The organism is Microtetraspora fusca, assembly GCF_001570365.1.
GTDB classification, from domain to species: Bacteria; Actinomycetota; Actinomycetes; order Streptosporangiales; family Streptosporangiaceae; genus Microtetraspora; species Microtetraspora fusca.
The window spans coordinates 1-54,766 of record NZ_BBYK01000065.1; the positions used below are offsets into that span (position 1 = coordinate 1).

The 54,766-nt window shown below is 71.3% G+C and carries 55 protein-coding genes and 1 tRNA gene (1 of these 56 cut by a window edge); 30 read left to right on the forward strand and 26 right to left on the reverse strand.

Annotated elements, in window-relative coordinates; genetic code table 11:
- Positions 1-433: 433 nt before the first annotated feature.
- Both AWQ68_RS30685 and AWQ68_RS30690 read right to left on the reverse strand, forming a co-directional pair.
- Positions 434-1,144, reverse strand: coding sequence for a maleylpyruvate isomerase family mycothiol-dependent enzyme (locus tag AWQ68_RS30685; RefSeq protein ID WP_066947034.1), 711 nt, complete (start codon positions 1,142-1,144; stop codon positions 434-436).
- A gap of 149 nt (positions 1,145-1,293) precedes the next feature.
- Entirely contained in the window at positions 1,294-1,761 is a 468-nt protein-coding gene (locus AWQ68_RS30690; protein WP_066947250.1) for an SPW repeat protein, read from the reverse strand.
- 254 nt (positions 1,762-2,015) lie between these two features.
- Here AWQ68_RS30690 and AWQ68_RS30695 point away from each other — a divergent pair, with 254 nt between their 5' ends.
- Together AWQ68_RS30695 and AWQ68_RS42915 are read left to right on the forward strand one after the other, a co-directional pair.
- Positions 2,016-3,185, forward strand: a complete 1,170-nt coding sequence (locus AWQ68_RS30695) for an ROK family transcriptional regulator (protein WP_084464579.1) — start codon at positions 2,016-2,018, stop codon at positions 3,183-3,185.
- Between the two features lie 262 nt (positions 3,186-3,447).
- The gene (locus AWQ68_RS42915) at positions 3,448-4,041 is read left to right on the forward strand and encodes an ATP-binding protein (RefSeq protein ID WP_157545951.1); all 594 of its coding nucleotides are present in this window, start codon (positions 3,448-3,450) and stop codon (positions 4,039-4,041) included.
- Here AWQ68_RS42915 and AWQ68_RS30700 read toward each other — a convergent pair.
- A complete protein-coding gene (locus tag AWQ68_RS30700) occupies positions 3,924-4,457 on the reverse strand; it encodes a shikimate kinase (protein WP_157545954.1) in 534 nt (177 codons plus the stop codon). The genes AWQ68_RS42915 and AWQ68_RS30700 overlap by 118 nt on opposite strands.
- A 119-nt stretch (positions 4,458-4,576) precedes the next feature.
- Here AWQ68_RS30700 and AWQ68_RS30705 point away from each other — a divergent pair, with 119 nt between their 5' ends.
- Positions 4,577-4,975: a ChaB family protein gene (locus AWQ68_RS30705; RefSeq protein WP_066947039.1), complete on the forward strand. Its 399-nt coding sequence runs from the start codon at positions 4,577-4,579 to the stop codon at positions 4,973-4,975.
- Positions 4,976-5,062: 87 nt separating this feature from the next.
- Here AWQ68_RS30705 and AWQ68_RS30710 read toward each other — a convergent pair whose 3' ends face one another.
- Entirely contained in the window at positions 5,063-5,353 is a 291-nt protein-coding gene (locus tag AWQ68_RS30710) for a hypothetical protein (protein ID WP_157545957.1), read from the reverse strand.
- Between the two features lie 9 nt (positions 5,354-5,362).
- Positions 5,363-6,781, reverse strand: coding sequence for a D-glycero-beta-D-manno-heptose 1-phosphate adenylyltransferase (gene rfaE2 / locus AWQ68_RS30715; protein WP_066947044.1), 1,419 nt, complete (start codon positions 6,779-6,781; stop codon positions 5,363-5,365).
- Between the two features lie 168 nt (positions 6,782-6,949).
- Here rfaE2 and AWQ68_RS30720 point away from each other — a divergent pair, with 168 nt between their 5' ends.
- The 4 genes from AWQ68_RS30720 (at position 6,950) to AWQ68_RS30735 (ending at position 10,073) form a co-directional block, all read left to right on the forward strand.
- The gene (locus AWQ68_RS30720) at positions 6,950-7,999 is read left to right on the forward strand and encodes a glycosyltransferase family 9 protein (RefSeq protein ID WP_066947047.1); all 1,050 of its coding nucleotides are present in this window, start codon (positions 6,950-6,952) and stop codon (positions 7,997-7,999) included.
- Positions 7,996-9,039, forward strand: coding sequence for a DNA topoisomerase IB (locus AWQ68_RS30725; RefSeq protein WP_245656242.1), 1,044 nt, complete (start codon positions 7,996-7,998; stop codon positions 9,037-9,039). Before AWQ68_RS30720 ends, AWQ68_RS30725 begins: the two co-directional genes overlap by 4 nt.
- A 69-nt stretch (positions 9,040-9,108) precedes the next feature.
- Complete coding sequence (locus tag AWQ68_RS30730; protein WP_066947049.1) at positions 9,109-9,354, forward strand: BON domain-containing protein; 246 nt, start codon at positions 9,109-9,111, stop codon at positions 9,352-9,354.
- Entirely contained in the window at positions 9,351-10,073 is a 723-nt protein-coding gene (locus tag AWQ68_RS30735) for a metallophosphoesterase family protein (protein WP_084464580.1), read from the forward strand. Before AWQ68_RS30730 ends, AWQ68_RS30735 begins: the two co-directional genes overlap by 4 nt.
- Positions 10,074-10,148: 75 nt before the next feature.
- Here AWQ68_RS30735 and AWQ68_RS43770 read toward each other — a convergent pair whose 3' ends face one another.
- On the reverse strand, positions 10,149-10,298 hold the full coding sequence (locus tag AWQ68_RS43770; protein WP_169809019.1) for a GPGG-motif small membrane protein: 150 nt from the start codon (positions 10,296-10,298) through the stop codon (positions 10,149-10,151).
- 108 nt (positions 10,299-10,406) lie between these two features.
- Between AWQ68_RS43770 and AWQ68_RS30740 the strand changes: the two genes are divergently transcribed.
- Complete coding sequence (locus AWQ68_RS30740) at positions 10,407-11,378, forward strand: TIGR03557 family F420-dependent LLM class oxidoreductase (protein WP_066947052.1); 972 nt, start codon at positions 10,407-10,409, stop codon at positions 11,376-11,378.
- A gap of 31 nt (positions 11,379-11,409) precedes the next feature.
- Here the strand turns inward: AWQ68_RS30740 and AWQ68_RS30745 are convergent, their stop codons facing one another.
- Positions 11,410-11,925, reverse strand: coding sequence for a DUF1360 domain-containing protein (locus AWQ68_RS30745; protein WP_066947054.1), 516 nt, complete (start codon positions 11,923-11,925; stop codon positions 11,410-11,412).
- A gap of 55 nt (positions 11,926-11,980) precedes the next feature.
- Here AWQ68_RS30745 and AWQ68_RS30750 point away from each other — a divergent pair, with 55 nt between their 5' ends.
- Entirely contained in the window at positions 11,981-12,577 is a 597-nt protein-coding gene (locus AWQ68_RS30750) for a nucleotidyltransferase family protein (protein WP_066947056.1), read from the forward strand.
- A 45-nt stretch (positions 12,578-12,622) separates the two neighbouring features.
- Here the strand turns inward: AWQ68_RS30750 and AWQ68_RS45350 are convergent, their stop codons facing one another.
- Positions 12,623-13,213 (reverse strand): PRC-barrel domain-containing protein, encoded by a 591-nt coding sequence (locus tag AWQ68_RS45350; RefSeq protein WP_245656243.1) that lies wholly within the window; start codon positions 13,211-13,213, stop codon positions 12,623-12,625.
- A 146-nt stretch (positions 13,214-13,359) separates the two neighbouring features.
- Between AWQ68_RS45350 and AWQ68_RS30760 the strand changes: the two genes are divergently transcribed.
- A tRNA-Lys gene (locus AWQ68_RS30760) sits at positions 13,360-13,436 on the forward strand.
- A gap of 477 nt (positions 13,437-13,913) precedes the next feature.
- Positions 13,914-14,132, forward strand: a complete 219-nt coding sequence (locus AWQ68_RS30765) for a hypothetical protein (protein WP_084464581.1) — start codon at positions 13,914-13,916, stop codon at positions 14,130-14,132.
- Positions 14,133-14,218: 86 nt separating this feature from the next.
- Here the strand turns inward: AWQ68_RS30765 and AWQ68_RS30770 are convergent, their stop codons facing one another.
- The 4 genes from AWQ68_RS30770 to AWQ68_RS46270 all read right to left on the reverse strand — a co-directional run bounded on the left by AWQ68_RS30770 (position 14,219) and on the right by AWQ68_RS46270 (position 19,376).
- A complete protein-coding gene (locus tag AWQ68_RS30770) occupies positions 14,219-14,779 on the reverse strand; it encodes a hypothetical protein (RefSeq protein WP_066947059.1) in 561 nt (186 codons plus the stop codon).
- Positions 14,780-14,781: 2 nt separating this feature from the next.
- Complete coding sequence (locus AWQ68_RS30775; RefSeq protein WP_245656245.1) at positions 14,782-16,581, reverse strand: DEAD/DEAH box helicase; 1,800 nt, start codon at positions 16,579-16,581, stop codon at positions 14,782-14,784.
- 4 nt (positions 16,582-16,585) lie between these two features.
- Positions 16,586-18,163 carry an MFS transporter gene (locus tag AWQ68_RS30780; protein ID WP_218007106.1) on the reverse strand — a complete coding sequence of 526 codons (1,578 nt, stop codon included), beginning with the start codon at positions 18,161-18,163 and terminating at the stop codon, positions 16,586-16,588.
- 1,003 nt (positions 18,164-19,166) lie between these two features.
- On the reverse strand, positions 19,167-19,376 hold the full coding sequence (locus tag AWQ68_RS46270; RefSeq protein ID WP_157545978.1) for an Imm51 family immunity protein: 210 nt from the start codon (positions 19,374-19,376) through the stop codon (positions 19,167-19,169).
- Between AWQ68_RS46270 and AWQ68_RS30785 the strand changes: the two genes are divergently transcribed.
- Positions 19,369-20,322, forward strand: a complete 954-nt coding sequence (locus AWQ68_RS30785) for a DUF7710 domain-containing protein (protein WP_157545960.1) — start codon at positions 19,369-19,371, stop codon at positions 20,320-20,322. The two genes, AWQ68_RS46270 and AWQ68_RS30785, sit on opposite strands and share 8 nt — an antisense overlap.
- Positions 20,323-20,536: 214 nt before the next feature.
- Here AWQ68_RS30785 and AWQ68_RS30790 read toward each other — a convergent pair whose 3' ends face one another.
- On the reverse strand, positions 20,537-21,256 hold the full coding sequence (locus tag AWQ68_RS30790) for a sulfotransferase-like domain-containing protein (protein ID WP_066947065.1): 720 nt from the start codon (positions 21,254-21,256) through the stop codon (positions 20,537-20,539).
- A 203-nt stretch (positions 21,257-21,459) separates the two neighbouring features.
- Positions 21,460-22,965 carry an FAD-dependent monooxygenase gene (locus AWQ68_RS30795; RefSeq protein ID WP_066947067.1) on the reverse strand — a complete coding sequence of 502 codons (1,506 nt, stop codon included), beginning with the start codon at positions 22,963-22,965 and terminating at the stop codon, positions 21,460-21,462.
- A 107-nt stretch (positions 22,966-23,072) separates the two neighbouring features.
- On the opposite strand from AWQ68_RS30795, the gene AWQ68_RS30800 reads away from it, so the two are divergent.
- Positions 23,073-23,450, forward strand: a complete 378-nt coding sequence (locus tag AWQ68_RS30800; RefSeq protein WP_245656247.1) for a winged helix-turn-helix transcriptional regulator — start codon at positions 23,073-23,075, stop codon at positions 23,448-23,450.
- Positions 23,451-23,533: 83 nt separating this feature from the next.
- On the opposite strand, the gene AWQ68_RS30805 is transcribed toward AWQ68_RS30800, so the two are convergent.
- Positions 23,534-24,112 carry a TetR/AcrR family transcriptional regulator gene (locus AWQ68_RS30805; protein ID WP_066947070.1) on the reverse strand — a complete coding sequence of 193 codons (579 nt, stop codon included), beginning with the start codon at positions 24,110-24,112 and terminating at the stop codon, positions 23,534-23,536.
- Between the two features lie 90 nt (positions 24,113-24,202).
- Here AWQ68_RS30805 and AWQ68_RS30810 point away from each other — a divergent pair, with 90 nt between their 5' ends.
- Entirely contained in the window at positions 24,203-24,649 is a 447-nt protein-coding gene (locus tag AWQ68_RS30810) for an anthrone oxygenase family protein (RefSeq protein ID WP_066947073.1), read from the forward strand.
- Positions 24,650-25,180: 531 nt separating this feature from the next.
- Positions 25,181-27,442 (forward strand): PxKF domain-containing protein, encoded by a 2,262-nt coding sequence (locus AWQ68_RS30815; RefSeq protein ID WP_066947076.1) that lies wholly within the window; start codon positions 25,181-25,183, stop codon positions 27,440-27,442.
- A 177-nt stretch (positions 27,443-27,619) separates the two neighbouring features.
- On the opposite strand, the gene AWQ68_RS42920 is transcribed toward AWQ68_RS30815, so the two are convergent.
- Positions 27,620-28,147 (reverse strand): hypothetical protein, encoded by a 528-nt coding sequence (locus AWQ68_RS42920; RefSeq protein WP_157545963.1) that lies wholly within the window; start codon positions 28,145-28,147, stop codon positions 27,620-27,622.
- On the opposite strand from AWQ68_RS42920, the gene AWQ68_RS30820 reads away from it, so the two are divergent.
- The gene (locus tag AWQ68_RS30820; RefSeq protein ID WP_066947079.1) at positions 28,124-29,422 is read left to right on the forward strand and encodes an FAD-dependent oxidoreductase; all 1,299 of its coding nucleotides are present in this window, start codon (positions 28,124-28,126) and stop codon (positions 29,420-29,422) included. The two genes, AWQ68_RS42920 and AWQ68_RS30820, sit on opposite strands and share 24 nt — an antisense overlap.
- 12 nt (positions 29,423-29,434) lie before the next feature.
- On the opposite strand, the gene AWQ68_RS30825 is transcribed toward AWQ68_RS30820, so the two are convergent.
- From AWQ68_RS30825 to AWQ68_RS30845, 5 genes are read right to left on the reverse strand one after another with little or no spacing between them, the layout of a single operon-like run.
- The gene (locus AWQ68_RS30825; RefSeq protein WP_066947081.1) at positions 29,435-30,040 is read right to left on the reverse strand and encodes an energy-coupling factor transporter transmembrane component T family protein; all 606 of its coding nucleotides are present in this window, start codon (positions 30,038-30,040) and stop codon (positions 29,435-29,437) included.
- Positions 30,037-30,711: an energy-coupling factor ABC transporter ATP-binding protein gene (locus AWQ68_RS30830; RefSeq protein WP_066947267.1), complete on the reverse strand. Its 675-nt coding sequence runs from the start codon at positions 30,709-30,711 to the stop codon at positions 30,037-30,039. Before AWQ68_RS30830 ends, AWQ68_RS30825 begins: the two co-directional genes overlap by 4 nt.
- Positions 30,708-31,832: a thiolase family protein gene (locus tag AWQ68_RS30835; RefSeq protein WP_066947084.1), complete on the reverse strand. Its 1,125-nt coding sequence runs from the start codon at positions 31,830-31,832 to the stop codon at positions 30,708-30,710. The genes AWQ68_RS30830 and AWQ68_RS30835 overlap by 4 nt, the downstream gene beginning before the upstream one ends.
- Positions 31,829-33,142: a class I adenylate-forming enzyme family protein gene (locus tag AWQ68_RS30840; protein WP_066947097.1), complete on the reverse strand. Its 1,314-nt coding sequence runs from the start codon at positions 33,140-33,142 to the stop codon at positions 31,829-31,831. Before AWQ68_RS30840 ends, AWQ68_RS30835 begins: the two co-directional genes overlap by 4 nt.
- Positions 33,139-33,714 carry a biotin transporter BioY gene (locus AWQ68_RS30845; RefSeq protein WP_218007107.1) on the reverse strand — a complete coding sequence of 192 codons (576 nt, stop codon included), beginning with the start codon at positions 33,712-33,714 and terminating at the stop codon, positions 33,139-33,141. The genes AWQ68_RS30840 and AWQ68_RS30845 overlap by 4 nt, the downstream gene beginning before the upstream one ends.
- A 132-nt stretch (positions 33,715-33,846) precedes the next feature.
- Here AWQ68_RS30845 and AWQ68_RS30850 point away from each other — a divergent pair, with 132 nt between their 5' ends.
- Positions 33,847-34,140: a YiaA/YiaB family inner membrane protein gene (locus tag AWQ68_RS30850; protein WP_066947101.1), complete on the forward strand. Its 294-nt coding sequence runs from the start codon at positions 33,847-33,849 to the stop codon at positions 34,138-34,140.
- Between the two features lie 10 nt (positions 34,141-34,150).
- Here the strand turns inward: AWQ68_RS30850 and AWQ68_RS30855 are convergent, their stop codons facing one another.
- The gene (locus AWQ68_RS30855) at positions 34,151-34,780 is read right to left on the reverse strand and encodes a response regulator (protein ID WP_066947103.1); all 630 of its coding nucleotides are present in this window, start codon (positions 34,778-34,780) and stop codon (positions 34,151-34,153) included.
- Positions 34,692-35,939 carry a MacS family sensor histidine kinase gene (gene macS / locus AWQ68_RS30860; protein WP_084464583.1) on the reverse strand — a complete coding sequence of 416 codons (1,248 nt, stop codon included), beginning with the start codon at positions 35,937-35,939 and terminating at the stop codon, positions 34,692-34,694. The genes AWQ68_RS30855 and macS overlap by 89 nt, the downstream gene beginning before the upstream one ends.
- A gap of 137 nt (positions 35,940-36,076) precedes the next feature.
- Here macS and AWQ68_RS30865 point away from each other — a divergent pair, with 137 nt between their 5' ends.
- Both AWQ68_RS30865 and glpK read left to right on the forward strand, forming a co-directional pair.
- Positions 36,077-36,895, forward strand: a complete 819-nt coding sequence (locus AWQ68_RS30865; RefSeq protein WP_218007108.1) for an MIP/aquaporin family protein — start codon at positions 36,077-36,079, stop codon at positions 36,893-36,895.
- 35 nt (positions 36,896-36,930) lie between these two features.
- Complete coding sequence (gene glpK, locus AWQ68_RS30870; protein ID WP_066947109.1) at positions 36,931-38,448, forward strand: glycerol kinase GlpK; 1,518 nt, start codon at positions 36,931-36,933, stop codon at positions 38,446-38,448.
- A 16-nt stretch (positions 38,449-38,464) separates the two neighbouring features.
- Here the strand turns inward: glpK and AWQ68_RS30875 are convergent, their stop codons facing one another.
- Positions 38,465-39,208 carry a GntR family transcriptional regulator gene (locus tag AWQ68_RS30875; RefSeq protein WP_084464584.1) on the reverse strand — a complete coding sequence of 248 codons (744 nt, stop codon included), beginning with the start codon at positions 39,206-39,208 and terminating at the stop codon, positions 38,465-38,467.
- A 264-nt stretch (positions 39,209-39,472) separates the two neighbouring features.
- Here AWQ68_RS30875 and AWQ68_RS30880 point away from each other — a divergent pair, with 264 nt between their 5' ends.
- The 7 genes from AWQ68_RS30880 to AWQ68_RS30910 all read left to right on the forward strand — a co-directional run bounded on the left by AWQ68_RS30880 (position 39,473) and on the right by AWQ68_RS30910 (position 48,218).
- A complete protein-coding gene (locus AWQ68_RS30880; RefSeq protein ID WP_066947114.1) occupies positions 39,473-40,588 on the forward strand; it encodes an ABC transporter substrate-binding protein in 1,116 nt (371 codons plus the stop codon).
- Between the two features lie 22 nt (positions 40,589-40,610).
- The gene (locus tag AWQ68_RS30885) at positions 40,611-42,119 is read left to right on the forward strand and encodes a sugar ABC transporter ATP-binding protein (RefSeq protein WP_066947117.1); all 1,509 of its coding nucleotides are present in this window, start codon (positions 40,611-40,613) and stop codon (positions 42,117-42,119) included.
- Positions 42,112-43,071: an ABC transporter permease gene (locus AWQ68_RS30890; RefSeq protein WP_066947118.1), complete on the forward strand. Its 960-nt coding sequence runs from the start codon at positions 42,112-42,114 to the stop codon at positions 43,069-43,071. Before AWQ68_RS30885 ends, AWQ68_RS30890 begins: the two co-directional genes overlap by 8 nt.
- A complete protein-coding gene (locus tag AWQ68_RS30895; protein ID WP_066947119.1) occupies positions 43,068-44,081 on the forward strand; it encodes an ABC transporter permease in 1,014 nt (337 codons plus the stop codon). The genes AWQ68_RS30890 and AWQ68_RS30895 overlap by 4 nt, the downstream gene beginning before the upstream one ends.
- Entirely contained in the window at positions 44,074-44,964 is an 891-nt protein-coding gene (lsrF, locus tag AWQ68_RS30900; RefSeq protein ID WP_066947120.1) for a 3-hydroxy-5-phosphonooxypentane-2,4-dione thiolase, read from the forward strand. The genes AWQ68_RS30895 and lsrF overlap by 8 nt, the downstream gene beginning before the upstream one ends.
- A gap of 81 nt (positions 44,965-45,045) precedes the next feature.
- Complete coding sequence (locus AWQ68_RS30905) at positions 45,046-46,701, forward strand: glycerol-3-phosphate dehydrogenase/oxidase (RefSeq protein ID WP_066947121.1); 1,656 nt, start codon at positions 45,046-45,048, stop codon at positions 46,699-46,701.
- The gene (locus AWQ68_RS30910) at positions 46,698-48,218 is read left to right on the forward strand and encodes an FGGY-family carbohydrate kinase (RefSeq protein ID WP_066947123.1); all 1,521 of its coding nucleotides are present in this window, start codon (positions 46,698-46,700) and stop codon (positions 48,216-48,218) included. The genes AWQ68_RS30905 and AWQ68_RS30910 overlap by 4 nt, the downstream gene beginning before the upstream one ends.
- Positions 48,219-48,350: 132 nt before the next feature.
- On the opposite strand, the gene AWQ68_RS30915 is transcribed toward AWQ68_RS30910, so the two are convergent.
- On the reverse strand, positions 48,351-48,830 hold the full coding sequence (locus AWQ68_RS30915; protein WP_066947125.1) for a nucleoside deaminase: 480 nt from the start codon (positions 48,828-48,830) through the stop codon (positions 48,351-48,353).
- A 238-nt stretch (positions 48,831-49,068) separates the two neighbouring features.
- Here AWQ68_RS30915 and AWQ68_RS30920 point away from each other — a divergent pair, with 238 nt between their 5' ends.
- The 3 genes from AWQ68_RS30920 to AWQ68_RS30930 all read left to right on the forward strand — a co-directional run bounded on the left by AWQ68_RS30920 (position 49,069) and on the right by AWQ68_RS30930 (position 52,242).
- Positions 49,069-50,412, forward strand: a complete 1,344-nt coding sequence (locus AWQ68_RS30920) for an ABC transporter substrate-binding protein (RefSeq protein ID WP_066947128.1) — start codon at positions 49,069-49,071, stop codon at positions 50,410-50,412.
- Between the two features lie 72 nt (positions 50,413-50,484).
- Complete coding sequence (locus AWQ68_RS30925) at positions 50,485-51,399, forward strand: carbohydrate ABC transporter permease (RefSeq protein WP_084464585.1); 915 nt, start codon at positions 50,485-50,487, stop codon at positions 51,397-51,399.
- Between the two features lie 15 nt (positions 51,400-51,414).
- Complete coding sequence (locus tag AWQ68_RS30930) at positions 51,415-52,242, forward strand: carbohydrate ABC transporter permease (protein ID WP_066947131.1); 828 nt, start codon at positions 51,415-51,417, stop codon at positions 52,240-52,242.
- A 21-nt stretch (positions 52,243-52,263) separates the two neighbouring features.
- On the opposite strand, the gene AWQ68_RS30935 is transcribed toward AWQ68_RS30930, so the two are convergent.
- Positions 52,264-54,006, reverse strand: coding sequence for a glycoside hydrolase family 35 protein (locus AWQ68_RS30935; protein ID WP_218007109.1), 1,743 nt, complete (start codon positions 54,004-54,006; stop codon positions 52,264-52,266).
- A 91-nt stretch (positions 54,007-54,097) separates the two neighbouring features.
- On the opposite strand from AWQ68_RS30935, the gene AWQ68_RS30940 reads away from it, so the two are divergent.
- Positions 54,098-54,766, forward strand: the 5' portion of a protein-coding gene (locus AWQ68_RS30940; protein ID WP_084464587.1) for a helix-turn-helix transcriptional regulator. It continues 213 nt past the right edge of the window; only the first 669 of its 882 coding nucleotides appear in the window; it begins with the start codon at positions 54,098-54,100; the stop codon falls past the right edge of the window.

Consider the following 54,766-nt stretch of genomic DNA (forward strand, 5'->3'; position numbering starts at 1 on the left):
GTTGTCGATCACCACCTTCTCCGGCGACCCCCATAAGGCGGCCATGACACTGATGACCTCTGCGCTGTGCCCTTAGAGGGCGTCAAAAGCCGAGGTTAGGGGCGGTTGGAAATCTAAGCCCGTTTTTTGCGGTGAAGGCGGCCGGCCGTGATGCGCTTGGCCACTGTCGCGTAGACCCGGGTCATCCGGCAGACCCGGGTCATCCGGGGTGACGGTGGCCAAGAAGTCGTTCACCGCGGCACGCGACGCCGACGGGCTCAAGGCGGGCTTCTACTACTCGCTGTACGAGTGGTACACCCCCTCCTACACCGGAGGGCCGGAGATCAACCCCTACACAGGGGCGGGGGTGCCGTACACCGGGGCGCCGCAGGTCGGCGACTACGTCAAGGACTACATGCTCCCGCAGATGCGGGGCCCCATCGACGGCCACGACCTAGGCGAGGCAGCGCAGGGCGGAGACGAGCTCCGGGTCCAGCGGATGCCCGGCGGGCAGCCGGCCGACCGTCGCGTCGACGAAATCCGCGTACGGCAGGCGCGCGGCGGCGTCGTCCGCGCGGACGTCCACGTGGCCGTCGGAGAGCTCGGCCCGCGCCTCGGACCCCTGCTCGTCGAGCACGAAGAGCCCGAACCGGACCCGCCACAGCATGCGCGCCCCGGCCTCCTCCTCGGAGACCGGGGCGCCCACGTCGTCGCCGTGTGTGGCGTACTCAGAGTCGTAGTGGAAGGTCTGCAGGCCCACGGGGTACGGCCCCGCGGCGGTGGTCAGCGTCGCGTCGCGGCCGAGCGCCCGCATCCGCTCGCGCGTCTCGGCGTTCTTACCGCGCCACTCCGCCAGCACGTCCGCGACCGGCCGGTCGCGGCGTTGCTCCACGCACCACTCGTTGAAGCCGTTGTAGCCTCCGCCGACGCCCTCGCGCTCCATCATCGCGAAGAGCCGGTCGAGGTCCCCGTCCAGGCAGGCGTGGTTGTAGAGCTCCTCCCCGGCGAGGTGCCCGAGGACATCCCGTACGGACCAGCCCGCGCACCGGGACGGTCTGCGCCATCCCTCGTCGTCGAGCGAAGAGAAGAAGCGGTCCAGCCGGGCGGCCTCGGCGTCGAAGATGTCGAACGGGTCGAGATCCCGCAGCGGGTCGGTGGTGGTCATGCGACACGACCTACCCGCCGGCCCGCTGGATCTCACCGCTGTCCCGGCGCCGGGGCGCTCCCCGTGCCCGCGTTCCCGGCTGGTGGTCGTCGGACGACCGATCGGTTTTCCGGGCGGGGCCGTACGGGTGAGCGCCCTCGGCGGACCCGTCAGCGGGGGTGGGTGTGGGTCTCAGCGCCGAACCGCGGCGTGTACCGCTTGGCGGCGGTCATGCCGGTCGACATGTTCGCGAGCCCCAGCAGCAGGATGATCGCGCCCACCACCACGTTGCTGATGATGACACCGAGACGGTTGTTCGGGCCGCTGATCACCCACGGAGAGATGATCGTCCACACCCCGACGACGGGGGCGACCCAGGCCAGGCCGTAGGTCCGGCCGTAGGCCGAGCTGTAGCCCAGCGCCAGGAGCGCGACCAGGATCCCCGTGATCAGGTTGTTGACCGTGATGTTCGGGAGGGTCCTGAAGCCGACGATCCAGGGTGACACCGCCAGGTATATCCCGGCGAGCAGCGTGAGCCCGTCCGTCAGCTGGGCCGTGGGATTCGCGGCGGCTGCCTCGTACCGGGCACGCATCTGCATGATGTCAGGATGCTGCCCGATGTCCGTGCTGTGCGACATGTTGCGCACCCCCTCCGGGGATGAGACGAACACCTTCCATTCTATGTCCGCTACTTCCCCCTAATTCCGATTTATGCATTTACGTCCGAGTGAGGTTGGCCAGGATTTCCGGCGCGGCCGCATCGAGGGCGTACATCGGGCCCGACGCCACCCGACCGGCGTCCCGAAGAGGGGAGATCTGGGAGAAGCGGGACGCCGCGGCCGGTCGGCCCAATTCTTGACGCCGTTAATTAATATCGCCTAGCGTACACGATATGTCACACAGCGCTCCTTTCGCCTGGTCGCCCGTGGGCGGTCCGGCGGCGGCCGCCGTGCTCGGGGTGGTGCTGACCCGGGGGCCGATATCGCGCGTGGGCATCGCGCGCCTGACGGGGCTGTCGTCGGCGGCGGTCACCAAGGCGGCCCGCCCGCTCATCGAGGCGGGCTACCTGGTGGAGTTGCCCGGCGTGGAGCACGCGGCGTCCGGGGTGGGGCGTCCGGCCAGCCCGCTCGCGGTCTGCGCGGACCGGGAGTTCTTCGCCGGGGTGCGGATCTCCGGCGACGAGTTGGTCGGCGTGGTGACCGACCTGTGCGCGCAGATCAGAAACACGGCCCGCCGCCCGCTTGGGGGCCACGGCGTGCCGGTGGTCGAGGAGGTCGCCGCACTGGTCGGCGAGCTCCTCGGCGCGTCCGAGGAGTACCGCGCCCGCACCCGCCGCCTCGGAGTCTCCGTTTCCGGGGACGCCGGGCCGGTGCCCGAAGCGCTCCTCGCCGGTGCCACCGGCCTCGACGTCACGCTGGAGAACGGGGTCAGGGCGCTGACCGTGGCCGAGCAGTGGTTCGGGGAGGGCGTGGGCGCCTCGCCGTTCGCGCTGGTCACGCTAGGCGCCGAGGTGGGTTGCGGCCTCGTCGTGGACGGGCGCCTCGTCACCGGCGCGTACGGCGTGGCGGGGGAGATCGGACACCTGCCGGTCGCCGACGGCGGCCCGCGCTGCCGCTGCGGCGGTCGGGGGTGCCTGGCGGCGTACGCGTCCAGGGAGGCGATCACCGCGGCCTGCCGCGCGGTCACGGGACGGGACGTGACGCCGGAGGCGGCGGCCGCGCTGGCACGCGCGGGTGACGAGGAGGTCCGTGCCGTGTTCGCGCGGGCGGGCCGGGCCGTCGGGCTCGCCCTGGCCGCCGTCGTCAACCTGGTCGGCCCGGAGCGGATCGTGGTGGCGGGGGACGAGGCGGCCGCCTGCGACCTGCTGGAGCACCAGATCAGGGAGACGCTGGCCGCCCGGGCGTACGGCGGGGCGTCCCAGTGCCCGCTCGTCCTGCGCCCCCTGCGTCCGGAGGGGTGGGCGCGGGGCGCCGCAGTCGTGGCCCTGCGCGGGCTGTTCCCGGATGGCCCGATCGACGGCCGCTGGAACGGCCGGCGGTCGTCGTTTCCTTTCTTTCGTTAGTTAATTCGGTCGCGGCGTTTCAGCTAATTTCAGTCGGCGACGCCGTCACCGAGAGGTGGGGGGTCCGGCGTTCGTCGTGTCGTCGGTCGGCGTTCTCGACACTCCCATCAGTGGAAATGGCTGCTCTTCCCGGTCCGGTGAGGGATTCCCTGTATTTCCTAGGGTGATTTAACTATGCCGACCTCGCGGTTATCGATTCACGCCGCCGGAAGGCCGCCGTATCGTGGTTCATGGGAGCGCTCCCACGACTAAGGAGGCGCAAGTGGTTCTTCCCATCGCCAAGGAGCCGCCGGAGGCGTCGACGCGCACGGCGGAGTGCCTGCTGCCCGCGACGGGCGCCGGTGTGGCCGCCGCCCGCGCGCTCGTCCGCCGCGAGCTCCCCTCGTGGGGCGCGGAGGCGCTGGTCGACGACTGCGTGCTCGTCGTCGGCGAGCTGGCCGCCAACGTCGTACGGCACGGCGGGGCCGCGTTCACCCTCCGCCTCGCCGGCGACGGCGCCGGGATCCGCGGCGAGATCTTCGATCCGGGGGAGGGCGTGCCCCGGCCACGGCTTTCCGGTCCCGACGCGACCGGCGGGCGGGGGCTGCTCATCGTCGGCGCGCTCACCGACGAGTGGGGCGTGCGGCCGGGCCGCTACGGCAAGAGCGTGTGGTTCGTCGTCGGCGGTGCCCGGCGGGACCCGGACCACCCGGACCACCCGGACTACTCGGACCACCCGGACTACTCGGATTACTCGGACTACTCGGCCCGCCCGGACCGCTTCATCTTCGCGAACCGGGCCAGCGCCCGCGCCGCGATCTCCTCCGGCGCCTGCCGGGAGCTGTCCGCGGTCAGATCGGCCACCTCGCTGAAGTAGGCCAGCCGCCGTTTCCGCCGCTCGGTCAGCGCCTCCGCCGGCTCGCGGGCGAAGCGCGGCCGGTGCGTCCCCCGGAGCCTCCGCTCCGCGAGGACCGCGGGCGGAGCGTCCAGGAACACCACGAACGCCTGGCCCAGCGCCCGTCTCGCCGACGCGTCCTCGACGGCGCTCGCCGCCGCCGCGATCACCACGGACGGGTCCCCGGCGAGCGCCTCCAGCAGCAGGGACGCCTCGCGGGCGTGCAGCTCCGCCGCCCCGAGATCGGCCGCGATGTCCGCCGCCGTCATGCCGTACCGCTCCAGCAACTCGTCGTCGCTGTCGCGCAGCGGCCGGCCGAGCGCGTCGGCCAGCAGCCGGGCGACCGTGCTCTTTCCGGCCCCCATGAGGCCGGTCACGACGATCGGGACGTCGGTCACGGGGATCCTCCCTCCGCCTCGCGGCTCCGCGCGGGGCCGATGTTTGGGAGCCGTCGGGTGGATAGGGCTAATCCGTAGGAAGGCGATCCGCCAGAGTCCGAGAGAGGAGAGCCGCACGAATGCCAGGCCGCGAGGAACTCCCGTCCACCCTGGAGCGCTCGCCGAAGGAGGCGCAGGAGACGTGGATCAAGGCCCACGACTCCGCCGTCGAGACGTACGGCGAGGGGCAGCGGGCGCACCGGACCGCGTACTCCGCGCTGAAGCACTCCTTCGAGAAGGTGGGGGACCACTGGGAGAAGAAGGGAAAGCGGGGACCGTCGGACACGCAGGCGCGCAAGAGCACGCCCAAGCCCGGCAAGACCGCCGGGGGAGTGAACGCCTCCGCTTCCAAGCACCACCTCTACGAGACCGCCACCCGCCTGGACGTCAAGGGCCGATCCAAGATGTCCAAGGATGAGCTGGTCGACGCGATCGAGAAGGCCAACCGCCGGGCGACCGCGCGGGCGCGACAACGCTGAGCGCGCCGGCGGGCGGCACGCGGGAGCCCGGGCGGAGCGTTCCGCCCGGGCTCCCGCGCGGCCGTGCCCGACCCCGGGCGCGGCCGGTCACCCTCTCGACCGCGGGCCCACGCCGAGCCGGCGCTGGCGGCGCAGGGCGAAGAAGATGTCGACGGCCACGATGGCGGCGAGGACGCCCGCCGCGGCGAGCACCCACCACACCCGGGTCAGCGCGCCGGTGAGGGCGACGCCGAAGCACAGCACCAGGAGGAAAGCGCCGATCAGGATGTGGATGACGTCACGCGGAGTCGCGGGGACGCGGGGGATCCCCTTCTCGGACTCCTGTTCGGGCGTGGAGCGGGGTTCCTGCGGATAGCTACGGGGTGGTTCCTCGGACATGCGGCCCACCTACCCCCGGATCCGGTTGACTATCGCCGTCGTCGACCGGTCCTGGACGTAGCCGAGCACCCGGACCTCGCCGCCCAGCTCCCTGACCAGCGGCGCCTCGGGCAGCAGGTCCGGGTGGTAGTCGCCGCCCTTCACGTACACGTCCGGGCGGACCAGCCGCAGCAGTTCCTCGGGCGTGTCGCCGTCGAAGACGGTGATGTAGTGGACGCAGCCGAGCGCGGCGAGCACCGCCACCCGGTCCTCGCAGGCGTTGATCGGCCGATCCGGCCCCTTCAGTCGGGCCACGGAGTCGTCGCCGTTGACGGCTACGACCAGCACGTCGCCGAGCCGCGCCGCCTCCTCCAGACAGGCCACGTGCCCCCGGTGCAGCACGTCGAAGCAGCCGTTGGTGAAGACGATCCGCCGGCCGAGCGCCCGCTCCTCGGCGATCAGCTCGGCGAGCCGCTGAGCGGGCACCGCGCCTCCGTGCCGCAGGACGCGGAGCAGGTCGTCCCGGTCGCAGACCGCCGTTCCGGGACGGCGCACCACGACGCCGGCCGCGGCCTGCGCGAGGTCCGCGGCGTTCTCCTCGCCCGCCCCCGCGGCGAGGGCGAGGGCGAACGTCGCGGTGAAGGTGTCGCCTGCGCCGGTGCTCATCTGGTCCGGCGCCGGAGTGGCATGGGTCCGGTACGGCTCCCGCCCCCTCCGGTGCAGCAGCGCGCCCTCCCCGTCGAGCGTGGTGACGACCCGCTCGGCCCCGGTCTCGTCCAGCAGGCGTTGGGAGCGGGCGACGAGGAAGGAGACGCGGTCCCCCTCCCGCCCCGGCTCGCCCAGCAGCCGCAGCACCTCGCGGAAGTTGGGCAGCACGGCGGCGGGGCGGCACTCGCGCCAGGGGCCCACCTCGTGCGCGTCGACCACGAGGTCGAGCCGGGCGTCGCGCAGCGCCCGCCGTACGGTCTCGGTGCAGACGCCCGCGCCGTAGTCGCAGACGACGACCACATCGGCGGCGGGCGCCAGTTCGCGGATGCGCTCGACGAGCTCGCGCTCCGCGCTCTCGGGGATGGGGGACCTGTCCTCCTCGTCGTAGCGGGCGACGATCTGGCTTCCGGTCACGAGGCGACGCTTGACCGCGGTCCGCCGGCTCCGGCAGATCGTCAGCCCGTCCACGTCGTGGCTCATCAGGGACGCGTTGAGGGTGGCGCCGGCCGGGTCGGCGCCGGTGACGCCGAGCACGTGGACACGGGCGCCGAGGGCGGCCAGGTTCATGGCGGCGTTCGCCGCGCCGCCCGGTTGGTCGTCGATCCCCTCCAGGGTGACGACGGGCACCGGCGCCTCCTGGGCCATCCGGGTGCTGCTTCCCCGGAGCCAGGAGTCGAGCATGACGTCTCCGACCACCACGGCGGTCAGATCACCGAATCGGGCCACGATGTCTTCCGTCATGAGAAGCGGCTACCCAGCGGAAAGGAGTGAAAACAGCGCGAAACCGGGGCGAAACGCGCGGCAGGTGGCGGGTTTGCCGGAACGCGCTCCGGGTAGCCGCGTCCACGTGTCCCAGCCCCTACCGGAAACAGGCGTGGCCGACGTCGGGTCCCGCGATCGCGTGACGCCATGACGAACCTCCTCGTCGAAGGCGTCGAACAGATCGCCGTGCTCCGGGCCAACGCTCTCGGCGACTTCCTGCTCGCGCTGCCCGCCCTGGAGGCGGTGAAGCGGGCCTATCCGGCGGCGCGGCTGACCCTGCTCGCCCGCGAGTGGCACGACCGCTTCCTGCGCGGCCGTCCCGGACCGGTGGACGACGTCATCGTGCTGCCGCCGATCCGCGGCGTCTCCGTGCCGTCCGACCAGGGGGCCGGAGCGCCCGGCCGCCTCTACGACGCGCTGCGCGGACGCTTCGACCTCGCGCTCCAGATGCACGGCGGGGGCCGCAACTCCAACCCGTTCCTGCGGCGGCTCGGCGCCCGCGTGACCGCGGGGCTGCGCACGCCGGACGCGGCGCCGCTCGACCGCTGGGTGCCGTACGTCCCCTACCAGCACGAGACGCTGCGTTACCTGGAGGTGGCCCGGCTGGTCGGCGCGCACGGCGGCAGCTCCCTGGAGCCCCGGGTGGCGGTCACCCGGGCCGACTGGGCCGAGCTGAGCAGGGCGGTCGGCTCCCTGCCACGCGGCCTGGTCGCCGTCCATCCCGGTGCGAACGACGCGCGCCGCCGGTGGCCTCCCGAGCGCTTCGCCGCCGTGGCCGACCGGCTCGGCCGTCCCGTCGTCGTGACCGGCACCGAGCCGGAACGCGAGGTCGTGGAGCGGGTCGTGCGCGCGATGCGCGTCCCCGCCGTGCCCGTGATCGGCGAGCTGTCGATCGGCGGGCTCGCCGCGCTCTACGCCGCCTGCGACCTGCTGATCGCCAACGACACGGGGCCGCGGCACCTGGCCGCCGCAACCGGCACGCCCACCGTCGGCGTCTTCCTGTGCGTGAACCTGGTCAACGCGGGGCCGCTCTCCCGCAGCCACCACCGGCCGCTGATCTCGTGGACCACCGCCTGCCCCGTCTGCGGCGCCGACGGGACCGACCCGTACGGCGAGCCGTGCGGGCACCGCGTGTCGTGGGTGGGCGACGTGACCGTGGACGAGGTGGTGGAACAGGCCCGGGACCTGCTGACATGACGGAGGAGGCCGATCTCGGCGGACTGCTCGGACTGGAGTTGCGCAACAGCCATCCGGACGAGCCCGGGATCCGGAGGCGGCGGCACGGACGCGGCTTCCGCTACACCTGGGCCTCCGGCCGTCCGGTGCGGGACCGGGCCGCGCTGCGGCGGATCAGGTCGCTGGCCATCCCGCCCGCGTGGTGCGAGGTGTGGATCTGCGCCGACCCGCACGGCCACATCCAGGCCGTCGGCACCGACGCCGCCGGGCGGCGGCAGTACCGCTACCACGACGCCTGGCGGGCGCAGCAGGACCGGGCCAAGTTCGACCACGTCCTGGAGGTCGCCGCGCGGCTCCCCGACTTCCGCCGGCGGGTGGCCGAGGACCTGCGCGGCGACGGGCTGACCCGCGAGCGGGTGCTGGCCGCGGCGGCGCGGATGCTGGACACCGGGTTCTTCCGGGTCGGCGGCGAGGAATACACCGACTCCTACGGCCTGGCCACGCTGCGCACCTCCCACGTCCGCTGCGCCGAGGGCCGGGTGGTCTGCGCGTACACGGCCAAGGGCGGCAAGCGGCGCGAGCAGGTGCTGGCCGACGCCGAGGTGTGCGAGGTGGTCCAGGCCCTGCTCGGCCGCAAGGGGGAGCTGCTGCGCTATCGCTCCGAGGGCGGCTGGGTGGACGTGCGCAGCGACGACATCAACGCCTACCTCAAGGAGGCGTTCGGCAGGGACGTCTCCGCCAAGGACTTCCGCACCTGGCACGCCACCGTGCTGGCCGCGGTCGGCCTCTCGGTGTCCCGCCGGGTGCGCGGCACCAGGGGCCGGCGCAGGGCGATCTCCCGCGTCATGGCCGAGGTCGCCGAGTACCTCGGCAACACCCCGTCCGTCGCCCGTTCGTCGTACGTCGATCCCCGGCTCATCGAGATGTACGAGCGGGGCAGGTTCATCCCGCTCGAATCGCTGGGCGCGGACGTCGAGGAGGGCGGGCTGGCCACGCACGGCGCGGCGGAGCAGGCGGTGATCACGTTGCTGCGCCGGGCCGCGAGCGAGCCCGGCCACTGAGGCGCGACGACCCGTTTCACCCTGAATTGGGCGGGCAGGCGCTGGAGAGTCTGATCGGAGGGGGAGCCCATGGACGCGCCGCACTATGTCGCGGCCCGGGTGCAACGGGCGCTGGCGGAGGACGAGCGGACCGTCGAGCTGGGGATCAGGGTCGACGTGCGGGGAGACAAGATCTTTCTCCGGGGCCGGGTCAGCGCGCCGGAGCGCCGTCTCCTGATCGAGGACGTCGCCCGTGAAGCCGCTCCCGGTCTTTCCGTGCACAACGAGATCACGTTGGTGGAGGTCCGCGAGCCGGGAGAGGAGGAGCCTCTGTGACACAGACGCGAGTCGCCGCCGTGGCGGACATCCACATGGGGGAGGACCTGCGCGGGCGCTTCCGGCCCAAGCTCCACGGCATCGAGGATCGGGCCGACGTCCTGCTGGTGGGCGGTGACCTGACCAGGCACGGCACCATCGCCGAGGGGCGGGTGGTCGCCGACGAACTGCGCGACCTGCCGATCCCCGTGGTCGCCGTGCTCGGCAACCACGACTACCACTCGGACTGCGAGCAGGCGATCACCGCGATCCTGCGGGACGCCGGGGTGGTCGTGCTCGACGACGAGGCGACGATCCTCTCGATGAACGGCACGACGCTGGGCGTGGTCGGAGGCAAGGGGTTCGGCGGCGGTTTCGCCGGTAAGTGCGCGAGCGAGTTCGGCGAGCCGGAGACCAAGGCGTTCGTCCGGCACACCCGGCACATCGCCGAGCGCTGGCGGCACGCGCTGAGCGGCCTGGACAGCGACCACCGGGTCGTGCTGAGCCACTATTCGCCCGTCAAGGACACCCTCATGGGCGAGCCCACCGAGATCTATCCGTTCCTCGGGAGCTACCTGCTCGCCGAGGCGGCCGACGAGGAGGGCGCCGACCTGATCATCCACGGTCACGCGCACCTCGGTACGGAGAAGGGGCTCACCCCCGGCGGCATCCAGGTGCGCAACGTTGCCGTGCCGGTGATCGGCATGGCGTACACGGTCTACCGTCTCAACGGCGCGTGACGCCGTACCGCCGTCGGGGCCGGGCACGGGACGGCGGCCGGACCCGCCGGCCGCCGTGATCCCACGCCCACCCGATCATGGATGGAAGATGCTGACCCCGCCGGGGCCGATGAGGAAGCCGATGACGATGAGGACGATCCCCCAGAGAATGTCCCGTCGGGCCAGGATCACGTAGATTCCGGAGATAACGAGTACAACGGCGATGAGCCAAAGCAAAGTAGCCATTGCACTTCACTGCCCGGCGAATTCTCTGGTTAACTCCCCGTTTAATTGAATTTCGCCGCCCCGGTCGCGCGCGGCGTTTGGTCCGCCCTGTTCGGGCAGGTGGCGGCTATGACCAAATTCGGATATTTCCTCTCGTGCGAGGAGCATGACCCGAAAGAACTCCTGCGCCAGGCGCGACTCGCCGAGCAGCACGGATTCGAGGGGCTGTGGATCTCCGACCATTACCACCCCTGGGTGGACGCGCAGGGGCAGAGCGCGTTCGTCTGGGCGGTCATCGGCGCGCTGTCGGAGGCCACGTCGCTGCCGGTGACCACCGCGGTGACGTGCCCGATCATCCGCATCCATCCGTCGATCATCGCCCAGGCCGCCGCCACCGCCCAGGTGATGCTCGACGGCAGGTTCCGGCTGGGCCTCGGCACGGGCGAGGCGCTCAACGAGCACATCCACGGCGACCAGTGGCCGCCGGCGTCGGAGCGGCGGCGGATGCTGGAGGAGGCGATCGAGGTCATCCGCCGGCTGTGGACGGGGAAGCTGGTCAGTTTCCGGGGCGAGTTCTACGACGTGGACACCGCGCGCCTGTACACACTGCCGGAGAAGCCGCCGCCGATCTACATCTCCGGCTTCGGGCCGAAGTCCACCGAGCTCGCCGGGCGGATCGGTGACGGGTACATCTCCACCGCGCCCTCCTCCGACATGATCCAGGTGTTCCGCGCGGCCGGGGGCCAGGGCAAGCCCACCGCGGCCGGGTTCAAGGTGTGCTGGTCCGAGGACGCGGCCAGGGCACGGCACAACGTTCACCGGCTGTGGCCGACCAACGGCATCCCCGGCGAGGCGTCCCAGCTCCTGCCGCTGCCGCGCCACTTCGAGCAGCTCTCGCAGCTCGTCACCGAGGAGGCGGTGGCCGACAAGATCGCCTGTGGCCCGTCCGCCGACGACCACATCGCGGTGATCCGCCAGTACGTCGAGGCCGGGTACGACGAGATCTACATCCAGCAGGTCGGGCCTGAGCAGGACGGCTTCTTCTCCTTCTACGCGGAGGAGGTCCTGCCCCGCTGCCGAACCACCCAGGCGGTCCGGTGACGCGGTTCCTTGAGCCGGCGGGGGCGGGTGCTCACTCCGGCCCGTCCTCGCCCGCCTGCTTCATCATCCGGCTGTACGCGAGCTGGAGCCAGTCGGAGACCGCGACGGCCGTCATCGTCGCGCCCGCCAGCCGGGTCACCCGCGGCGCGAAGACCATGCCCGCGGCGTACCCGGTGGCGACCCACTGGGAGAGGCAGAACGGGCAGCTCACCAGCTCGCCGAGCGCGTGGCGCAGCCCGGAGCCGCGCACCTCCTCCCGCAGCTCGGGCGGGCCGGAAACTCCGACATACTTTGTAAAGGGGGCGCGGAGCGGGCTTACCACGGGGTCCTTGGCCAGCGTGCGCGACAGCCGATGGGTGAACATCCCCATCAGGCCCAGGTCGAGCAGGCCGATCTTCTCGGGCGCGCGCCGTCCGGTCAGCCAGGCGACGGCGGCCACCGCGCCCACGACGCCGCTGTAGACCAGGAGGATCCGGCCGTACGACGCGAGCGGGCGGTCGGCCGAGCCTTCGTACGCCCGTGCGGCTTCCTTGAGGGTTTCGGTCATCGAAACCGCCTACCCCGGATTGTTTGCGGCGAACTCGGACGGGCAGACGAGCCGAGTGGGCAGTCACACGCACGCCGTCACCGACGCCATCCTGGACACCCTCAAGCGCGCGGGAGCGGGCCTGCGCGACGCGGGGGTGCGCTTCGCCCTGGCCGGCGGCTGCGCCGGATACGCGCGAGGGGCCGCTCCCTCGCTGCACGACGTCGACTTCGCGCTCGTCGAGGAGGACGTCGGGCTCGCGCTCAAGACCCTGGAGGATCTCGGGTTCCGCACGGTCAAACCGCCGGAGGACTGGCTCGTCAAGGCGTACGACGAGGGCGGCGTTCTGGTGGACCTCATCTTCTCGCTGGCCAACCGTCCGGTCACCGATGAGATGATCGCCCGCGCCGATCTGATCAACGTCGCCGCGCTCAACCTGAAGGTCCTGGAGGCGACCGACCTCGTCATCTCGTGGATCATGCCGATGTCGGAGCACAGTTGCGACTACGGGGCGATGCTCCCCATGGTCCGGGCGATGCGCGAGCAGGTCGACTGGAGCAGGGTGGCCGCCGTCGCCGCGCCCTCGCCGTACGCGTCGACCTTCGTGACGCTGCTCGAACGGCTGGGCGTCATCGCCCCGGTCACGCCCTCGGTGGGGGTGACCTGGCCCTGAACCCGCATTCACTGTCCGCCGATGTGGGCGTTACTTAAGAACATTTCATGGTTCACATCGACGCAGGAGGCTCACCGAGGGCCGTACGGGCGTCGGTTGCCGCGCTCTGCCCGGCGCTCGTCGCGGGGTGCGGCACGCCACCTGGCGGGGACGGTGATCCGAGGCCGGATCCGAGGCCAGAGGCCAGATCCGAGGCCAAGGGGCCGCATGAAGGCGCCGTTCGACGACGAGGGCCGCGCCGCTTGCGCGGCACGGCCCTCGTGTCCGTCCTCGGGGGATCAGAGCGCGTAGGGGAAGCGCCCGTAGTAGTCGCCGAGCCGGCTCGCGGTACGTCGGCTCCTTGTAGGCCGCCTCGTCGAACTCGGGGGCGTTCTTGATCTCCTGCTTGGTCCTGCTGACGAAGACCTTCTTCTCCTGAGGGTCGATCAGCGTGATCACGCCGGCCGGCAGCATGACCTTCTTGCCGAAGATCCACGGGCCGGTGTCGACCACGAGGTAGCTCTCGCCGACCTCGTAGGTGGCGTCGTCCACGGATCCGATCTTTCCGTCCGTGGCCTCGACGTCGTAGCCGGAGACGTCGAGGTCCTGCCCAGTACGATCCAGGCTGTCCCGGTACGTCCACAGATCCAGTGTCATCTTTTCGTCTCCGTTCGTTGCGCATCCGACTACCCGCGATGACAGATCGAAACGTCCCATCCCCGGCCCCGTAGGGCTTTCGGAGTGTGGGTGCCTGACACGCGTGGACGAAGTACCTCAAATCTTCGCTACTCTTATGGGGTCAGGCGCCGCTAGCTCAGTTGGTTAGAGCAGCTGACTCTTAATCAGCGGGTCCGGGGTTCGAGTCCCTGGCGGCGCACCAGCAAGAAACCCAGGTCGGTACGTCTGACCTGGGTTTTCTTCATTTGGCGATCGCCTCAGCTGTGCCCCGCGCCCGTCGTTGATCACGATGGTCGCTCGTCGTTTGCTCGCCAGCCGAGATCCTGGTCATGTCATGATCATTTTGTTATGCCGGAGGCTGGGCGAACAGTTGAGGCGGGGTGTGGCCGGGCAGTCGGGCGTTCGCTGGTCCATCAATCGAGGGTGAGGTTAGGATCACGCCCGTGCGATCGGCGCGGAGTGGCTTTGTCTAGGGCCGCCGAGAGGTGCTCGGCGGTGCTGGAGGTCGCTCATGTCTCGCACCGTTCACCACGTTCGTTCGCGACGCTCGGATGAAGTCAGGCGTCGGGAAACCTGTCGGCCCGTCCCATGGCGGTCCTTCACAGTCATCGACCTGCGGTATCCGGCCGGTGAGCTCCAGGTTGCCGAGACTGAGGGACGTCGCCCCCACCCACGGAAGATGCGTTTCCATCGTGACTATTACTCCCACCTCGCCGCCTACGGCCGCGGGCAGTTCGTAGGAGAGGAGGCGAATCTCGATGAGCGGCGGGAGCGCCGCAGGCTCCGTGATCGGCTCGCCGAGATCCGTAAGCACGTCAACGCTGTCCGTTGTGCCGAGGCTGACATCGTCGACGTTCCGCCGTTCCGGCCGCGCCGCAACGCGATCTGGCTGGCATGACAAGGCAGATCACAGGGGGCTCAGCGGGTGGTGAGGGTGCGTGCCCTCCGGGTGGGCACGCACCGCTCCTTCTCAGGCCGGCCGGGTCACTCGGCCACCGTGAAGTAGGCAGCCGGATCAAGGGAGTTGAGCGCGATCCAGCGCTGCGCCGTCGCCTCGGCGGGCGCCTGGCCGCCGCCCGCCGAAGTGCGGAAGAAGCCCTGCACGTCGAGAGCGATGCGGGGATCGTCGTCGATGCGCCGCGCCATGTCGTAGTAGACGGCCAGCTCATGGACGCACCGCGGGGTGGCGGCCGGGCAGGAGCAGTCGACGCTGTCGAGGACCGGCGCGGGCGGATGGCCCGCGTCGGCGATCGCGCGGTACAGATCGTCGGTGAGCAGGGGCTGGATGCCGCTCAGCTGACGGGAGATCTCGGCCGTCGCCCCCGCGGACATCGGCGCGACCTCGATCGTGACCACTGTGGTGCCGCGACCTCGGTGCACGGCGGCGCGCACGGTCCGGCCGTCGAACGTGATCTGCACCTTCCCGTCGCGCACCATGCGCCGCGCACTCGGCAGCTGGGGATCGGGACGGGTCTGGCGCAACGACTCGGCGAACCGGACCCAGTCCTTGCCCCACTTCGTGTAACCGTAGTCGTGGTCGGCCATGGTCAGTTGACTCGCTTCCGGCGCAGGACCTCGATGAGACGGTCGTCGTCCAGGCGTGTCAGCTCGGCGACGCTGGACATGTCGGCGATGTCCGACAGCGCGGACTTGCGATTGTGCATGGCCGTGATGTGCTCCTCGACGGTGGTCCCGGTGGTCAGGGTGGTGACGGTGACCGTGCGAGTCTGACCGATCCGGTGGACCCGGTCGGACGCCTGGGCCTCCACGGCCGGGTTCCACCATCGGTCGAAGTGGATGACGTCGGCGGCGCGCGTGAGCGTAAGCCCGGTGCCTCCGGCCTTCAGGCTGAGGACGAGCACCTTCGGACCGTCGTGGGACTGGAACCGGCGGACGATGTCGGCCCGTTGCTCCTGGTTCAGGCCGCCGTGGAAGAAAGGCGTACTCACCCCGAACTGTTCGGCGAAGTGCCGGACCAGCAGCTCACCGGTCTGCCGGTACTGGGTGAAGACGAGGGTCGGAGAGTCGTTCTCCAGGTTGTTGGCCACGATGTCGGTGCACAGGTCGAGCTTTCCCGACCTGCCCGACAGCTCACCGAGGTCGCCCGTGATCAGGCCCGGATGGTTGCAGACCTGCTTGAGCGAGGTCAGGACCGCGAGCACCTTGGTCTGCCGTTGGGCGCCACTGCCGAAGCCGTCGTCGATGACCTGCTCCAGCAGCCGGTCGTACAGCCTCTCCTGCTCCTCGGTGAGGTCGCAGATGAGATCGGCGTGGATCTTCGGCGGGAGCGACCCCGCGACCTGGGACTTCTTCCGCATCAGCACGACCGGCTCGATGGCCCCGCGCAGCCGGGCGGAAGCGGCCGGGGAGCCGTCCGCGATCGGCCGCACGAAACGACGGCGGAACTGCGCCCGGTTCCCGAACAGGTGCGGTGCGACCAGATTGAGCAGGGCCCACAGCTCGTCGAGGTGATTTTCGACGGGCGTCCCGGTCAGGGCGATCCGCGCGTCGGCCGCGATGGTGCGCGCGGCCTTCGACACCTGCGTACGGGGGTTCTTCAGGACCTGCGCCTCGTCGAAGACCGCGGTGCTCCACTGGATCCCCGCCAGGGCCGGGCTGTGCGTCCGCAGCGTGGGGTAGCCGGTGAGCACCACCGTGCCGCTGTCCACCGCGGGCAGCGGCACGCCGCGCCAGATCGTGGCCCGCAGGTCAGGTGCGAACCGCGCGATCTCATGCGCCCAGTTCCCCACCAACGACGTGGGACAGACCACCAGTTGCGGCCCCTTCTCGGCCCGTCCGGCGACACAGCCGATGGTCTGCAGGGTCTTGCCGAGTCCCATCTCGTCGGCCAGCACCGCGCCGCTGTGCGTCTCGATGGTCTCGCGCAGCCAGCTCACCCCGCGTACCTGATACGGGCGCAGGTTGGCGGTGAGCGCCGTGCGCATCTCGGCCCCCACCGCGGTGGTGCGGCGGAAGACGCCGCTCGCGTGCTCCGGCGTCGTGACGGCGACACCTGTGGCGTCGGGGACCGCGTGCGCGGCGATCGGCAGAGCCGACTCGCCGCCCGCGATCCACGACCGCCAGACGTCCACCGACCGGCCGGGCGAGTCGAGGGGCACGGCCACGAGCCGGTCCGGCTCGATCAGCACGCAGTCGACGTCGGACACCTTGAGCCTGCCGAGGTCCGGCGTCGGGACGACCAGGGGGACGGTCTCGACGTCACCGACTGGCGGGGCCGCCCCCACGGCGCCGTCGGCCCAGGTCCACAGGGCGAACATGTGCCGGTCGGGCAGGTACGTGGCCTGACTGTCCGACCGCGCCTCGGGGAGTTTCTGTCTGGTTCCCATGGCGTCAGCGGGTGCCCACGTCGTCGCCCTCGCGGGCGGTCAGGTCCTCGGCCCCAGCCCGGGGGGCCGTCTCGTCCGCGGTCGGGCCGCCGTCCCGCGCGGGAACCGGCGCGCCCCCGGCAGCCGCGGGCTTGCGGATCGCGCGCAGGGCGAGCAGCAGCACGGCCGCGCCGAAGAGCGCGATGAACATGATCCAGACGGCGCCGACATGCATGGCGTGGACGAACGCGTCGTCGGCGGCGTGCCCGAGCGCGGGCAGGTGGGACGTGGTGGCGACGCGCCGTGCCTGCTCGGCGGAGACCCGCGCCTGCTCCCGTACCGGTCCGGGGACACCGTCCAGCGACGGCTCGATCGCGCGTCGGTACACGATCGACATGATCGTGCCGCCGACGGCGATACCGATCACACTGCCGGTCTGGCGCACGGTGTTGGTGACGGCCGACCCGGCACCGGCCCGCTCCAGCGGCAGCGTGCTGATCAGCGCCGCGGTCACCGGGCCGAGCACCATGCCGATGGACAGGCCCTGGACCAGCAGCACGACCTCGATCCATACGAGGGGCGTGCCCAGTCCGAAGAGCCCGTACGCGCCCATGGTCAGCGCCGCGACGATCAGCGCCGGCACGGCGACGAGCCGCAGCGACCAGCGGTGCACCAGGCGGGCGCCGACGGGCGCGCCGAAGATCGCGCCGAGCGCGGTCGGGAGGCTGGCCAGGCCCGCCTCGATCGGCGAGTAGCCGCGCGCGCCCTGCAGGAAGAACGCGTTGTAGAAGGTGACCGCGGATATGGCGAACAGGAGCAGGCCGAGCGCCACGTTGCCGCCGCCGAACGCGCGCTGGGCGAGCAGCTGGGGATCAAAGCTCGGCATCTTGCTGCGCAGTTCGACGCGGACGAACACGGCCAGCAGGATCAGTCCGACGACGATCGGCGCCCAGACGTCCGTACGGCCCCAGGCCGCCACCTGACCCGCGCGGGTTAGTCCGTAGGCGAGCGCCGCGAGACCGGTGATGGACAGCAGCATCCCGGCCGGGTCCAGCGGTCGCACGACGGGGCTGCGGAAGTTCGGGACCAGCAGGGCGATGCCGATCAGCGCGAGGACCACGACCGGGACGTTGACCAGGAAGACCGAGCCCCACCAGAAGTGGTCGAGCAGCACACCGGCGAGCACCGGGCCCACGGCCATGCCGACACCGGCGGAGGTCGAGGAGATGGCGATCGCGGTCGACCGCGCCGGGCCGGTGAACGTCCATATGAGGATGGCCAGGTTGGCCGGCATGATCAGCGCGCTGCCGACGCCCATCGCCGCCCGCGCGGCAATGAACTGCCCCGCGTCCCCCGCGTACGCTGCCCACACCGAGGACGCGGCGAAGACCACCAGGCCCGTCGCGAGCACGGCCCGGTGGCCGAAGCGGTCGCCCAGCGCACCCGCGGTGAACATCAAGGTGGCGAAGACCAGCGTGTACGAGCCGGTGGCCCACTGCAGCTCGGCCGGGCTGGCGTTCAGCCCACGGACCGGGTCCGCGAGGGTCTCCAGGGTGGTACTCAGGACGGTGTTGTCCAGCCAGATCAGCAGTGAACACACCATGAGAACAGCAAGAATCAACTGCTGCCTGGATTTCGGCAACGTAAACGTAGTCATGAATACCTTCGGATGCGGTCTGGAAAAGCTGACGAGCGGACCGTAGGCAACCATCGGGCGTGTGTCAATTCCCGGGCGGCCGGTAACGGTCGGCGATTTTCCGGCGCCCCCGAGGGCATGCCGCCAAGTGTTCTGTCAATTCTTGAAGATGTGAGCGGGCCGGCGGCTTAGTGCGCACCCGTGGGCATGCCGCCAAGCGCTCTGTCAATTTCTGATCCTGTTGTTTGACTTCGCGTGAATTCCGTGCCCCACCCCGTGTTCTGCCTCTGCTCCGCGCCCTGTCCCGCCCCGTGTACCGCGTCGTGCGCTGCACCGGAAGTAGGAAGGGGGGTGGGCGCCAGCGCCGGTGCGGCCGCTCCCGGGGTTCGTCCTGGGGCCGCCGGGAGCGGCCGAGTACCCAGACGGCTACCCCGTACGGGCGGTCCTTTCGGCCTGCCGGTTCAGCAGGCCGAACGTTCTTCCCCGCGTATTTTTGGAATAGGAGGATTGGAATTCACCCGGGTCGGTGGAACGGAAGTCGCCGGGTATACATGGAGAGGCAGGGGACAGAGCTGACCGCATTCTCGCTAGGGTGTTGCTCGTCCGCAGGGAGAGGAGAGGCGCGCCCCGGATCAGGTTTGCTCTGGCGGTTCTTCTATTCGCGCCCACCAATTGATGTTCTGACCGGTGGTCCCGAAGGCTTCGTTCAGTCGGTTGCTGAGATCGCGAAAGGTGCCGCGCTCGGGTTGCTGTTCAGGCGTCCAGGTGGCGTCGCATTCCTCGCAGAGGAGGAAGCTGATCTCGACGCCCCGTACTCGGTAGGGCTTGACCCATCCCTGACCGCATCGAGGACACCACTGTCGCCTGTGCATGCGGCCATGCTTTCCAACTGGAAAGGGTTCGTCACAACGGCACGCTCAGTGAGGGGTCTGTCCAATCAACGGCTCTGTCTCTCTTCTTTCTGTTGTTCTTACAGTCCCATCCGGATACCCGGTGCGCTTCGGTCCCTTCCATGCGCACAGAACATGCCGCCTTTGAGAGCGTACGAGAACCGGCCTTCCAGGGCGGTGGCTTCGGTGATGACGAGCACGTGCGCGACGCCTTCCCAGAGGTATCCGTTCGGCTCGTAACCCGATACTTCGGATCGCGTTGGTGTGCCATGATCGGATGCAATGAGCAGTGGAGGGGACTCCGATCCCGTTCTGGGTGAGGCTCGCCAGCACCACCTGAATCAGGTGAACGGTGTGCTTCGTCGCCCTGGCGTGTACGGCAGAGATGAGATGGCGGAACGGCTTCTGCTGGAGGCGATGGCCGCCGTGGACGGGAACTTGACGCGGTGGTGGACGGAGTGCGATCGACTACGCGAGCGCGACGCATTCGCCGCGACGGGCGTCGTGGGTGCCTACAGCGACATCCTTCCCGCCGACGCATTACGTGATGCAACGGCCTCCGTCTACGCCGAGATCGCTCATCGTCTCGGCTGGCTGGAGCTGGAGAGGTCGTTGTCGGCGGCGGAGCTTCAGCAGTTGAGCGCCGACATCGGCGAGTGGGTGACGCAGGACCGCACGCTGTCCGAGGTCATTGAGACGTTCGGGCCGCCGTCGCTGTGGATCGGTGGAACCAACCAGTTCTACTCCAAGACCCTTGCCTACGTCACCGCCAATCGCGACGACGATTTGATTTGCCTTCATCTGTGGAATGCCTTCGCGAGCACCCCACCCGAGGCCGGTTTGCGGGGCGTCCACCCCGAACCGGTGGTGCTCGCCGTACGTCATCGGCCAGGCCCTTTTCCTGGTGCCTTCTCGTTCACGCCCGAGGGCCTGCGCCGCAGGCCCAGCGTCGACCAGCGCAGTCCGCTCAGGCCAACTGTCTGGATCTTTCACGGTGATCAATCCCGACACGCCTCCGGCGTGTTCGACACGCTGGACGCCGGACTCGCCTGGGCAGCGGAGCACCAGGTGACCGGGATCCTGGCCGAGTATCCTCACGGCGGCGCCTACGACGTCGCAGTCAGCGAAGGTCGCTTCACCCCCTCGAAAGCGCACCACGGCACCGCAGATCACGTCGCCACCTTCAGCCCGGGGTTACGTTATGTCCACCTGACCGGCGGCTGTGCGGACCAATAGACGTCCGCTCATGCCGCTGACCGCGCGCCTGCCGGTTGCGAACCGGCACATTGCTTTAATTGATGATCTATGGGCGGAAACCCCGTCCGATTAGGCCACCGTGCTGACCGGGAGCCAGGACATCCTGGTCATATCATGATCATTTGAGTCTGCGCCCGGTAGTGGATGGCGAGCAGGAATGCCCGGGGTCTCGCCACCCTCCGCCCGGCTCCGATCAGTCGGCGTGCTGGACGAGCAGTTCGTAGAACGGATAGTGGTGGTCGTAGTAGGACTTCAGCAGGGCGTTGTTGTCGACTGTGACGGCGTAGTCGTTGCGGTGGCCGCTGAAACCCGTGCTGTGGATGGCGTCGATGTGCCAGGCGCGATACCGCTGCCACTCGGGCCGTTCGCCGGGGCTCCACCTGAGCGAGTGCGGCAGGAAGGGCAGCCCGGCGTAGGCGCAGAAGCTCTCGACCACCGAGACCGGATCGCTGACCAGCCGCTCGGAGCGGATCACGAGGGGCTTGCGCCCGGTGGCCGCCCATGCCGCCTCGAACAGTTCGTACTGCCGCTCGTAGCCGATCTCCTGGCTGGTCACCGTCGGCTTCATCGCGTAGTGGGAGCTGATCGTCTGGCGCGGATGCCGCACCAGGAACGTGTGTGTGATTGCGGCGATCTCGTCTGGATGGTCGTAGAAGTACTCGTACCGGTAGTCGAACACGTCCTTGACGAACACCGGGCGGACCCGGCTCAGGCTGGTCACGAGCTCCAGGAACTCCTTCTCCGTACGGGCCGGAACCGAGCCCCCTTCGGGGGTGGGAACCGGCACCTCGCCCAGTTCTGTGAGGGCGATCAAGGGCTCGTGCAGGACCAGCACGTCGCCGCGCTCGATCATCATGCGGAGGAACGCCGTTGAGATGGAGCGCGTGTGCGCCCACAGCATGATCACGGTCATCGTGGGCTCTCCCTTGGCTTCGGCATCCGAGGTCACATCCCCGAAACGGGGCACAAAGCTCAACGAGGTAAATAGCGCTGGTTGATCGTAAGTGTCTTGGCAGCCGTTGCCAATAGGCAGATGAGCGGTAGCTCAATGTGGTCCGCATGCCGATAATGCAGCAGAGGACTACCGCGTATGAGGTTCAGAGATTGTTCCCTGGATCACTCAGGGATGTCCACCGGCGAAGACGACCGCGCGGGCGCGCCCGCCCACAGTGCCAGGGCGTCGGCGAGGCCGGAGACGTCGGCGGCGGAACCCGCCCAGGCGACATAGCCGTCGGGCCGTACCAGCACCGCGTCCGCACCGAGCTCGCCCTTCACATGCGCCCGGCCGATCCGGGCCGACCACGGCTCGGCGGCCTCGGCGAACAGCGCCTCGGCGGCCGTCGTCAGCAGCAGGTTGCGGCCGTCGCGCAGCAGCCGCGCCACACGGTCGGACCCGGACGGCGTCACCAGGTCGAGGTCGGGAAAGTGACGCCCCAGCAGGTGGTGGGGGCGGCCGGGCAGGTCGTAGCGGATATCCAGCCCCGAGATCATCCCGGCGACGATCCGGTTGGCGTCCGGCACCCGCAGCAGTTCCTCGACGATGTCGCGCAGGGCCAGGTTCTCCGCGTCGTGGACGAGCAGGACGGCCTGGGCGCGGGTGTTGGCGAGGACACGCGCGGCGACCGGATGCCGTTCGGCGTGGTAGGTGTCGAGCAGCCCCTCGTGCGCCCACGCACCGATCTCCGCCGCGAGCTTCCACCCCAGGTTGAACGCGTCCTGCAGGCCGAGGTTGAGCCCCTGCCCGCCCATGGGCGAGTGGATGTGCGCGGCGTCTCCGGCGAGCAGGATCCGCCCGTGGCGGTACCGCTCGATCTGCCGCGAGGCGTCGGTGAACCGGGAGGCCCACCGGATGCCCGTGACCCGAACCCTGGGTCCGAACGCGTTGCGCAGGGCCCGGTCCACCTCCTCCTCGGTGATCGGGGTGTCGCGGGAGAGCCCCTGCTGCTCGGCCCCGTAGAACAGGAAGCGGTGGACGCCGCCGCCGATGGGAGCGATGTAGCCCTTGCCGTTCCTGTCGGGCGTCATGACGGGCAGGCTCCAGGTCTCCGACACGGCCCCGTCCGGGTCGGAGATCGTGATGTCGCAGACCACCGAGGACAGCTTCCCGTCCAGGCCGGGAAAGCCGATGCCCAGCAGCTCGCGGACGGTGCTGCGCCCGCCGTCGCAGCCCACCAGGAAACGGGCCGTGAGCCGTGACTCGCCGCCGGGCCCGAGCAGAGTCGCCTGGGCCCCGTCGGGATCCTGCGAGAGCGCGGTCACCTCATGCCCACGCAGGACCTGGACGCCCAGCTCGCCGAGTCGTTCTTCGAGCAGTGCCTCGACGCGCCCCTGGGGGATGCCGATCATGTACGGATACCGGGTGTCCCAGGCGGTGAAGTCCAGCCGGAGCCCGGCGAAGTGCCCGCCGGGCACCCGCTGGATCGCCCGGTCCATGAGCGGTTCCAGGAGGCCGCGCAGTTCGAGCGCCTCCGCGGAGCGGGGCTGAATGCCGAGCGCCTTGGACTGTCCGCTGCGCTGCGTCAGCCGTTCGACGACCACGGCCCGCACTCCGGCGAGGCCCAGCTCTGCGGCGAGCATGAGCCCGGTCGGCCCGGCTCCGACAACGATCACATCGACGTTCATCACGGATGCTCCGTTCGACAGGGCCGGCGGTGAGGTCGCCGGCCGCTGCGCAGACGGTAGATCGGGGGGTGCCGGTTTCCGCAACGATAGTTGCCTACGATGGACCGGTGACCCGGCCGCTGGAACCCGACATGTTCGCGGGATGTGCACCTGTCAGGCCGCTGATCCAGATCGGCGGCAAGTGGACCGTGAAGATCATCGCCTGTCTCGCCGAAGGTCCCCGGCGCTTCTCTGAGCTCCAGGTGCCGTTGCGGGGCATCACACCGAAGACGCTGGCTGCCTCGCTGCGCTCGATGGAGCGCGACGGCTTGGTCTCCCGCACCGCCTACGCCGAGAACCCGCCCCGCGTGGAGTACGAGCTCACCTCACTCGGCCGCACGCTGTTCCGCCCGTTGGCCGCAGCCTGCGAGTGGACCAGCGCGCACCTGCCCGACCTGATCGCCGCGCGCGCGACCCACGACGCCGGCGCCGCGCTTTCAACGTAGTGTCAGGGCATGGCATTGAGCGGTAGGTAAACGGGGCAGCGGCGGGGCCCGAGGGCCTCGGCTGGGTACCCGCCAGGATGGTGTCAGACCATGGCGAGCCGGGCCACCAGCAGTTCCACCCTCGGTTCGGTGTGCTCCGGCGGCAGCCGTCCCGCCCGGGTCAGGGTGGCCAGCCCGTGCAGGGCCGCCCAGAACACCTCGGTGAACAGTGCCGGGTGGACGCCGTCCCCGGCGACCTCGCCGAGGCTTTCCAGCAGGGCGGCGAAGGCGTCCTTCAGAGGTGGTGGGGTGTCCTCGTTCGCGAAGGCCAGGCCGCCGTCGAGCTCGAACATGGCGTCGTAGACCGCCGGGTTGCGTGCGGCGAATTCGAGGTAGGCGCGGGCGAGGGCGGTGACCCGGGTGCGAGGTCCGTCCGCGGCGGAGGTCGCGGCCCGCAGCGCCGCGGCCATCTCGGTGGCACCCTCGAGGGCGACGGCGCCGATGATCTCGCGCTTGCCGCGGAAATGGCTGTAGAGGACGGGCTGGCTGTATTCGATGCGCTCGGCGAGCCGGCGGGTGGTGACCGCGTCCCAGCCCTGCTGCTCGGCGAGTTCGCGGGCTGTCGCCACGATGAGGCGCTCGCGCTCCGCCCGTTCGCGCTGCTTGCGTTCCTGTACCGACATGGTTCGATCCTAGCATCGCTAGACAAGCAAGCGGCAGCAGTACTAGCGTTGCCTCATCAGCTAGCAACACTAGATGCTTGGAGCGTCATCATGCTCAACGCACTCGAGGTCTTCACCACCGTGGTCGTCGGCCTGATGGTGGGGGTGGAGTTCTCCGTCGCCTTCGTCATCAACCGGATCTTCAACGCCCTCCCCGAGGACAGTGGCCAGCTCGGCCGCTCCCACGGGGGCCGGATGCTCGGCGCCGTGATGCCGGTCTGGTACATCACCTCGCTCGTCCTTGTCGCGGTCTGGGCCATCGCCGGATGGCACCATCACGGCACCGGCCTCGTCGTCACCGCCGGCGCGCTGCTGATCCTCAGCGTGATCATGTCGATTCTGCTGCTCGTCCCGATCAACAACCGGGGCAAGACGTGGACCCTCGAGAACCGACCCGAGGACTGGAAGGAGCAGATGAACCGCTGGGACCGCTTCCACTACGTCCGCGTCGCCGTCATCATCGCCGCCTTCGCCCTGCTGGTCGCCGCCCTCATCTGACCCCGCGGGCCGACACCGCACTGGTGGCGCACAAGAACGAAGGGCCGCAAAGGGGGGCGCCCCGTCGACCACGACGCCGAGCTCTGCAAGCGGATCGAAGATCAGCACGAGGGGAGAACCCGCTCATTGATCACGACCCGATACGTGCCCTGATGTCCCATCGCGGCGTTGGGCTACGAGGCGTGGCCGGCGAGCCTGCCGTACAACTCGCGCGTCTTGGCCGACGGCGACAGCTCGTCCGGCTCCCCGAATGCCTGGCAGAGATCCCGGTAGGTGAAAAGCCCAGGTCGCGATCATCGACCTGGGCTTTCTTCGTTCGGTGAGCCCTGCCTGCGGCGCATCGCGCACGCTTTTCCGGCGTTCGAGCAGGGGCGAGGTGACCGCCGGCTGTCAGCCGTGTCAGGAGCTATAGCCCTCTTGACCCCTTCTTTGCCCGACTGATACTAATCGCGAACCTTGTCCCGCCCTCGTGATCCGAACGGCGGCGGAACCATGCGGACACCGTTGTCCGCCAGTACCAGGAGGTTCTCCGTGAGGAGTTCGCTCAACCACCCCCCACTCCTCAGACGACTTACCATCGCCGGTGGCCTGGCGGCCGCGCTGGCCTTCGGGACCGTGTCCGCCGCAGTCGGCGGCGCCCAGGCCCAGGGCGCGTCCGGCGCGGACGTGTCGGCCGACGTGTCCGCTGCGACGAGCGCACCGCTGAAGGACTATGACCGCGAGATCGTCGACCAGTTCGACTCGGCCAACTCCGTCAGTCACATCCGGCACCTCGCCGTGGACATCGGCCCCCGACTCAACGGCACCCCGCAGGAGAGGGAGGGCGCCGAGTACATCGGCGGCATCCTGAAGTCCTACGGCTTCGATGTGACCCTCCAGTCATGGGGCCCGGTCTCGACCAAGAGCGTCGCGAAGGTCACGTCCCCCAACGCCGACCTGCCGGGGGGACCGAACTGGCAGATGGCCGCCTCCACCAGCGCGAAGTTCACCGGCAACGACGCTGTCGTCGAGGGCCAGGTCGTCTACGCCAAGACCGGCCAGTCCGCCGCGGACTTCCCCGACGACGTCGCGGGCAAGATCGTGCTGATGGACTACAACGCCACCGCCTCGGTCCGCAACACCGCCGTGGTCAACGCGGTGAGCCGGGGTGCGGTCGCGGTCATCCTGGCCTACCCGACCGGGAACTCCGCGCCGCCGTCGTTCACCCTTACTACGGCCCAGCCGAATATCCCGGTGATGGGCGGCGGCAGCGCGCACTACACCTGGATCACGGATCTTCTGGCCAAGGGCCCGCTGACGCTGCGGATCACGACCAACCAGTACGTGAACCCGATGGGCACCAACGTCATCGGCATCCGGCACGCGGTCGGCGACCCGGACGGCACCAAGGCTCCGATCGTCATGGTCGGCGCGCACATCGACTCCGTGCTGGGCGCGCCCGGCGCCCACGACGACGCCTCGGGCAACGGCGTCTCGCTGGAGATCGCCCGGGTCCTCAGCCAGTACCCGCTGGACAAGGAACTGCGGATCGGCGGCTTCGGCGGTGAGGAGGGCGGTCTCCTCGGCGCGAAGGCGTACGTCAACACGCTGACCGCGGCGGAGAAGGCCCGGTTCGTCGGCGAGTGGCAGATGGACATGGTCGGCACGCCGTACGAGCCGGCCCGGCTGTGGGCACTGACCCCGAACGGCCAGTCGAACTTCGTGGTCCAGGAGGCGTACGACGCGGCCGCGCGTGTCGGCTTCGACGGGCTGCGCAACTGCAGGCTCGGACAGAGCGACCACCAGGCGTTCTACGACGTGGGCATCCCGTCCTCGCTGTTCATCTGGCTCGACTACCGGCCGCCGGCCCCGCCGGCTGTCTGCGGTCCGACCGGCGGCACGTACGTCACGGAGCCGCAGTACCACAAGCCGACGGACACGATGGACAACATCAGCCCCGAGCGGCTGCAGATCACCCTTGACGTCGTGGGCGGTGCGGTGGCGCACAACGCGCTGAACGCGGTGACGGTGTCCGCCACCTCGGACGCCGGCCAGCCGCTGGCGGGCGCTCCGGTGCGGGCCGACTGCGGCAACGGCCTGCGCGACCTCGGCACGACCGGGGCCGACGGCCGACTGCGTACGGTTCTCCCGCACTCCACCTGCGACTTCACCACCACGGCCGAGGGCCGGACGGCGACCGAGCGCGGCGTGTCGATCGCCGGTGACCGAGCGGTGAAGATGACCGTCGATCTCACCAAGCCGACGATCTCCCTCACCACGCCCGCCGATGGCGCTGTCTTCACGCTGGGGACGGCCGCGACCGCGTCGTACCGGTGCGATGACAACCTGTCCGGGGTGGCCACCTGCACCGGCACCGTGCCCGACGGCAGCCCGCTCGACACCTCCACCGTCGGCTTCCACGCGTTCACCGTGAAGGCCGCCGACAACGCCGGAAACGTCGCCGACCAGAAGGCGACCTACCAGGTCGTCTACCCCTGGCACGCCTCCTTCCCCGAGACGATGGAGGGCAAGGCCGGCAGCGCCGTACCGATCAAGTTCAGCCTCGGCGGTGACCACGGCACCGGTGTGATCGCCTCCGGATACCCGGTCTCCCGGCCGGTGACCTGCGCCACCGGAAAGGCGACCGGCCCGGCCGAGTCGACCAGCAGCCCCGGGAACTCGAAGCTCGGCTACGGTGACGGCCAGTACAACTACGTGTGGAAGACCGACCGCGGTTGGTCCGACACCTGCCGCCAGTTCGAGCTGAAGCTCGATGACGGCAGCAGCCACTTCACGACCATCAGGTTGAAGTAGCCGAAACGTGCGGGAGCGGAGTGAACGACCTCCGTTCCCGCACCGCTCCGCCGGCAGCCGGATGAACCGCTGACTCCCTAATCGGAGGCCGGGTTCGAGCCCCTGGCGGCGCACCAGCGAGAAAGCCCAGGTCGGCATCACCGACCTGGGCTTTCCTGGTTTCGTTCTCCATCCTGATCACGGCGGTCGCTCGTCGTCCGCTCGCGAGGCCTGGTCGCCGCCTGAGACGGGTGTGGCGGTGGCAGCGAGGTGAGCGAGTGGGCGAATCTCGATGAGCGCAGGGAACGCCGCAGACTCCGCGACCGGCTTGCCGAAATTGGCAAGCACGTCAACGCCGTACGGGGTGACGAGGCCGCGGACGTCCCTGACGTTCCTCCGTTCCGGCCGCGCCACAACGCGGTTTGGCTGGCATGACCCGGCTTTGCCCACATTTCGAATGGCGCATTTGGCGTGAGATTTCGTGAAATGCGGCTTCGTCCGAAACTCTGCGTTCTGGGGGCCCGTTATGAGGTGACCGTGTGCTGTTTCGGTGTTCGCGGCAGCCTGTCCCGCGAGGGTGCTCGCGTCCGCTGAGGTAATGATTCCGATTCCTTTCTCGGCGCTGAATGCGTACGCCGATTCGCCGCGGCGGCGGGATAACTGATCTCGATATTTCATGATTTTTCCGGCAAAATCCGTCTCATGACGCCACGGGCCGGTGACCATGCCATCGTCTTGGGAGCGGGAATCAGCGGGCTGCTCGCCGCCCGGGTGCTGACCGACTTCTATGACCGGGTGACGCTGGTCGAGCGGGACTCGCTGGCCGTCGACGGGCCGCGCAGGGGCGTGCCGCAGAGCTTTCACGCCCACGCCCTGCTCGCCAGGGGCCTCCAGATCATGGAGGAGCTGTTTCCCGGCGTGACCGAGGAGATGATCACGGCGGGGGCCGTGCCGTACGCGGCGGCGCAGGTCCGCATGATCATGGGAGGCAGCGAGTTCGCCCGGGCGCCGACCGGGGAGATCGGGGTGTCGGCGACCCGGCCCTTCCTGGAGGGGCACATCCTGCGACGGGTACGGGCGCTGGACCGCGTGGCGATCGAGGACGGCGTCCAGGTCACCGGCGTCCTGACCAGGGGAGGCGAGGTCGTCGGGGCGAGTGTCGCCGGGCCGGACGGGGAGCGCGAGCTGCCCGCCGACCTCGTGATCGACGCGATGGGCCGGGGCGGGCGCACCCCCGCCTGGTTGGACGCGCTGGGGTTCGACCGTCCGGAGGAGGACACGATCAGGGTCGAGGTCGCCTACGCCACCCGGTACGTGCGATTTCCCGATGGGGCGGTGGAGGGCGACCGCATGGTCCTCGTCGGCGCGTCCCCCGGAACGCTCAAGGGCGCGGCCCTCTGCGAGGTGGAGGGCGGCCGCTGGCTGGTGACGCTGGGCGGCAGCGCCGGTGTCCGCCCGCCGGCCGACCCCGAGGGCTTCCTCGCCTGGGTCGACGAGGTGCTCCCGCCCGACGTGGCCGCGGCCGCCCGCGATGGCGAGCCGCTGGGTGAGATCGGCGTGGCCAGGATGCCGACGAGCGTCCGGCGCAGGTACGAGCGGCTGGGCCGGTTCCCGAAGGGGCTCCTGGTCACCGGGGACGCGATCTGCCACTTCAACCCGATCTACGGCCAGGGCATGTCGGTGGGGGCACTGGACGCGCTCGCGCTGCGCGACTGCCTGCGTGAGGGGACCGGGGACCTGGCCGGCCGGTACTTCGCCGCCGTCGCGAAGGCGCTCGACCCGCCGTGGCGGCTCTCGACCGGCGCGGATCTGGCCCTGCGCGAGGCCGGGGACCAGAAGACCGTGGCGAGCCGCGTCCTCAACGCCTATCTCGGCAGGATGCGGCGGGCGGCCGCGCGGGACTGGCGGGTCGCGGAGGCCTTCACCCGGGTGACCGGGCTGCTCGACCCGCCCTCGGCGCTGGCTCGCCCGGCCGTGGTCTGGCGGACGCTGCGCGGGTGAGACACACACCCGTCAGCGGTCGCCCTCCCCGCGGGCGGCAAGGGCCTCGCCCAGCTCGTCCGCGTGCCGCAGCGTCCTGACCAGGAACGGCACGGCGAACGCGGTGACCGACCGCTGCGCGCCCCGCGCCCTGGCGGCCTCCCGCACTTCGGCGGCGATCGCGGACAGCGCGGCCACCGCCTGCAGGGTGAGCCCGACGAGCAGGCCGATCCGGTCCGGCCGGACCCCGAACCGCCGCAGCGGCCCGAGCCCGTGCTCGACCGCGGCCACCACGTCGTCGATCCTGGTGGTGATCGTGAACAGGTTCGCCGCGGCCAGGGCGGTCACGACGCGCAGGCACACCACCAGCGCCTGATCCGCGCCGAGCAGCCACCATTGCACCGCGAACACGAACGCCGCCAGCACCCCGAGCGAGCGGGCCACCCCCGCGCAGCGCCGGAGCGAGACCCGCGCCACTCCGTACGCGAGGACGACGGCGGCGCAGATCCCGCCGAGCCAGACGGGGGAGCGCAGCGCGAACACCGCCGCCGCCAGCGCGAGCAGGGCGGCGAACTTCCAGCCGGCCGGCACACGGTGCACCGGACTCGACCCGGGCTCGTACCATCCGTCCGCCGTCATGTCACGAGCGCGCGGTAGTGGCGCAGCGCCGGCCCCGGCTCGTCGTCCGCGACGACCCGGCCGCCGTCGAGCACGACGACGCGGTCGAAGCCGTCGAGCAGGTCGAGATCGTGGGTCACCATCACGACCTGCTGTTTCAGACCGGTCAGCAGTTCGGCGAACCGCCGCTTGTTGCGCAGATCGAGCAGCGTGGTCGGTTCGTCGCAGACGAGCACGGCGGGGTCGAGCGCGAGCATGGCGCACAGCGCGAGCAACTGCTTCTGGCCGCCGGAGAGCTGGTGGGCGGGGTGGTCGGCGTAGCCGGCGAGGCCGTACTCGGCCAGTATCTCGGCCGCCCGCTCGGCGCGCTCCCGGCGGGAGAGCCCGGAGCGGCGCAGTGAGAACGCCACATCCTCGCCCGCCGTGGGCATGACGATCTGGCTGTCGGGGTTGGTGAAGACGAACCCGACCCGCCGCCGCACCTCGCGGCCCTGGCGGGCCGGGTCGAGCCCGTCCACCAGGACGCGTCCGGAGGTCGGCAGGACCAGGCCGTTGATCATGCGGGCCAGCGTGGACTTCCCGGAGCCGTTCGCGCCGACGAACGCGACCCGCCGCTCGGCCAGGCGCAGCTCCACGTCGGACAGCACGACCCGCTCGCCGTAGCGGTGCCCGACACCCTCGAACTCGATCACCGCACCGCCTCCCACATCGCGGCCACGCCGACGCCCCCGCCCGCCGACAGCGCGGACAGGCCGCGGCCCGCGCCGCGTAGCCGGACGAGGGTGGCGAACAGCCGCACCACGAGCACCGCGCCGGACGCGCCCCACGGGTGGCCGAGCGCGATCGCGCCGCCGTCGGGGCTGACCGTGTGCTCGTCGACGCCGGCGGCGTCCAGGCAGGCGAGCGTCTGGCCGGCGAAGGCCTCGTTGAACTCGACGACGTCCGGTGTGCGGTCGAGCACCGCCTTCATGGCCGGGACCGCGCCCAGGCCGAGCCGGTTCGGATCGACGGCCGAGGTCGCCGAGGCGGTCAGCCGCAGGCCCGGTAGTCCGAGCCGGCGGCGGAGCGTCTCGCTCACCACGAGCACGGCGGCGGCTCCGTCGTTGATGCCGCACGAGTTGGCCGCCGTGGCGGTGCCGTCCGGGGTGAACGCGGGCCGGAACCGGGCGAGGCGCTCCACGGTGAACCCGGCGCGGGGCCGCTCGTCCCGCTCGACGCCGTCGATCGAAACCAGCTCGGCCGCGAACCGGCCGTCCCGTACGGCCGCGACCGCCCTGGCGTGGCTGCGCGCGGCGAAGGCGTCCTGCCGCGCGCGCGAGACGCCCGCCTCGGCGGCCACCAGGTCGGCGGCCGGGCCCATGTCCGGGTCGCCGATCTCGGCCGGGGCGAACGGCGCCCGCGCGTAGGGGAGCGGCGGCTCGCCGGGGGAGTCGGGACGCCACGCGCGGATCGGCGCGGTGGAGGCGCTCTCCACGCCCCCGGCGAGGTACGCCCGCCCCTCCCCGGCGCGGATCATCGCGGCGGCGAGGACGATCGCGGCGAGCCCGCTGGCGCACTGCCGGTCCACGGTCAGCCCGGGGACGCTCTCGCCCAGCCCGGCGCGCAGGGCCGCCATCCTGGCCGGGTTGCCGCCGGGGCCGAAGACGTTGCCGAGGACGACGTCGTCCACGGTGTCCAGCCCGGCGTCGTCGAGCACGGCGCGCAGCACCGGGGCGGCCAGCTCGTCGGCGGCGTACCGGCGCAGCGCGCCGTTCGCGTTGCCGATCGGGGTGCGCCGCGCCGCGACGACAACCGGGGTGAGGTCGTCGTTCATCGCAGCGGCTCGGCCGGGAGGGTGCCGTCCCGCAACTGGCGGGCGATCGCGGCGCGGGCCGGCTTGCCGGACGGCGTGCGGGGGAGCGCGCGCGTCGCCAGCCAGCGGCGCGGCCGTTTGCCCGGTTCGAGCGCGGTCCGGACGGCCGCGCGCAGGTCGCGCAGCGCCGGACGCGTGCCCGCGCCGACCTCGACGACGGCGGTGACGATCGCGCCGAGCGCCGGGTGCGGGGTGCCGGTGACGAGCACGTCCGCCACCCCGGGGACGCCGCGCAGCACCGCCTCGACCTCCTCGGCGGACACGAGCCTGCCGCCGCTGGACACGACCGCCCCGGCCCGGCCGCGCACCAGGAGGCAGCCGGACGGGTCCAGTTCGACCCGGTCGCCGACGGTGGACCATCCGGCGCCGTCCGGTTCGAGCACGCCGTCGCGGAGGCGGCCGCCGTACGCGAGGGGAGAGTTCACCCACAGCAGTCCGTCGCGGAGGTCGAGCCCCACGCCGGGGACCGGGCGCAGGCCGTCGTCGCCGCGGCGGATCGCGATCAGCGAGTGCTCGGCGGAGCCGTAGTACTCGACCAGCTCGGCGTCCGGCAGCAGCCGGGCGAACCGCTCCCGCGTCTCGGCGCCGAGGTGCGCTCCGCCGCAGACCACCGTGCGCAGCGCGCAGGCCGCCCGCAGGTCGGGCCGCCGGTCGAGGACGTCGAGCAGTGCGGCGAGCATGGCGGGGACCAGATGGACGGTGGCGGCGTCACGGGCGGCCCCGGCGGCGGCCTCCGGATCCCAGCGCGGCAGAAGTCGCAGGTCGTGGCCGCACCACAGCGCGTGCAGCGCGCCGAACAGGAACAGCGACGAGCTGAGCGGCCCGGGGATCAGCACGGGCCCGGGAAGGCGGCCGAGCGCGGCGAAGCTGCGCAGCCACGACCCGCGGGTGCGGATGAGCACCTTGGGCCGGGCGCCGCTGCCGGAGGTCGTCGGCAGGTAGAAGAAGGTGTCGTCGTCTCCGGCAGGCGAGATCCTGTGGGCGGCCGGGTCCGGCGTGCCGGTGACCACGAGGTGCGGGAGGGCGTCGGCGAGCACCGCCGCGCGCTCGCGCGGCGTCCACGCCGGCTCGACCACCAGCGTGGCCGCGCCGAGCAGGTCCGCGCCCAGGAACCACGCCAGCGCGTCCCACGGGTCCGGGACGTCGACGGCGATCCGCGCGCCCTCGCCGGCCCCGCGTTCGGCCAGCCGCCGCGCGGCCCCGTGCGCCCGGGCGAGCAGCGCGTACGGGACCCGGGCCGGGCCGAGGAGCGGCGGCGTGGCGAGGGTCATGCGGCCCGCTTCGCCGATCCGGCCAGGCGTCCGGGCAGGGCGCGGTGCAGGACGGCGGCGACCAGCGAAACCGCCACGACCTTGGCCGCGTCACCCGGCAGGAAGACCAGCGACTGCGTCGCGGCGGCGGGCAGGTCGCCGGTGTAGAGGCCGAGGAACGGGACGCCGATCAGATAGTCGGCGACGAGCCCGGCGGCGCCCGCCACGAGCAGCACCGGCAGCTCGGGGCGTGCCGCGCGCTCCACGATCAGGCCGACGACCAGCGCCGACAGGATCCAGCCCAGCAGGAAACCGCCGCTCGGGCCGAGGAAGGGGCCGATCCCCGCGCGGCCGCCGGACAGCAGCGGCAGGCCGATCGCGGTCAGCGCGAGCAACAGCACGACCGACGCCGCGCCGCGCCGCGCGCCCAGGACGGCGCCCGCCAGCAGCGGGCCGGCGTTCTGCAGCACGATGGGCACGCCGGAGCTTCCCACGTAGACCCCCGGAAAGATGCCGAGCACCGCGATGAAGGCGGCGAACACGACCATCCGGGCCAGGTCGGCGGCGGGGAGAGGGGTACGGGGTCCTGACACATCGGACACGATATCCAGCCGCCTCCCCAAGACAGAAGGCCGGGAACGGCCCACGCCCGCGTGAAGTACTCAGGCGGAGTCGGGTAGTCGTACTCAGGCGTGGAGGCCGGGGCGGGGCGGACCATCGTAGGCATGAAGACCAAGCCCATCCAGCCCACGATGACGGCCGCCTACTACGCCCAATGCGTCATCTCGTTCGGGCTCGCGCTCACCAGCGTCGCGGTCGGCATCGCGTACCTGCCGGTCAGCCCGTGGGTGCGGGCGTTCCTGGCGGTCGGGGTGATGTACACGGTGACAACCGCGTTCGCGCTCGCCAAGTGCGTGCGCGACCGGCAGGAGCTCGACAGCATGTCCAACCGGGTGGACCAGGCGCGCCTGGAGAAGCTCCTGTCCGAGCACGACCCGTACAAGGTGGACGGCGTGTGACCTCGGGCTCCTATTCCTCGTCCAGCCCGCGCTCGATCGCGTAACGGACCAGTTCGACCCGGTTGTGCAGCCGCAGCTTGCTCAGCGTGTTCTGCACGTGGTTCTGCACGGTGCGGTGGGAGAGCACCAGCCGTTCGGCGATCTGCTTGTACGAGAGCCCCTTGGCGACCAGGCGCAGCACCTCCGTCTCGCGCTCGGTGAGGCTGGGGCCGTCGTCGGGCGGCGGCTGCGCGGCGAGCCTGCGGTACTCGCCCAGGACGAGCCCGGCGAGGCCCGGGGTGAACACGGCGTCGCCCTCGGCGGTGCGCCGTACGGCCTGGAGGAACTCCTCGCGGCTCGCGGACTTGACCAGATAGCCGGAGGCGCCCGCCTTCACCGCCTCGAGGACGTCGTCCTGCTCGCCGCTCGCGGACAGCACGAGCACGTGCGGCGGGTACGCGGAGGCGGCCAGCCCGCGAGCCACCTCGACCCCGGACAGGTCGGGCAGCCGCAGGTCGAGGACGACCACGTCGGGACGTACGGCCGCCGCGACCCGGAGCGCCTGGCGCCCCTCACCCGTGGTCGCCACCACGTCGCAGCCGGCCTCGCCGAGATCGCGGGCGATGGCGTCGCGCCACATCGGATGGTCGTCCACCACCATCACCCGCAGACCGTTCACGACCGTAACTGTAGGACGGCCGGGCGGGGCCCGTGGAGGCCGTGGGCACGGTCAGCTCGACCTCGGTGCCCTGTCCGGGGACGGAGCAGACGTCCACCGCGCCGCCGAGGGCGGCGATCCGGCCGCGGATGGACTGGGCGACGCCGAGCCGGCCGGCGGCCTCCGCCTCGGCCAGGCGCCCGGCGGGGATGCCCGGGCCGTCGTCGCGTACGGTCACGGTGACGGAGCCGCCGTCCCCTTCCGCGAGGACCCAGGCCAGGGCGCCCTCGCCGCAGTGCCGGCGCACGTTGTCCAGGGCGGCGGCGACCGCGGCCACGACCTCCTCGGCCGATCTCGCGGGCAGGAGCAGCGGCGTCGCGGGCGTGGCCACGGTCACCGAGGCGGAGCCGAGCCGGCGCAGTCGGGCGCCGACGTCGGAGAGTCCCGCGCCGCCGGCCGCGGACGGGTCGGCACGGATCAGCTCGCGCAGCGCCGCCTCCTGCTCTCCGGCGAGCCGTCCCAGCTCGGCCGCCTCGCCGCCGATCTCCAGCCCGCGGCGCTGTACGAGGGCCAGCACCTGGAGGACGGAGTCGTGGATGCCGCGGGCGAGTCGTTCCCGCTCCCGGCCGGCCGCCTCCATCTCCACCGCCCGTTGGAGCCGCCGCTCGGCCTGCTCGGTGAGCCGGGCGACGTGGCCGACGACGGCCCCGGCCAGGATCAGCAGGGCCGACCCGTTGAAGGGGACGAGAAGGTCGAGTCCGCGCAGCCCGCGCACCCACAGGTCGGCGGCCGACAGCAGGACACCGGCCACGACGCCGGCGCGGCGTCCTCCGTGCACCGCCCAGGCCAGCACGGGGCCGCCGATCCAGGTCGCCGTGATCGGCACGACGCCGCCGGGCTCTGTCTCGGGCCCCTGCGCGTACGGCGAGGCGAGCAGGCAGCCCACGGTGACGAGCAGGTCGATCAGCAGCAGCGCCCGGCCGCGCGCGACGCGGTAGGCGGCCGTCGCCCCCGCCGTCCAGAGCGCCATAACGCCGAGGATGAGCCACCCGAGGGCGGGTCGCCGATAGTCTCCCGAGGCCGCGAGCAGCAGCGCGGCGTACGCGAGCGAGGCGACGCGGTACACCGCGATGGCCCGCCAGAAGGGTCCGTCCGTGCCCATGGGCTCCCGAGTCTCTCGTCTCTCACTTTTATGCCATATGGACGGATTCTTGGGGTGGGGGGCGGTGTCCGCCGGGCCGTACGAGGAGATCAGTAGAGGGAAAGGGCGCCGGGGCCGCCGCAATCGGAGGGGAACACGTGGCCGCACACGCGAAGGCCCCGAGGATGCTCGCCGAGTTGGCCGCCGAGTTCACGGGCACGCTGATCCTGATCCTGTTCGGCACGGGCGTGGTCGCGCAGGTCGTCGCGGCCGGTCTCGGGAACCACGACAGCATCTCGTGGGCGTGGGGACTCGGCGTCGCGTTCGGCGTCTACACGGCGGCGCGGATCAGCGGCGCGCACATCAACCCGGCCGTCACGCTCGCGCTCGCGGTGTTCAAGGGCTTCGCCTGGCGCAAGGTGCTGCCGTACACGGTGGCGCAGACTCTGGGGGCGTTCGTCGCCGCGCTGCTCGTGCGGTGGAACTACGACGAACTGCTGACCAAGGTCGATCCGGGTCTCACGTTGAAGACGCAGTTCGTGTTCTCGACCCTGCCGGGCAACGGGTCGCTGCCGGTGCCTCTGTGGGGCGCGTTCCGCGACCAGGTGATCGGCACGGCGATCCTGCTGTTCCTGATCTTCGCGGTGATCGACAAGCTGAACGTCGCGCCGGAGGCGAACCTGTTCCCGCTCATCATCGGGCTGATCGTGGTGGCGATCGGCATGGCGTGGGGCGCCGCCGCGGGGTTCGCCATCAACCCGGCACGCGATTTCGGCCCGCGCCTCGCGTCGTACATCACCGGGTACGCGACGGCATGGCGAGACCAGTACGGGGAGCTCTATTTCTGGGTGCCGATCGTGGCCCCGCTCATCGGCGGCGTGGTGGGCGCGGGTCTCTACCAGCTCCTGATCGCCCGGTTCCTGCCGATCCCGGAGCTGGAGGTGGGCCGTGTCCCCACCGAGAACGAGGGCATCTGACCCGGTGAGGCGTGCGGCAGAGGGGACGACATGCCATGGCGGACTTCGTCGGAGCGGTCGATCAGGGCACCACGAGCACCCGGTTCATGATCTTCGACAAGGGTGGGAACGAGATCGCCCGGCACCAGCTCGAACACCAGCAGATCCTTCCGCACGCCGGGTGGGTGGAGCACAACCCGACCGAGATCTGGGAGCGTACCCGGGCGGTCATCGAGACGGCGCTGCGCGGCGCGCGGCTGACCGCGTCCGACCTCGCGGCGCTCGGGGTCACCAACCAGCGGGAGACGACGCTGGTCTGGAACCGGCGGACGGGGCGGCCGTACTACAACGCGATCGTGTGGCAGGACACCCGGACCGACCGCATCGCCGCCGCGCTGGACCGCGACGGCAGGGGCGACGTGATCCGGCGCCGGGCCGGGCTGCCGCCGGCGACGTACTTCTCGGGCGCGAAGATCCAGTGGATCCTGGAGAACGTCGAGGGCGTGCGCGAGGACGCCCGGTCGGGTGAGGCGCTCTTCGGCACCACCGACACCTGGCTGCTGTGGAACCTCACCGGCGGGACCGACGGCGGCGCGCACGTGACCGACCCCACGAACGCCGGCCGCACGATGCTGATGGACCTGGAGACGCTGGACTGGGACGAGGAACTGCTGTCGTTCTTCGGCGTGCCGCGCGAGATGCTGCCGCGCATCCTCCCGTCGTCCAACCCCGACGCGTACGGCATGACCCGGCGCTGGGGGCCGCTCGCCGGGGAGGTGCCGCTGTCCGGCGACCTCGGCGACCAGCAGGCGGCGACCGTGGGCCAGGTCTGCTTCGAACCCGGCGAGGCGAAGAACACCTACGGCACGGGCAACTTCCTGCTGCTCAACACCGGCCGCGAGCCGGTGCGGTCGCGGCACGGCCTGCTCACCACGGTCGGCTACCGTTTCGGCGCCGAGCCGCCGGTGTACGCGCTGGAAGGGTCGATCGCGGTGACCGGCTCGGCGGTGCAGTGGCTGCGCGACCAGCTCGGCATCATCTCGGGGGCGGGGCAGAGCGAGGCGCTGGCCCGCCAGGTGACCGACAACGGGGGCGTCTACTTCGTGCCCGCCTTCTCCGGGCTCTTCGCGCCGTACTGGCGTTCGGACGCGCGCGGCGTGATCGTCGGCCTGTCCCGCTTCAACACGAACGCGCACATCGCGCGCGCCGCCCTGGAGGCGATCTGCTACCAGACGCGCGACATCGTCGAGGCGATGGAGCGCGACTCGGGGGTGGCCCTCGACGTGTTGCGCGTGGACGGGGGCGTGACCGCCAACAACCTGTGCATGCAGCTCCAGGCGGACATCCTCGGCGTGCCGGTGTCCAAGCCGGTCGTGGCCGAGACCACCGCCCTCGGGGCCGCGTACGCCGCGGGGCTGGCCGTGGGCTTCTGGCGCTCGACCGAGGACCTGAGGAAGAACTGGCACGAGGCCCGCCGCTGGCTGCCGACCTGGACGGACGAGCAGCGCGCGGAGGGCTACGCCGGGTGGAAGAAGGCCGTTGAGCGGGCGCTCGGCTGGGTGGAGGTGGAGTGACCCGGCCGAGCGCCCGTCATCGGATGCCGACGTAGAACCGGGTCTGGTCGCTGCGGTGGAGCGCGTAGTACGCCTCGAACCGCGTGTTGTCGTCCAGCCAGGCGACCGACTCGATGCCGAGCAGCGGCGTCGAGGTGGAGACCTCCAGCAGCGCCGCGTCCTCGGGCTCGGGGAAGACCGCCTCGATCCAGCGGTCCGCGGCCGCCGGCTCGATGCCGTACCGCCGCCGCAGCACGTCGTACAGGGACTGGTTCTCCAGGACGGCGCGCTCCAGGCCGGGGACCAGGCGGGCGGGCAGCGCGGTGTCGACGAGCAGCCACGGCTGGCCGTCCACGCAGCGGAGCCGGCGCAGCCGGACGACCTCCTCGCCGCGCGGGATCCGGAGGAGGGCGGCCTCCCGCTCGTCCGCCTGGCCCAGCGACTGGTGGATGGTCTGCGTGGTCACCCGGCGTCCGGACTCCCGCAGGTCGTCGGCGGAGCCGGACGTCGATCCGACGAACCGCAGCTCCGTCTTGCGCGCCGCGACGAAGGCGCCGCGTCCTTTGATCTTGTAGATGAGGCGCTGCTGCACGAGCTCGCGCAGGGCCTCGCGCACGACGGTGCGGGACACGCTGAACATGTCGCTCAGCTCGGCCTCGGACGGCAGCGGCTGGTCCGGGCCCAGCTCGCCGCTCTCGATCTCCGCTCGTAAGGCCCGCATGAGCTGCATCCACAGCGGTTCCGCCCCGTCGCGGTTGAGGCGCGGATAGGTGATCGTCACGGGTCCCCTCCTTGGCGGCAGCTTCTGGAAGCATGCCATGCCCGGCCAGCCTGTCGTGACAGGTTGTCTATCCTGTCGTGAAGATTATCCTCCATCGTCCAGCTCGTGTGGCTCAGGAAACTCTCTCTTGACAGCACCGTAACGTCGGCTTAGTTTGCTTGTCACTACAGGCCTGTAATGACATCCCGCTCCCTTGCGAGTGATGCGTTCCCGCGGCTTTCGACTTCCTCCCGCTACGGCGGACCTGCTCTCTCTGGAGACACGATGCGTATCCGTACCTCTCGCCGGCCCTGGCGCGCGGCCTCCGCGGCGACCATCGCCGCCCTCGCGGTTCTGGCCACGGGCTGTGGCTCCGGCGACAACGCCGCCGGCGACAAGGCGAGCTCCGGCGGCGGCAGCGGCGACAAGCCGTTCATCGCGCTGAGCAACGGCTTCATCGGCAACGGCTGGCGGCAGACGATGATCGCCAAGTTCGAGGCGGCGGCCACGCAGGCGCAGAAGGACGGCCTGATCAGCAAGTACAAGGTCGTCAACGCCCCGGGTGAGAACTCGGCCACCGAGCAGGTCGCGCAGATCAAGAGCCTTCTCCTGCAGAAGCCGGACGCGCTGCTGATCGACCCGTCCTCGCCGACCGCGCTCAAGCCGGTCATCCAGCAGGCCTGCGACGCCGGCGTCAAGGTCGTGGTGTTCGACTCCGCGATCGACGCCCCGTGCGCGCACGTGCTGCAGAACAGCTTCGTCGACTGGGCCACCTACGCCGCCAAGCCGCTGCTCGAGGGCATCGGCGGCAAGGGCAACGTCATCGTGAGCCGCGGCGTCGTCGGCTCCCAGCCCGAGGCCGAGATGTTCGACACCACCAAGAAGATCCTCGGCGGCTACCCCGACGTGAAGACCGCCGCGACGGTGACCGGCATGTGCGACGGCGCCACCGCGCAGAAGGCCGTGCTCGGCGTGCTGTCCAGCGTGCCCAAGGTGGACGGCGTCATCGGCTGCGGCGACGGCTACGGCGTCGCCCAGGCGTTCGCCACCGCCGGCAAGCCGGTTCCCGCCGTGACGTTCGAGACCAACGGCCGCGCCCTGAACTACTGGAAGGACAACAAGATCGACAACGGTTCGGTCGCGGTCATGTCCGACCCGGGCCAGTCCGTCGCCGCCCTGTGGGAGGCACTCGACCTGCTCGACGGCAAGGACGTGCCGAAGCAGCTGACCTTCCCGATCGTCCTCGTGGAGCAGAAGGACCGCGACGCCTGGGCCGCCGCGCTCAAGCCCGACGAGTACGCCGCGTGGCCGTGGACCCGCGACCTCTTCCGCCAGCAGGTCGAGGCCGTGAAGACCGGCGGCGAGCCGGTGCAGCCGCCGATCCCGACGGCCGCGGGCTGACCTGGAGCAAGCACAGGAGGGCATGCACGTGGACAACCGGGGACCGCGGGCCGGCGAGCCCGTCGTCGTCGCCAAGGGCGTGACCAAGACGTACGGGCGCACCCGGGCGCTCGCCGGCGTGGACCTTGAGGTCCGCGCGGGCGAGGTGCTCGGGCTCGTCGGCCACAACGGCGCCGGCAAGAGCACGCTGATGCGCGTGCTCGCCGGGCTGGAGGCCTGCGACGAGGGCGCGGTCCTGGTGCACGGGAAGGAGGTCTCCGGCGCGGCCGGACCACGCGCGGAGGACTTCCGCGCGGTGCGGATGGCCTACCAGGAGACCTCGCTCTGCCCCGATCTCACGGTGGCGGAGAACATCTGGGTGTCGTCGCGGCACTGCCTCCCGCGCCTGGGCTGGCGGCGCGCCGCGAGCGACGCCGTACGCCGCCGCCTCGACGAGATGTTCCCGGGCCACGGCGTGACGCCGCGCGACCGGGTCGAGGACCTGTCGCTGGCCCAGCGCCAGATGGTCGAGATCACCCGGGCCAGCCTCGTGGACCGGCTCGACCTGCTCATCCTGGACGAGCCGACCGAGTCGCTCGGCCCCGACGCGGCGCGCTCGCTGTACGACTACGTCCGCACGCTGACCGCGGCGGGCACCGCGGTGCTGCTCATCTCGCACCGCATCCGGGAGGTCCTCTCGGTGGCCGACCGCGTCGCCGTGCTGCGCGACGGCGCGGTCACCGCCGAGCGGTTCGCCGAGGGGCTGGGCGAGCAGGACGTGCTGACCCTGATGGGCGCGCATGTCGCGGTCCCCTCGGAGCAGGACCGCGCCGCCGCCCGTGCCGCGGGGGACGCCGCCGACCGGCCGGTCGTGGCCGAGCTGCGCGGCGCCACCGGACCCGGCCTGCGCGAGGTCTCCCTGCGGGTCGGCGCCGGCGAGGTCGTGGGCCTCGCCGGGCTGGCCGGGCAGGGCCAGCAGGAGGTGCTCGAACGCCTGTGGCACCCCGTCCGGCGCGACACCACGGTGGTCGGCACCCGCGCGTACGTGCCCGGCGACCGGCAGCGCTCCGGCGTGCTGCCCCTGTGGAGCGTCGCCGAGAACCTCATCGTCACCGCCATGCGCGGCCTCGCACGCCAGGGCCTGCGCCGCCCGGCCGAGGAGCGCGCGGCGGTCGGCGACTGGGTCGAGCGGCTGGCGATCCGCGGCGGCGCGGACGCCGGTATCACCGAGCTGAGCGGCGGCAACCAGCAGAAGGTCATCGTCGCCCGGGCGTTCGCCTCCACGGCGGAGCTGGTGCTGCTCGACGACCCCTTCCGCGGCGTGGACGTGCACACCAAGACCGACCTGTACGCCCTGATCCGGCAGGAGGCGGCGCAGGGCCGGAGCGTCGTCTGGTACTCCAGCGAGAACGCGGAGATGGCCCACTGCGACCGGGTCTACGTGTTCCGCGCCGGCCGCGTGGTCGCCGAGCTGGTCGGCGAAGAGATCTCCGAGGAACGGATCATCGCCGTCTCCTTCGCGGAGTCGGATGGAGAGCAGAGCAATGAGTGAGCTCCTCGCGTCGGCCCTGCCGTCCCGGGCCAGGATGCGCCGCACGGCGCCGGCCGTGGTCAGCGCCGTCGCCCTCGCCGTGATGATCACGGTCTGCGCCTCGCTGCAGTCGGACGTGCTGAGCGTGGGCGGCCTGACGCTCGTGCTGTCGGCGACCGTGCCGCTCGTCATCGCCGCCCAGGCCCAGATGGCCCTCATGTCGGTCGGCGACATCGACCTCGGGATCGGCAACTTCGTCGGCCTGGTCACGGTCGTCTCGGCCACCACGCTGGTGACGTCGCCGCTGCTCGGGGCCCTGACCCTGATCGGTCTCGTCGCCGCGTACGCGGTGCTGGGCGCGCTCATCCACCTGCGCCGTGTGCCGTCGCTGATCGCGACCCTCGGCGCCTCGTTCGTCTGGCTGGGGCTCGGCCTGTTCATCCTGCCGACGCCCGGTGGCTCGACCCCCGAGTGGCTGGCGTCGCTCGGCTCGTGGCAGCCCGCCGGGTTCCCCGCGCCGCTGCTGCCGATCCTGGTCGTCGCCCTGGTGGTGTACCTGCTCACCTCGCGCAGCGCCCTCGGGGTGCGGATGCGCGGCCTCGGCAGCAACCCCGTGGCGTTGCAGCGGGCCGGGCTGCGGCCGCTCACCTCCCGCGTCATCGCGTACACGGTGGCGGGCGCGCTCGGCGTGCTCTCCGGCCTCATGCTGGCCTCGCAGACCGGAGGCGGCGACGTGTCGTCGGCCTCCAGCTACACGCTCATGACCGTGGCCGCGGTGATCCTCGGCGGCGGCTCCTTCTTCGGCGGGAGCGCCGTGCCGTGGGGCGTGGCCATCGGCGGTGTGACGCTCGGGCTGGTCAGCGTCGTCCTCAGCCTGCTCGACGTGCAGTCGAACATGCAGTCCGCCGTGCAAGGCGTGATCGTCCTGGCCGTGCTCGCCGGCCGCGTCGTGGTCGGGAAGGTGCTGCGATGAACATCCGCACGATCGTCTCGCGCCCGTGGATCTGGGGCTTCGCCGCGGCGGTGCTCGTCTGGGCGATCATCATGGCCATCTCGGGCCAGGGCGGCGGCCAGACGGTGTCGCTCGCGCTGTCCCTGGCGCCCTACCTCGTCGTCGTGGGACTCGGCCAGATGCTCGTCATCACGGCCGGCCCCGGCAACATCGACGTGTCGGTGGCGCCGATCATCTCGCTCGCCGGGTTCGTCTCGGTCGGGGTGGCCGGCTCGACCGGGTCGGCGACCGTCGGCATCCTCGCGGGCATCGGCGTCGGCGTCCTCGTCGCGGTCATCAGCACCGTGGCCATCCTCGGACTGTCCGTGCCGCCGATCATCGCCACGCTGGCCGCCGGGCTCGTCGCCTCGTCGGTCACGCTGTCCCTGGCGAACGGCTTCACCGCGGTGCCCGACCCCGGCCTGCGGCAGCTCCTCAACGTGCGCCCGGCGGGCATCCCCATCCTCGCCGTGGCCGTCGCGGCCCTGACCGGGCTGGTCATCCTGCTGCTGCGCCGTACGGTCTACGGCCGCTCCCTGATCGCGGTCGGGCAGAACCGCAGGGCCGCGGAGCGGGCCGGCATCCCGGTCGCCCGCGTCATCGCGACCACGTACCTGGTGAGCGGCGCGCTCGCCGGGCTGACGGGCGCCCTGCTCGCGGCCTACATCGCGCCCTCCGCCGACCTCGGCACGCGCTACCTGCTCGACTCCGTCGCCGTCGTCGTCATCGGCGGCACGCTCATCTCCGGCGGCCGGGCCGTGCCGGTGGGCGTGTGGGGAGCGGGTCTCTTCTTCATCCTGCTCGACGGCCTGGTCAACCTCGTGGGCTGGAGCACGGCCGCGCAGAACCTGCTGAAGGGCGGCCTGGTGCTCTTCGTCCTCTTCCTTGCCGGCGGGGGTGACCGTGCCGGGGGCACGGCCTCCCGATTCAGAAGACGGCCGCGAACGGCGGCCGCGACCACCACAACAACAGGAGACAACACTCATGGCTGACACCGACGGCCTGATCGACGCCCGCGACTTCGGGACGTCCGCGGCCCCGGCGGGCGGCTTCCACGTGAAGGGCGCGCACGCGCAGGACTGGGGGCTGCAGAACCGGCTGTCCCGCATCTTCCGGCCGGACACCGGGCGGACGGTCATGCTCGCGTTCGACCACGGCTACTTCGTCGGGCCGATGGCGGGCCTGGAGCGTCTCGACACCAACATCGCGCCGCTCGTGCCCGACGCCGACGCGATCATGATGACGCGGGGCGCGCTGCGCACCAGCATCCCCTCCACCACCAGCGCCGGCATCGTGCTGCGCGCCAGCGGCGGCCCGAGCATCCTGCGCGAGCTGTCCGACGAGCACATCGCGCTCGACATCGAGGACGCGGTCCGCCTCAACGCGGACGCCCTGGCCATCCAGGTGTTCGTCGGCGGCGAGCACGAGTCGCGCTCGGTCGCCAACCTGGCCAAGCTCGTGGACGCCGGCCAGCGGCACGGCGTCGCCGTCCTCGGCGTCACCGCCGTCGGCAAGGACATGGTCCGTGACGCCCGCTACTTCCGGCTGGCGACCCGGATCAGCGCCGAGATGGGCGCGCACATCGTCAAGACGTACTACGTCTCGGAGGGCTTCGAGACCGTCACCGCGAGCTGCCCGGTGCCGATCATCGTGGCCGGGGGCAAGAAGCTGCCCGAGCTGGACGCGCTGACCATGGCGTACCGCTCCATCCAGGAGGGCGCCGCCGGCGTGGACATGGGCCGCAACATCTTCCAGAGCGAGCACCCCGCGGCGATGCTCGCCGCCGTGCGCGCGGTCGTTCACGACGGTCTGAAGCCGGAGGAGGCCCTCGAGCTCTTCAAGGAGCGCTCGGCCGCCGGCACCGCAGCGTCCTGACCCTTCCAGGGCGCGGGTCCCCGGGCGGCATCGGCAGTGCCGCGGCGGGGACCCGCGCCCGCCATTCCCGGGAGCAACCCCATGCCGCACCACCACGCCGGACGTGACGACGTCGTCGACCTCGCCGTCATCGGAGCCGGTATCAACGGGCTCGCCGTAGCCCGAGACGCCGCCGCCCGCGGGTTGCGCGTCGTCGTCGTCGACCGCGCCGACGTGGGCGCGGGAACGTCGAGCACGTCGAGCAGGCTGATCCACGGCGGCCTGAAGTACCTCGAACGCTACGACTTCACGCTCGTGCACGAGTCCATCCGCGAGCGGCACCTGCTGTTCCGCACCGCGCCGCACCTCGTCCGGGACTACCCGATGCTCATCCCCTTCTACGAGGGGGACAGCAGGCCCGGCCCCCTGATCAGGCTCGGCCTGGCGGCGTTCGACGTCATGGCCATGAACCGCGGGCGCGGCGTCAGCCGCGGCGTCTCCGTGCGCAAGGTCGCCCGCCGCTGGCCCACGCTGTCCCGCAAGGGGCTGCGCGGCGCGGCCCTGTTCCACGACGCGCAGGTGCCGTGGGCCGAGCGGCTCTGCGTCGAGCTGCTTCTCGACGCCCAGCGGCTCGGGGCGCGTGTGCTCACCTACACCACCGTCACCGGGCTGATCGTCGAGGGCGACCAGGTTCGCGGCCTGCGGATCGAGGACAACGCCACCGGCGAGCGGAGCGAGATCCGGGCCGCCCTCACCGTCAACGCGGCCGGGCCGTGGATCGACCGCATCCTCGACGGCCAGGTGAAGAGCCGCCGCCTCAACGGCGGCACCAAGGGCAGCCACGTCATCGTGGACCCGTTCCCCGGTGCCCCCGACACCTGCATCTTCTTCGAGGCCGCCGCCGACCAGCGGCCGATCTTCGTCTTCCCCTGGCAGGGCCGGTACGTCCTGGGCAGCACCGACCTCACCTACGAGGGCGACCTGGACGAGGTCGTCGCCAGCGACGCCGAGATCGATTACCTGCTCGCCGAGACGAACCGGATCTTCCCCGACGCCCGGCTCACGCCGTCCGACGTGCTGTACAGCATCGCCGGGGTGCGGCCGCTGCCGTACACCGAGGGTGTGTCGGACAACGCCAAGATCAGCCGGGGGCACACGGTGCTCAACCACGCCCCCGCGTACGAGGGGCTGCTCACCGTCATCGGCGGCAAGCTGACCACCCACCGCGCGCTCGCCGAGGACGTCACCGACGAGGTGCTGCGCGTGCTCGGCCGCCGCCCGCGGCGGTGCATCACCCGGGAGCGGCCGTTCCCCGGCGCGGAGACCTCCGACTGGAAGGCGTTCGCCCAGGACTTCATCCGCTCCTCGCCGCTCTCCGGCCGGCAGTCGCGCCGCCTGCTCACCCTCTACGGCGTGCGCGCCCGCCGGGTGCTCGAACTCGCCGCCGAGGACCCGTCGCTGGCGGAGGTCGTGGACGCCGAGACCGGCGCGCTGGCCGCCGAGGTCGTCATGGCCGTCCGCGAGGAGGGGGCCGTGACGCTGAGTGACATCCTGCTGCGGCGTATCCTTGTCGGGCTCGGCGCGGACATGGGCCTGTCGGCCGCCCCCGCCTGCGCCGACGTCGCCGTACGGCATCTCGGGTGGGACGAGGCGCGGGCGCGCGCCGAGGTCGCCGACTACGAGGCGGAGCTGCGCCGCTTCCGCCCCCGAGTCCTGGCCACCTCGACATCCAGCGGCAGCGACAGGAGGACCCCGTGACCGACCCGACCCCCTGCTACATCGGCGTGGACGTCGGCCTCACCGCGTCGAAGGCCGCCGCCTTCGACGCCGAGGGCAACGAGATCGGCGTGGTCCACGCCCGCACGCCGCGCACCGCGGTGACCGCGCACCGGCACGACGTGGACATGGTCGCGCTCGCCGACACCGTCATGTCGCTGCTCGCCGAGCTGGCCGGCAAGCTGGCCGCCGACGGGTACGTCGCGGCCGGCATCGGCGTGGCCGCGCACGGCAACGGGCTGTACCCGGTGGACGCGTCCCTGCGTCCGGTCGCCCCGGCCATCGCCTCCTCGGACAGCCGGGCCCAGCACGTCGTGGACGAGATCGCCGAGGATGACGCGCTCCGCCTGGCGCGCGAGACCGGATCCATCCCGTGGGCGGCCCAGCCCAGCGTGCTGCTGCGCTGGCTGCGCGACGCCGACCCCGAGGCGTACGCCGCCACCCGCTGGGCGCTGTCCTGCAAGGACTGGGTGACCTGCCAGCTCACCGGCGTGCCGAGCGCCGACTACAGCGACGCGAGCGCGTTCGGCATGGTGGCCCTGGACACCCGCGAGTACAGCGCGACCGCGCTCGAACTGGTCGGGCTGCCCGCGAGCGACCTGGAGCGGTTCCCGCCGCTGCGCGAGTCCGGCGAGATCGTCGCCGGGCTGAGCGCGCGGGCGGCCGAACTCACCGGCCTGCCTGAGGGACTGCCGGTCATCGCGGGCTGCATGGACTGCGTGGCGGCGACCCTGGGCGCCGGAGGCCGCGCCCTCGGCGACGTGACGATCATCGTCGGCACGTGGGCCATCAACGGCGTGGTCGTCCCCGCGGGCACCCCGGCGCCCGAGGTCACGCTCAGCGCGCTGATGCCCGACTCCGCCACCATGCTCGCCATGGAGGTCGCGCCGACCTCGGCCGCCAACCTGGAGTGGCTCGCGTCCGCGTCGGTTCCGCACGGCCGGGTCGGCGGCGTGCCGGCGGCCGAGCTGCTGGGCGAGGCGGCCACGGTGGAGCCGGGCGCGGAGGGCCTGCTGTTCCTTCCCTTCGTGAACGGCGCACCCGAGCACCCCGCCGCGTCCGGGACGTTCCTCGGCATCTCGGGCGTCCACCGGCGCGGGCATCTCACCCGCGCGGTGATCGAAGGGGTCGCGCAGTACCACCGGGTGCAGCTCGACCGGGTCCTGGCCAGCGGCGCCGACGTCGGCGACCGCCCGTGGCGGCTCGCCGGAGGCGGCGCCAGGTCCGAGGTGTGGGCGCAGATCTTCGCCGACGTCCTCGGCCGTCCGGTGCGTCGCCAGCTCACCAGCGAGCTGGGCGCGCGCGGCGTCGCGTCGCTGCTGCCCGCCGCGCTCGGCCACGACGTCGCGCCGTGGTCGGTCAGCGACGAGGACGACCTGTGCGTGCGTCCCGGCCCGGCCCGGCCGGCGTACGTCCGGCACGGCGAGGTGTTCGACCGGGTCCTCGCCGGCATGTGGGGGCCGTGGTCGGAGGTCGAGCGGTACCGCACCGACTCCTGACCCGCCCGCCGTTCGAACCGGTCCGCCGTACTGGGTCACAGGCGGACCGGTTCAGGCGTCGTGCCGGAACCCACGCGGGCCGCGCCCGCCGAACCGGCGGCCGCGGCCTGTTCCGTGTACGGCGGCGATGGTTCAGCGGGCGGTGTGGTACCGGCGGTGCAGCTCGCGCACCCGTTCGGTCAGCTCGAGGACCGGACCCTCCACCGCGACGCCGGGGGCGACCTCCTGGATCGGGAGCGCCCGCACCGGAGCCGCCGGGACGCCCAGCTCGGTCAGCCAGGAGACGAGCTGCTCGGACGAGGCCGCGTACACGATGCGGCCCAGGCCGACCCACGCGTGCGCGGCCGCGCACATCGGGCAGTGCTCCCCGGAGGTATAGACGGTCGCCGCCGCCCGTTCCTCGGGCGCCATGTTCCCCGCGGCCCAGCGCGCCAGCTCGAACTCGGGGTGGCGGGTCCGGTCGCCGCCCGCGATCCGGTTGCGGTCCTCGGCGAGAACGGCGCCGTCCGCCGAGACAAGCACGGAGCCGAACGGCTCGTCGCCGTCCTCCAGTGCCTCGACCGCCAGCTCCACACAGCGTTCCAGATGCCGCAGATCCGTTTCGGTCACCATGGACGCCTCCCCGCAGTGCGATATCTCCGGCAATGCTAGATCATGTCCTGTTACGTGCGTGAAGATGCTCTTTCTGGGCACTTCGGCCGCACGTCCGCGCACGCGTCTTCGCGAACCGCGAGGTCCTCGTGCGCAAAGTGCAAGGATCGGCCGCTGTTTGTCCATGGAGCGGACCCTGCCCCCGGAGTGAAGGTTGCGGCGGACCGGATCACCTTGGGCTAGGGAGGACGAAGGCGTCATGGGCGTCACACAGCAGGCGAGGCCGGCCGTAGGGCTGGCCGGTGCGATGACCGCGATCCTCATGGCCGCCGCGTGCGGGAGCGGCGGGGCGGGCGAGCCCGCGGCCCCGGCCGCGTCCGCGGCGTCGGCCGCCGCCGGCGGGCCGGTGACCGTCGAGTGGTGGGGCTGGGCGCCCGGCTACGACAAGGCCGCCGAGGCGTGGAACGCCTCTCACCCGGACATCCAGGTGAAGTACGCCCAGATCGAGCCGGGCGCCAAGGGCGGCTACCAGAAGATGCTCGGCGCGGTGAAGGCGGGCAACGCTCCGTGCCTCGCCCAGGTCGGAGGCGAGACCCTGGCCAGTTTCCTCGTCGAGGGTGCGCTGGAGGACATCACCGCGTACGCAAAGGAGTCGAACGCCAAGTTCCAGCAGTGGGCGGTCAACTCGGTCACCTTCGGCGGACGGCAGGTCGCCGTCCCGGTTGACTCCGGGCCGATGGGAATGTTCTACCGCAAGGACATCCTCGCCAAGCACAAGATCGACGTGCCGAAGACCTGGGACGAGTTCGCCGCCGCCGCCGCGAAGCTGCACGCCGCCGACCCCAAGGCCTTCCTCACGTCGTTCAACCCGGACGACATGTACGGCTTCAGCGGCTACGCCTGGCAGGCCGGGGCGAGCTGGTTCTCCACCGCCGGCGACGCGTGGAAGGTGAGCATCACCGACGAGCCCACGCTCAAGGTCGCGAACTACTGGCAGGGGCTGCTCGACAAGAAGCTCGTCGACGTCAAGCCCGCCTGGTCGGACGCCTGGTTCAAGGATTTCACCGACGGCAGGATCGCCTCGCTGGTCGGCGCGGTGTGGATGACCAAGGTGCTCGAGGACTCGATCCCGAAGACCTCGGGCAAGTGGGCGGTCGCCCCGATGCCCTCCTGGGAGCCCGGCACGACGGCTACCGGCAACGTCGGCGGCTCACCCAACGCCGTGCTGAAGGGATGTGCGCACCCCAAGGAGGCCGTGGAGTTCGCCACCTGGCTGTCCACCGACCAGACCGCGTTCGACGACCTGATGGTCAACGGCGGCCTGTTCCCGACCTCCGCCGACGGCACCTCGCTGCCCGCGATGAAGTCGCCGCGGCCGTTCTACGGCGACCAGCCGGTCTTCGAGGTGTTCTCCGAGGCGGCCAAGACGGTCGCGCCGACCTTCGCCTGGGGCCCGACGACCCCCGCCGTGAACGACGCCTTCAACTCCGCCGTGGGCGAGGCGGTGAGCAAGGGCGGCACGCTGGCCGACGCGCTCAAGACCGTTCAGGAGAAGGCCGTGGCCTCCATCAGGGACAAGGGCCTGAGCGTCACCGAAGGCTAGCCTCCGGTCCTCCGGTGAGACGTCCCGTACGGCGCCGCCGTGCGGGACGTTTCCTCTCCAGAAAGCGAAAACATGGCAGTCCAGCAACATGAGACGGCCCGCCGGGGTGGCAGGGCGGTGATCGGCAGGGCGACCAATCGGGCGGCGCTGATCTTCCTCCTGCCGTTCGGGGCGCTGTTCGTCGTCTTCTTCGTGCTCCCCATCGGCTATGCGGTCAACGAGAGCCTGTACAAGCTGAAGCGATCCGGCCTCGGGTTCGGGACGCCGGAGCGGGTCTTCTCCGGCCTGGCGAACTACGCGGCGGTCTTCCGGGACGACACCTTCCTGACGGGGGTGCGGCGGCTGCTGCTGTTCGGGATCGTGCAGGTTCCGATCATGCTCGGCCTGGCGCTGGTGCTGGCCCTGCTCCTCGACGGCCACGCGGCCCGGTTCAAACGGTTCTTCCGGCTCGTCTACTTCCTGCCGTACGCGGTGCCGGGCGTCATCGCGGCGATCGTCTGGTCGTTCCTCTACACACCGGAGATCTCGCCGTTCGGGCTGGACCTGCTCGACGGCGACGTGGTGCTGTGGTCGATCGGCAACATCGTCACGTGGACGTGGACCGGCTTCAACATGCTGGTCATCTACTCGGCATTGCGGGCGATCCCCAGGGAGCTGTGCGAGGCGGCGGCGATGGACGGGGCGAGTGCCTGGCGGATCGCCTGGTCGATCAAGGTGCCGATGGTCCGCCCGTCGCTCATCCTGACCGGCGTCTTCTCCATCATCGGCACGCTGCAGCTCTTCAACGAGCCGACCGTGCTGAGCGGCGTCACCACCACCGTCTCCAAGAGCTACACGCCGCTGATGTGGTCGCTCCAGGTCGCGCTGGACAACAACGACTACGCGTTGGGGTCGGCGATCGCCATCGTGCTCGCCCTGCTTGCCGGCGCGCTGTCCTTCCTCTTCCTGCGGCTGTCCGCCTGGCTCACCCGACGCGGAGTGATGTGACCGATGAGACCGTCCATGCGAGCCCAGGTGCTCACCACCGCGTTCCTGTTCGTCGTCGCCGTCTACATCCTGCTGCCGGTGTGGTGGATGGTCGTGTCCGCCACCAAGTCGGCCGCCGACCTGTTCGACACGCCCGGCCTCTGGTTCGGCGGCGACCTCCACCTGGCGGGCAACATCGACCGGGTGATGTCGCAGGACGGTGGTCTGTACTCCCGCTGGCTGCTGAACACCCTGATCTACTCCGGGGGAGGCGCGCTCGGGGCGACGCTGCTCGCGGCCATGGCGGGGTACGCGCTGGCGAAGTACCCCTTCCGCGGCCGCGGCGTCGTGTTCGCGATCGTCATGGGGGCGGTCCTCATCCCCGCCCCGCTGATCACGCTTCCGCTGTACCTCCTGGAGAGCCGGCTCGGCCTGTTGAACACCATGTGGGGCGTGCTGCTGCCGTGCATGGTCAGCCCGTTCGGCGTCTACCTCGCCCGCGCGTACGCGGAGGCGGCGGTGCCCGGCACGCTGCTGGAGGCGGGCCGCATCGACGGGGCGGGGGAGCTGCGGATCTTCTTCACCGTGGGGATCCGGCTGATGGCGCCCGCGCTGGTGACGCTGTTCTTGTTCCAGTTCGTGGCGATCTGGAACAACTTCTTCCTGCCGATGATGGTGCTCAACGACCAGGCCCTGTGGCCCGTCACCCTGGGCCTGGTCAAGTGGCACGGCATCCGCACCGGCTTCCTGCGCGACGCCGTCGTCACGGGCGCCCTCATCTCGATCGTCCCCGTCATCCTGGCCTTCGTGTCGCTGCAACGCTTCTGGAAGGCCGATCTCGCCGCCGGGAGCGTCAAGCTGTGACCGTGCCCGCGGCGCGCGGACTCACCCGAGGTCGGGCTCCGGCCGCAGCTCCACGACGGGTTCCCCGGCCGCGTCCAGCTCCAGGACGACGATCTCGTTGTCCCCGGCCCGCAGCAGGGGGCCGGGGACGTAGAGCGTGCGCTGCGGCCCGATCGACCAGTAGCGGCCCAGACAGAAGCCGTTGACCCAGACGTAGCCGTGCCCCCACCCCGGCAGCGCGAGGAACGTGTCGGCGGGTTCCTCCACCGTGACCGCGCCTCGGAAGAAGGCCGGTACGGCGGCCGCCGTACCGGACCGGAACGGGACCTCGCCCGCGCTGCCGAACCGCAGGTCGCCGAGCGCGACGGCCTCCGCGGTCACGCCGTGGAGGTACTGCCGCTCGTGCCTGATCCCGCCGGTGACGCCCTTGTGCTCGCCCATCAGCGGGCCGTAGTTCAACCGCCCGAGCGACTCGACCAGCAGCTCCACCGTGGCCGGGCCGGACACTTCCACCGCCCGGTGCTCCTTCTGGTCCACGCGGTCCAGCACGGCCACGCGGACGCCGTCCACGTAGACATGGGCCCGGTCGTGCAGGCCGTCCACAACCAGCGGGTACGGCCCGCGTGGCCCGGGGACCTCCACCCGGTAACGGACCAGGCCGTGGTCGAGCCCGAGTTCCTCGAACGACGGGGGCGTCGGGCCGCCGATGGGCGGTCCCGCCAGCGCGGGCAGCGCGGGCAGCAGCGCCGCCGACTCGGTCAGCCGCACGGTGGTCGGGGGCAGCACGGGCGGCGTGGGCGGGGGTTCCGGCGCGGGGTTGTAGCGCGTCAGCACGTCGCGGAAGAGCCGGAACTTCTCCGTCGCCGCCCCGTTCTCGCTGATGGGCGCGTCGTAGTCGTACGACGTGATCGTGGGCAGGTAGGCGCCGGTCTCCAGGTCGCGGTTCGCCCCGGCCCAGGTCCCGAAGTTCGTGCCCCCGTGCGCCATGTAGATGTTGACGGACGCGCCCGCCTCCAGCACCTCCTCCAGCACGGCGGCGGCCTCGGCTGTGTCCCGGGTGACCCGCTGGTTCCCCCAGTGGTCGAACCAGCCGATCCACAGCTCCATGCAGACCAGCGGGTCGTCCGGCCGGTGGCGCCGCAGGGTGTCGAGGGCCCGCGCGGGATCGGAGCCGAACGTGGCGGTGGCGAGCACCCCCGGAAGGGAGCCGCCGGTCAGCATGTGGTCCTCCGCTCCGTCCGCGGTGAACAGCGGGACGTCGATCCCCGACGCGCGCATGGTGTCCGCGAGGTGGCGCAGGTAGGCGGTATCCGTGCCGTACGAGCCGTACTCGTTCTCCACCTGCACCATCAGCACGTTGCCGCCCCGGGTGATCTGGCGCGCCGCGACACGGGGGAGGAGCCGGGCGAACCACCGGTCCACGTGGGCGATGAACTCCGGGTCGCTCGTCCGCAGCCGGCCGGTCACCCACCACGGCAGGCCGCCGTTGTCCCACTCCGCGCAGATGTACGGCCCCGGCCGCACGATCGCGTGCAGGTCCGCGTCCGCCGCCGCGTCGAGGAAGCGGTCGAGATCGTCCAGGCGCCGGCACACGCCCGGACGCGGCTCGTGCAGGTTCCACGGCACATAGGTCTCAACGGTGTTGAGCCCCATGGCCCGCATCATCGCCAGCCGGTGCGACCACTGGTCCGGATGCACCCGGAAGTAGTGCATGGCGCCGGAGAGCAGGCGGAACTCCTCGCCGTTCAGCCGGAACACGCCGCCCTCGATCGTGAAAGTCCCCACGGACGATCCCCCTCGGTTCGTGACGGGATCGTCATTCAGTCTCATTACGATCCCCGGGGCACGAGCTTGCCGAGGGCGGGGTGGGGCGACCATGGACAATTCGCGGCGTCCTGTTGGACCCATCGACTGGGTGCAGGGGCAGGAGCCCTGGGAGCACTGGTGGCACTACCTCACTCCGAGTCCGGTCCACCGGCGGCTGGGGCTCGCCTGCCTGGCGGTCGGCACCCAGCGGGGGCGGCTGCCCGCCGTCGGCCCCCGCGTCCTCGACCACCACGTCGCCGTGATCGTCCTGTCCGGCCAGGGCTGGTTCTCCTGGGACGGCCGTCCGCCGGTGGACGTGGCCGCCCCCGTGCTCCTGTGGCTGTTCCCCGGCGTGGAGCACCACTACGGCCCGTACGAGCCGGGCTGGTCGGAGTGCTTCGCCGACTTCACCGGCCCGTCCGTCGCCGCGTACGGTGAGCTGGGGTTCCTCGACCCGGAGGAGGCGGTCGTCCCACTGTCGTCGGCCGAGCCCGCCCACCTGGTGGTCAAGAAGATGGCCGCGGCCTGCCGCCGCGGCGGCCCCCACATGGAGGTCGAGACCTCCGCCGCCGTCCACGAGCTGCTGGTGACCCTGCGCCGCAGCCGGGCCGACCACGATCCCAACGGCAACCCGGTGCTGGAGAGCCTGGCCAGGGACGCCTGTCTGCCGCTGTCGGTGCCCGAACACGCCCGCCGCCTCTCCATGCGGGTCGCCGACCTCCGCGACGCCGTACGGCGC

Bases quoted from the DNA above. Each gene is read 5' to 3' on its own strand.
- AWQ68_RS30710 (WP_157545957.1), bottom strand. From the start codon at position 5,353: ATGTCCGAGGAACCACCCCGTAGCTATCCGCAGGAACCCCGCTCCACG.
- AWQ68_RS30745 (WP_066947054.1), bottom strand. From the start codon at position 11,925: ATGACCGAAACCCTCAAGGAAGCCGCACGGGCGTACGAAGGCTCGGCC.
- AWQ68_RS30775 (WP_245656245.1), bottom strand. From the start codon at position 16,581: ATGGGAACCAGACAGAAACTCCCCGAGGCGCGGTCGGACAGTCAGGCC.
- AWQ68_RS30835 (WP_066947084.1), bottom strand. From the start codon at position 31,832: ATGAACGACGACCTCACCCCGGTTGTCGTCGCGGCGCGGCGCACCCCG.
- AWQ68_RS30740 (WP_066947052.1), top strand. From the start codon at position 10,407: ATGACCAAATTCGGATATTTCCTCTCGTGCGAGGAGCATGACCCGAAA.
- macS (WP_084464583.1), bottom strand. From the start codon at position 35,939: ATGGGCACGGACGGACCCTTCTGGCGGGCCATCGCGGTGTACCGCGTC.
- AWQ68_RS30780 (WP_218007106.1), bottom strand. From the start codon at position 18,163: ATGGTGTGTTCACTGCTGATCTGGCTGGACAACACCGTCCTGAGTACC.
- AWQ68_RS30850 (WP_066947101.1), top strand. From the start codon at position 33,847: ATGAAGACCAAGCCCATCCAGCCCACGATGACGGCCGCCTACTACGCC.
- AWQ68_RS30685 (WP_066947034.1), bottom strand. From the start codon at position 1,144: ATGACCACCACCGACCCGCTGCGGGATCTCGACCCGTTCGACATCTTC.
- AWQ68_RS30890 (WP_066947118.1), top strand. From the start codon at position 42,112: ATGAGTGAGCTCCTCGCGTCGGCCCTGCCGTCCCGGGCCAGGATGCGC.
- AWQ68_RS30840 (WP_066947097.1), bottom strand. From the start codon at position 33,142: ATGACCCTCGCCACGCCGCCGCTCCTCGGCCCGGCCCGGGTCCCGTAC.
- AWQ68_RS30895 (WP_066947119.1), top strand. From the start codon at position 43,068: ATGAACATCCGCACGATCGTCTCGCGCCCGTGGATCTGGGGCTTCGCC.
- AWQ68_RS30810 (WP_066947073.1), top strand. From the start codon at position 24,203: ATGCTCAACGCACTCGAGGTCTTCACCACCGTGGTCGTCGGCCTGATG.
- AWQ68_RS30785 (WP_157545960.1), top strand. From the start codon at position 19,369: ATGAGCAGTGGAGGGGACTCCGATCCCGTTCTGGGTGAGGCTCGCCAG.
- AWQ68_RS30930 (WP_066947131.1), top strand. From the start codon at position 51,415: ATGCGAGCCCAGGTGCTCACCACCGCGTTCCTGTTCGTCGTCGCCGTC.
- AWQ68_RS30795 (WP_066947067.1), bottom strand. From the start codon at position 22,965: ATGAACGTCGATGTGATCGTTGTCGGAGCCGGGCCGACCGGGCTCATG.
- AWQ68_RS30765 (WP_084464581.1), top strand. From the start codon at position 13,914: ATGCGTTTCCATCGTGACTATTACTCCCACCTCGCCGCCTACGGCCGC.
- AWQ68_RS30725 (WP_245656242.1), top strand. From the start codon at position 7,996: ATGACGGAGGAGGCCGATCTCGGCGGACTGCTCGGACTGGAGTTGCGC.
- AWQ68_RS30705 (WP_066947039.1), top strand. From the start codon at position 4,577: ATGCCAGGCCGCGAGGAACTCCCGTCCACCCTGGAGCGCTCGCCGAAG.
- AWQ68_RS30805 (WP_066947070.1), bottom strand. From the start codon at position 24,112: ATGTCGGTACAGGAACGCAAGCAGCGCGAACGGGCGGAGCGCGAGCGC.
- AWQ68_RS30925 (WP_084464585.1), top strand. From the start codon at position 50,485: ATGGCAGTCCAGCAACATGAGACGGCCCGCCGGGGTGGCAGGGCGGTG.
- AWQ68_RS30730 (WP_066947049.1), top strand. From the start codon at position 9,109: ATGGACGCGCCGCACTATGTCGCGGCCCGGGTGCAACGGGCGCTGGCG.
- AWQ68_RS30825 (WP_066947081.1), bottom strand. From the start codon at position 30,040: ATGACGGCGGACGGATGGTACGAGCCCGGGTCGAGTCCGGTGCACCGT.
- glpK (WP_066947109.1), top strand. From the start codon at position 36,931: ATGGCGGACTTCGTCGGAGCGGTCGATCAGGGCACCACGAGCACCCGG.
- rfaE2 (WP_066947044.1), bottom strand. From the start codon at position 6,781: ATGACGGAAGACATCGTGGCCCGATTCGGTGATCTGACCGCCGTGGTG.
- AWQ68_RS30880 (WP_066947114.1), top strand. From the start codon at position 39,473: ATGCGTATCCGTACCTCTCGCCGGCCCTGGCGCGCGGCCTCCGCGGCG.
- AWQ68_RS30790 (WP_066947065.1), bottom strand. From the start codon at position 21,256: ATGACCGTGATCATGCTGTGGGCGCACACGCGCTCCATCTCAACGGCG.
- AWQ68_RS30915 (WP_066947125.1), bottom strand. From the start codon at position 48,830: ATGGTGACCGAAACGGATCTGCGGCATCTGGAACGCTGTGTGGAGCTG.
- AWQ68_RS30820 (WP_066947079.1), top strand. From the start codon at position 28,124: ATGACGCCACGGGCCGGTGACCATGCCATCGTCTTGGGAGCGGGAATC.
- AWQ68_RS30885 (WP_066947117.1), top strand. From the start codon at position 40,611: ATGCACGTGGACAACCGGGGACCGCGGGCCGGCGAGCCCGTCGTCGTC.
- lsrF (WP_066947120.1), top strand. From the start codon at position 44,074: ATGGCTGACACCGACGGCCTGATCGACGCCCGCGACTTCGGGACGTCC.
- AWQ68_RS30920 (WP_066947128.1), top strand. From the start codon at position 49,069: ATGGGCGTCACACAGCAGGCGAGGCCGGCCGTAGGGCTGGCCGGTGCG.
- AWQ68_RS30695 (WP_084464579.1), top strand. From the start codon at position 2,016: ATGTCACACAGCGCTCCTTTCGCCTGGTCGCCCGTGGGCGGTCCGGCG.
- AWQ68_RS43770 (WP_169809019.1), bottom strand. From the start codon at position 10,298: ATGGCTACTTTGCTTTGGCTCATCGCCGTTGTACTCGTTATCTCCGGA.
- AWQ68_RS42920 (WP_157545963.1), bottom strand. From the start codon at position 28,147: ATGGTCACCGGCCCGTGGCGTCATGAGACGGATTTTGCCGGAAAAATC.
- AWQ68_RS30770 (WP_066947059.1), bottom strand. From the start codon at position 14,779: ATGGCCGACCACGACTACGGTTACACGAAGTGGGGCAAGGACTGGGTC.
- AWQ68_RS45350 (WP_245656243.1), bottom strand. From the start codon at position 13,213: ATGACACTGGATCTGTGGACGTACCGGGACAGCCTGGATCGTACTGGG.
- AWQ68_RS30905 (WP_066947121.1), top strand. From the start codon at position 45,046: ATGCCGCACCACCACGCCGGACGTGACGACGTCGTCGACCTCGCCGTC.
- AWQ68_RS30720 (WP_066947047.1), top strand. From the start codon at position 6,950: ATGACGAACCTCCTCGTCGAAGGCGTCGAACAGATCGCCGTGCTCCGG.
- AWQ68_RS30855 (WP_066947103.1), bottom strand. From the start codon at position 34,780: ATGGTGGTGGACGACCATCCGATGTGGCGCGACGCCATCGCCCGCGAT.
- AWQ68_RS30690 (WP_066947250.1), bottom strand. From the start codon at position 1,761: ATGTCGCACAGCACGGACATCGGGCAGCATCCTGACATCATGCAGATG.